This window comes from Sulfobacillus harzensis (assembly GCF_012933365.1).
Classification (GTDB): domain Bacteria; phylum Bacillota; class Sulfobacillia; order Sulfobacillales; family Sulfobacillaceae; genus Sulfobacillus_B; species Sulfobacillus_B harzensis.
Genome location: NZ_JABBVZ010000004.1, coordinates 1 through 56,571 on the forward strand (window position 1 = coordinate 1; position 56,571 = coordinate 56,571).

General features: G+C 59.4%; 59 protein-coding genes and 2 riboswitches (1 of these 61 only partly in view). Of the genes, 12 read left to right on the forward strand and 47 right to left on the reverse strand.

The features are described from left to right. Positions 1 to 449: 449 nt before the first annotated feature. Positions 450 to 1,130, forward strand: a complete 681-nt coding sequence (locus tag HIJ39_RS23635; protein ID WP_207711419.1) for a YjgB family protein — start codon at positions 450 to 452, stop codon at positions 1,128 to 1,130. A 218-nt stretch (positions 1,131 to 1,348) separates the two neighbouring features. After that, positions 1,349 to 1,654: a hypothetical protein gene (locus tag HIJ39_RS01775; RefSeq protein ID WP_169096083.1), complete on the forward strand. Its 306-nt coding sequence runs from the start codon at positions 1,349 to 1,351 to the stop codon at positions 1,652 to 1,654. A gap of 91 nt (positions 1,655 to 1,745) precedes the next feature. Here HIJ39_RS01775 and HIJ39_RS01780 read toward each other — a convergent pair whose 3' ends face one another. From HIJ39_RS01780 to HIJ39_RS01825, 10 genes are read right to left on the reverse strand one after another with little or no spacing between them, the layout of a single operon-like run. Further along, positions 1,746 to 2,132 (reverse strand): MaoC/PaaZ C-terminal domain-containing protein, encoded by a 387-nt coding sequence (locus tag HIJ39_RS01780; RefSeq protein WP_169096085.1) that lies wholly within the window; start codon positions 2,130 to 2,132, stop codon positions 1,746 to 1,748. Then, positions 2,116 to 2,583: an FAS1-like dehydratase domain-containing protein gene (locus HIJ39_RS01785; RefSeq protein ID WP_243239274.1), complete on the reverse strand. Its 468-nt coding sequence runs from the start codon at positions 2,581 to 2,583 to the stop codon at positions 2,116 to 2,118. Before HIJ39_RS01785 ends, HIJ39_RS01780 begins: the two co-directional genes overlap by 17 nt. Positions 2,584 to 2,596: 13 nt before the next feature. Further along, positions 2,597 to 3,331 (reverse strand): TSUP family transporter, encoded by a 735-nt coding sequence (locus tag HIJ39_RS01790; RefSeq protein ID WP_169096087.1) that lies wholly within the window; start codon positions 3,329 to 3,331, stop codon positions 2,597 to 2,599. 3 nt (positions 3,332 to 3,334) lie between these two features. Beyond that, positions 3,335 to 4,186, reverse strand: a complete 852-nt coding sequence (locus tag HIJ39_RS01795) for an SDR family oxidoreductase (protein ID WP_207711420.1) — start codon at positions 4,184 to 4,186, stop codon at positions 3,335 to 3,337. Beyond that, positions 4,170 to 5,000, reverse strand: coding sequence for an MBL fold metallo-hydrolase (locus tag HIJ39_RS01800; protein WP_169096089.1), 831 nt, complete (start codon positions 4,998 to 5,000; stop codon positions 4,170 to 4,172). The genes HIJ39_RS01795 and HIJ39_RS01800 overlap by 17 nt, the downstream gene beginning before the upstream one ends. 37 nt (positions 5,001 to 5,037) lie before the next feature. After that, entirely contained in the window at positions 5,038 to 5,772 is a 735-nt protein-coding gene (locus HIJ39_RS01805; RefSeq protein ID WP_207711421.1) for an SDR family NAD(P)-dependent oxidoreductase, read from the reverse strand. 14 nt (positions 5,773 to 5,786) lie between these two features. Continuing rightward, positions 5,787 to 6,647 (reverse strand): CoA-transferase subunit beta, encoded by an 861-nt coding sequence (locus HIJ39_RS01810; protein WP_169096094.1) that lies wholly within the window; start codon positions 6,645 to 6,647, stop codon positions 5,787 to 5,789. Between the two features lie 23 nt (positions 6,648 to 6,670). Continuing rightward, positions 6,671 to 7,534, reverse strand: a complete 864-nt coding sequence (locus HIJ39_RS01815; protein ID WP_169096096.1) for a CoA transferase subunit A — start codon at positions 7,532 to 7,534, stop codon at positions 6,671 to 6,673. A 27-nt stretch (positions 7,535 to 7,561) separates the two neighbouring features. After that, on the reverse strand, positions 7,562 to 8,353 hold the full coding sequence (locus tag HIJ39_RS01820; RefSeq protein WP_338055051.1) for an SDR family oxidoreductase: 792 nt from the start codon (positions 8,351 to 8,353) through the stop codon (positions 7,562 to 7,564). 34 nt (positions 8,354 to 8,387) lie between these two features. Continuing rightward, positions 8,388 to 9,182 (reverse strand): enoyl-CoA hydratase-related protein, encoded by a 795-nt coding sequence (locus tag HIJ39_RS01825; protein WP_169096098.1) that lies wholly within the window; start codon positions 9,180 to 9,182, stop codon positions 8,388 to 8,390. 145 nt (positions 9,183 to 9,327) lie between these two features. Between HIJ39_RS01825 and HIJ39_RS01830 the strand changes: the two genes are divergently transcribed. Beyond that, positions 9,328 to 9,771: a DUF421 domain-containing protein gene (locus HIJ39_RS01830; RefSeq protein WP_169096100.1), complete on the forward strand. Its 444-nt coding sequence runs from the start codon at positions 9,328 to 9,330 to the stop codon at positions 9,769 to 9,771. A 43-nt stretch (positions 9,772 to 9,814) separates the two neighbouring features. Beyond that, entirely contained in the window at positions 9,815 to 10,648 is an 834-nt protein-coding gene (locus HIJ39_RS01835) for a sulfurtransferase (RefSeq protein ID WP_169096102.1), read from the forward strand. Here HIJ39_RS01835 and HIJ39_RS01840 read toward each other — a convergent pair. From HIJ39_RS01840 to HIJ39_RS01850, 3 genes are read right to left on the reverse strand one after another with little or no spacing between them, the layout of a single operon-like run. Further along, complete coding sequence (locus HIJ39_RS01840; protein WP_169096104.1) at positions 10,632 to 11,276, reverse strand: phosphatase PAP2 family protein; 645 nt, start codon at positions 11,274 to 11,276, stop codon at positions 10,632 to 10,634. The genes HIJ39_RS01835 and HIJ39_RS01840 overlap by 17 nt on opposite strands. Further along, positions 11,266 to 11,694 (reverse strand): PaaI family thioesterase, encoded by a 429-nt coding sequence (locus HIJ39_RS01845; protein ID WP_169096106.1) that lies wholly within the window; start codon positions 11,692 to 11,694, stop codon positions 11,266 to 11,268. Before HIJ39_RS01845 ends, HIJ39_RS01840 begins: the two co-directional genes overlap by 11 nt. 54 nt (positions 11,695 to 11,748) lie before the next feature. Then, complete coding sequence (locus tag HIJ39_RS01850; RefSeq protein WP_169096108.1) at positions 11,749 to 13,125, reverse strand: AMP-binding protein; 1,377 nt, start codon at positions 13,123 to 13,125, stop codon at positions 11,749 to 11,751. Positions 13,126 to 13,667: 542 nt separating this feature from the next. On the opposite strand from HIJ39_RS01850, the gene HIJ39_RS01855 reads away from it, so the two are divergent. Further along, complete coding sequence (locus HIJ39_RS01855) at positions 13,668 to 15,608, forward strand: MFS transporter (RefSeq protein ID WP_243239275.1); 1,941 nt, start codon at positions 13,668 to 13,670, stop codon at positions 15,606 to 15,608. Between the two features lie 54 nt (positions 15,609 to 15,662). Here HIJ39_RS01855 and HIJ39_RS01860 read toward each other — a convergent pair whose 3' ends face one another. Genes HIJ39_RS01860 through HIJ39_RS01885 form a run of 6 tightly spaced genes read right to left on the reverse strand, consistent with a single transcriptional unit; the run spans position 15,663 to position 22,005 of the window. Then, positions 15,663 to 16,439, reverse strand: a complete 777-nt coding sequence (locus HIJ39_RS01860) for an inositol monophosphatase family protein (protein WP_169096110.1) — start codon at positions 16,437 to 16,439, stop codon at positions 15,663 to 15,665. Between the two features lie 38 nt (positions 16,440 to 16,477). Beyond that, complete coding sequence (lpdA, locus tag HIJ39_RS01865; RefSeq protein WP_169096112.1) at positions 16,478 to 17,899, reverse strand: dihydrolipoyl dehydrogenase; 1,422 nt, start codon at positions 17,897 to 17,899, stop codon at positions 16,478 to 16,480. Position 17,900: 1 nt separating this feature from the next. After that, a complete protein-coding gene (locus HIJ39_RS01870; protein ID WP_169096114.1) occupies positions 17,901 to 19,136 on the reverse strand; it encodes a dihydrolipoamide acetyltransferase family protein in 1,236 nt (411 codons plus the stop codon). A gap of 10 nt (positions 19,137 to 19,146) precedes the next feature. Continuing rightward, complete coding sequence (locus tag HIJ39_RS01875) at positions 19,147 to 20,124, reverse strand: transketolase C-terminal domain-containing protein (protein ID WP_169096116.1); 978 nt, start codon at positions 20,122 to 20,124, stop codon at positions 19,147 to 19,149. After that, entirely contained in the window at positions 20,117 to 21,193 is a 1,077-nt protein-coding gene (pdhA, locus tag HIJ39_RS01880; RefSeq protein WP_169096118.1) for a pyruvate dehydrogenase (acetyl-transferring) E1 component subunit alpha, read from the reverse strand. Before pdhA ends, HIJ39_RS01875 begins: the two co-directional genes overlap by 8 nt. Positions 21,194 to 21,213: 20 nt before the next feature. Then, positions 21,214 to 22,005 carry an SDR family oxidoreductase gene (locus HIJ39_RS01885; RefSeq protein WP_169096120.1) on the reverse strand — a complete coding sequence of 264 codons (792 nt, stop codon included), beginning with the start codon at positions 22,003 to 22,005 and terminating at the stop codon, positions 21,214 to 21,216. A 422-nt stretch (positions 22,006 to 22,427) separates the two neighbouring features. Between HIJ39_RS01885 and HIJ39_RS01890 the strand changes: the two genes are divergently transcribed. Both HIJ39_RS01890 and HIJ39_RS01895 read left to right on the forward strand, forming a co-directional pair. After that, a complete protein-coding gene (locus HIJ39_RS01890) occupies positions 22,428 to 22,826 on the forward strand; it encodes a hypothetical protein (protein ID WP_169096122.1) in 399 nt (132 codons plus the stop codon). A gap of 119 nt (positions 22,827 to 22,945) precedes the next feature. After that, entirely contained in the window at positions 22,946 to 24,745 is a 1,800-nt protein-coding gene (locus tag HIJ39_RS01895) for a glycoside hydrolase family 15 protein (protein WP_169096124.1), read from the forward strand. A 133-nt stretch (positions 24,746 to 24,878) separates the two neighbouring features. Here the strand turns inward: HIJ39_RS01895 and HIJ39_RS01900 are convergent, their stop codons facing one another. Continuing rightward, entirely contained in the window at positions 24,879 to 25,799 is a 921-nt protein-coding gene (locus HIJ39_RS01900) for a branched-chain amino acid transaminase (protein WP_169096126.1), read from the reverse strand. Between the two features lie 84 nt (positions 25,800 to 25,883). On the opposite strand from HIJ39_RS01900, the gene HIJ39_RS01905 reads away from it, so the two are divergent. Next, entirely contained in the window at positions 25,884 to 26,156 is a 273-nt protein-coding gene (locus HIJ39_RS01905; protein ID WP_169096129.1) for a hypothetical protein, read from the forward strand. 54 nt (positions 26,157 to 26,210) lie between these two features. Here HIJ39_RS01905 and HIJ39_RS01910 read toward each other — a convergent pair whose 3' ends face one another. Both HIJ39_RS01910 and HIJ39_RS01915 read right to left on the reverse strand, forming a co-directional pair. Further along, on the reverse strand, positions 26,211 to 28,052 hold the full coding sequence (locus tag HIJ39_RS01910; RefSeq protein WP_243239276.1) for a DUF4012 domain-containing protein: 1,842 nt from the start codon (positions 28,050 to 28,052) through the stop codon (positions 26,211 to 26,213). An 84-nt stretch (positions 28,053 to 28,136) separates the two neighbouring features. Further along, positions 28,137 to 28,532, reverse strand: coding sequence for a PaaI family thioesterase (locus HIJ39_RS01915; protein ID WP_169096133.1), 396 nt, complete (start codon positions 28,530 to 28,532; stop codon positions 28,137 to 28,139). A 108-nt stretch (positions 28,533 to 28,640) separates the two neighbouring features. On the opposite strand from HIJ39_RS01915, the gene speE reads away from it, so the two are divergent. Continuing rightward, a complete protein-coding gene (speE, locus tag HIJ39_RS01920) occupies positions 28,641 to 29,513 on the forward strand; it encodes a polyamine aminopropyltransferase (protein WP_169096135.1) in 873 nt (290 codons plus the stop codon). On the opposite strand, the gene HIJ39_RS01925 is transcribed toward speE, so the two are convergent. Together HIJ39_RS01925 and HIJ39_RS01930 are read right to left on the reverse strand one after the other, a co-directional pair. Beyond that, positions 29,494 to 30,753 (reverse strand): NAD(P)/FAD-dependent oxidoreductase, encoded by a 1,260-nt coding sequence (locus HIJ39_RS01925; RefSeq protein ID WP_169096138.1) that lies wholly within the window; start codon positions 30,751 to 30,753, stop codon positions 29,494 to 29,496. The two genes, speE and HIJ39_RS01925, sit on opposite strands and share 20 nt — an antisense overlap. Before the next feature lie 59 nt (positions 30,754 to 30,812). Then, complete coding sequence (locus HIJ39_RS01930; protein WP_169096140.1) at positions 30,813 to 31,373, reverse strand: SDR family NAD(P)-dependent oxidoreductase; 561 nt, start codon at positions 31,371 to 31,373, stop codon at positions 30,813 to 30,815. Positions 31,374 to 31,454: 81 nt separating this feature from the next. Next, a riboswitch (SAM riboswitch) is annotated at positions 31,455 to 31,555 on the forward strand. 103 nt (positions 31,556 to 31,658) lie between these two features. On the opposite strand from HIJ39_RS01930, the gene HIJ39_RS01935 reads away from it, so the two are divergent. Continuing rightward, positions 31,659 to 32,942, forward strand: coding sequence for an O-acetylhomoserine aminocarboxypropyltransferase/cysteine synthase family protein (locus HIJ39_RS01935; RefSeq protein WP_207711422.1), 1,284 nt, complete (start codon positions 31,659 to 31,661; stop codon positions 32,940 to 32,942). Between the two features lie 83 nt (positions 32,943 to 33,025). Here HIJ39_RS01935 and HIJ39_RS01940 read toward each other — a convergent pair whose 3' ends face one another. Both HIJ39_RS01940 and HIJ39_RS01945 read right to left on the reverse strand, forming a co-directional pair. Then, positions 33,026 to 33,661, reverse strand: coding sequence for an ACT domain-containing protein (locus HIJ39_RS01940; protein ID WP_169096142.1), 636 nt, complete (start codon positions 33,659 to 33,661; stop codon positions 33,026 to 33,028). Positions 33,662 to 33,827: 166 nt separating this feature from the next. Next, positions 33,828 to 34,100, reverse strand: a complete 273-nt coding sequence (locus HIJ39_RS01945) for a GntR family transcriptional regulator (RefSeq protein WP_169096144.1) — start codon at positions 34,098 to 34,100, stop codon at positions 33,828 to 33,830. 134 nt (positions 34,101 to 34,234) lie between these two features. On the opposite strand from HIJ39_RS01945, the gene HIJ39_RS01950 reads away from it, so the two are divergent. Further along, the gene (locus HIJ39_RS01950) at positions 34,235 to 35,083 is read left to right on the forward strand and encodes a DMT family transporter (RefSeq protein ID WP_169096145.1); all 849 of its coding nucleotides are present in this window, start codon (positions 34,235 to 34,237) and stop codon (positions 35,081 to 35,083) included. On the opposite strand, the gene HIJ39_RS01955 is transcribed toward HIJ39_RS01950, so the two are convergent. The 7 genes from HIJ39_RS01955 to HIJ39_RS01985 are packed head-to-tail and all read right to left on the reverse strand — an operon-like array spanning position 35,080 to position 41,923. Beyond that, positions 35,080 to 35,589 carry a flavin reductase family protein gene (locus HIJ39_RS01955; RefSeq protein WP_169096148.1) on the reverse strand — a complete coding sequence of 170 codons (510 nt, stop codon included), beginning with the start codon at positions 35,587 to 35,589 and terminating at the stop codon, positions 35,080 to 35,082. The genes HIJ39_RS01950 and HIJ39_RS01955 overlap by 4 nt on opposite strands. Before the next feature lie 24 nt (positions 35,590 to 35,613). Continuing rightward, positions 35,614 to 36,603: a 3,4-dihydroxyphenylacetate 2,3-dioxygenase gene (gene hpaD, locus HIJ39_RS01960; protein WP_169096150.1), complete on the reverse strand. Its 990-nt coding sequence runs from the start codon at positions 36,601 to 36,603 to the stop codon at positions 35,614 to 35,616. Next, the gene (gene hpaB, locus HIJ39_RS01965; protein ID WP_169096152.1) at positions 36,600 to 38,075 is read right to left on the reverse strand and encodes a 4-hydroxyphenylacetate 3-monooxygenase, oxygenase component; all 1,476 of its coding nucleotides are present in this window, start codon (positions 38,073 to 38,075) and stop codon (positions 36,600 to 36,602) included. The genes hpaD and hpaB overlap by 4 nt, the downstream gene beginning before the upstream one ends. A gap of 14 nt (positions 38,076 to 38,089) precedes the next feature. Then, the gene (gene hpaE, locus HIJ39_RS01970; RefSeq protein ID WP_169096154.1) at positions 38,090 to 39,610 is read right to left on the reverse strand and encodes a 5-carboxymethyl-2-hydroxymuconate semialdehyde dehydrogenase; all 1,521 of its coding nucleotides are present in this window, start codon (positions 39,608 to 39,610) and stop codon (positions 38,090 to 38,092) included. Next, positions 39,607 to 40,362 carry a fumarylacetoacetate hydrolase family protein gene (locus HIJ39_RS01975; protein ID WP_243239277.1) on the reverse strand — a complete coding sequence of 252 codons (756 nt, stop codon included), beginning with the start codon at positions 40,360 to 40,362 and terminating at the stop codon, positions 39,607 to 39,609. Before HIJ39_RS01975 ends, hpaE begins: the two co-directional genes overlap by 4 nt. Then, the gene (dapA, locus tag HIJ39_RS01980) at positions 40,359 to 41,270 is read right to left on the reverse strand and encodes a 4-hydroxy-tetrahydrodipicolinate synthase (RefSeq protein WP_338055052.1); all 912 of its coding nucleotides are present in this window, start codon (positions 41,268 to 41,270) and stop codon (positions 40,359 to 40,361) included. The genes HIJ39_RS01975 and dapA overlap by 4 nt, the downstream gene beginning before the upstream one ends. Beyond that, positions 41,267 to 41,923: a GntR family transcriptional regulator gene (locus HIJ39_RS01985; protein WP_169096156.1), complete on the reverse strand. Its 657-nt coding sequence runs from the start codon at positions 41,921 to 41,923 to the stop codon at positions 41,267 to 41,269. The genes dapA and HIJ39_RS01985 overlap by 4 nt, the downstream gene beginning before the upstream one ends. A gap of 156 nt (positions 41,924 to 42,079) precedes the next feature. Here HIJ39_RS01985 and HIJ39_RS01990 point away from each other — a divergent pair, with 156 nt between their 5' ends. Then, the gene (locus HIJ39_RS01990) at positions 42,080 to 43,090 is read left to right on the forward strand and encodes an FAD-dependent oxidoreductase (RefSeq protein ID WP_169096158.1); all 1,011 of its coding nucleotides are present in this window, start codon (positions 42,080 to 42,082) and stop codon (positions 43,088 to 43,090) included. On the opposite strand, the gene HIJ39_RS01995 is transcribed toward HIJ39_RS01990, so the two are convergent. From HIJ39_RS01995 to HIJ39_RS02060, 14 genes are all read right to left on the reverse strand, one after another. Then, positions 43,087 to 45,372, reverse strand: coding sequence for an ATP-binding cassette domain-containing protein (locus HIJ39_RS01995; protein WP_207711423.1), 2,286 nt, complete (start codon positions 45,370 to 45,372; stop codon positions 43,087 to 43,089). The genes HIJ39_RS01990 and HIJ39_RS01995 overlap by 4 nt on opposite strands. Next, positions 45,372 to 45,941 (reverse strand): ECF transporter S component, encoded by a 570-nt coding sequence (locus HIJ39_RS02000; protein ID WP_169096159.1) that lies wholly within the window; start codon positions 45,939 to 45,941, stop codon positions 45,372 to 45,374. Before HIJ39_RS02000 ends, HIJ39_RS01995 begins: the two co-directional genes overlap by 1 nt. A gap of 60 nt (positions 45,942 to 46,001) precedes the next feature. Next, positions 46,002 to 46,103: riboswitch (TPP riboswitch) on the reverse strand. A 68-nt stretch (positions 46,104 to 46,171) separates the two neighbouring features. After that, positions 46,172 to 46,936, reverse strand: coding sequence for a PIG-L deacetylase family protein (locus HIJ39_RS02005; RefSeq protein ID WP_169096161.1), 765 nt, complete (start codon positions 46,934 to 46,936; stop codon positions 46,172 to 46,174). A 31-nt stretch (positions 46,937 to 46,967) separates the two neighbouring features. Next, complete coding sequence (locus tag HIJ39_RS02010) at positions 46,968 to 47,327, reverse strand: DUF423 domain-containing protein (RefSeq protein ID WP_169096163.1); 360 nt, start codon at positions 47,325 to 47,327, stop codon at positions 46,968 to 46,970. Continuing rightward, a complete protein-coding gene (galE, locus tag HIJ39_RS02015; protein ID WP_169096165.1) occupies positions 47,324 to 48,286 on the reverse strand; it encodes a UDP-glucose 4-epimerase GalE in 963 nt (320 codons plus the stop codon). The genes HIJ39_RS02010 and galE overlap by 4 nt, the downstream gene beginning before the upstream one ends. A 54-nt stretch (positions 48,287 to 48,340) precedes the next feature. Continuing rightward, on the reverse strand, positions 48,341 to 48,970 hold the full coding sequence (spoIIM, locus tag HIJ39_RS02020; protein ID WP_169096167.1) for a stage II sporulation protein M: 630 nt from the start codon (positions 48,968 to 48,970) through the stop codon (positions 48,341 to 48,343). A 29-nt stretch (positions 48,971 to 48,999) separates the two neighbouring features. Further along, on the reverse strand, positions 49,000 to 49,533 hold the full coding sequence (locus HIJ39_RS02025) for an NUDIX hydrolase (protein WP_169096169.1): 534 nt from the start codon (positions 49,531 to 49,533) through the stop codon (positions 49,000 to 49,002). A gap of 157 nt (positions 49,534 to 49,690) precedes the next feature. Further along, positions 49,691 to 50,014: an LSm family protein gene (locus HIJ39_RS02030; protein WP_169096171.1), complete on the reverse strand. Its 324-nt coding sequence runs from the start codon at positions 50,012 to 50,014 to the stop codon at positions 49,691 to 49,693. Beyond that, positions 50,014 to 50,694: a hypothetical protein gene (locus HIJ39_RS02035; protein ID WP_169096278.1), complete on the reverse strand. Its 681-nt coding sequence runs from the start codon at positions 50,692 to 50,694 to the stop codon at positions 50,014 to 50,016. The genes HIJ39_RS02030 and HIJ39_RS02035 overlap by 1 nt, the downstream gene beginning before the upstream one ends. Positions 50,695 to 50,791: 97 nt before the next feature. Next, a complete protein-coding gene (locus HIJ39_RS02040; RefSeq protein WP_169096174.1) occupies positions 50,792 to 51,877 on the reverse strand; it encodes a Glu/Leu/Phe/Val dehydrogenase in 1,086 nt (361 codons plus the stop codon). Between the two features lie 178 nt (positions 51,878 to 52,055). After that, positions 52,056 to 52,838 (reverse strand): sporulation transcription factor Spo0A, encoded by a 783-nt coding sequence (spo0A, locus tag HIJ39_RS02045; protein WP_169096176.1) that lies wholly within the window; start codon positions 52,836 to 52,838, stop codon positions 52,056 to 52,058. A 312-nt stretch (positions 52,839 to 53,150) separates the two neighbouring features. Then, the gene (spoIVB, locus tag HIJ39_RS02050) at positions 53,151 to 54,419 is read right to left on the reverse strand and encodes a SpoIVB peptidase (RefSeq protein WP_169096178.1); all 1,269 of its coding nucleotides are present in this window, start codon (positions 54,417 to 54,419) and stop codon (positions 53,151 to 53,153) included. 145 nt (positions 54,420 to 54,564) lie between these two features. Further along, on the reverse strand, positions 54,565 to 55,617 hold the full coding sequence (locus HIJ39_RS02055; protein ID WP_169096180.1) for an MGDG synthase family glycosyltransferase: 1,053 nt from the start codon (positions 55,615 to 55,617) through the stop codon (positions 54,565 to 54,567). 12 nt (positions 55,618 to 55,629) lie between these two features. Next, positions 55,630 to 56,571, reverse strand: the 3' portion of a protein-coding gene (locus HIJ39_RS02060) for a DNA repair protein RecN (protein WP_169096182.1). It continues 720 nt past the right edge of the window; the window shows 942 of its 1,662 coding nt (coding positions 721-1,662); its start codon lies off the right edge, out of view; it ends in the stop codon at positions 55,630 to 55,632.

Consider the following 56,571-nt stretch of genomic DNA (forward strand, 5'->3'; position numbering starts at 1 on the left):
CTGCCAAATGGCCGCCCACCCCAGCGAATTTTGACACCCGTCCGCGGAGCCGTCCGGGTCAATTTTTGAAAAAGCTCCTAGAAGCTCCTGGCACGCACTCGGATCGGAGGGGGCGCATTACAGCACCCACCAGCTCTGAGCGTCGCATCCGGTCGAGCGCAATGGCTCTGCTCCTCGCCGGAATATACCCGTGACTGTTAATGGGAGAGCCGCAAGTGGTGAGCCCTTGGCGTCCGCCGAACGGATTGCCATGAACGACGCATTCAAGAATGCCACCGGGGCGGCAAACGCACAATTAACGCCCATCATGCCTCGGCCGGGCACCTGACCGTCACAAATTCGGGAATTGGCTCTGTAACCTCTTCCTGGCCCATGCCGTTGTACACGGTGTAAAACAGTACGGACCGCGGAGCCGCACGACACTACATATCGCACCTGAGGAGGACATCATGACAAAGAGATTTATTGGCATCTCAGCACTCGTTCTCGGTTCGTCAGCCGTTCTTGCTGGCTGCGGCATCGCCAACCGCCCTACCGCCGCCCCGTCTCCGAGTTCCCGTCCCCAAACCGTGGCTGCGGCCGAAAACCCGCAGCCCACGACCCGGTCCGCCGTAGCGACGAGTTCCCCCACGTCGACGTCAGCGTCGTCAGCCCCCACCACCCCCACGGCGCCAACCCCACCCCCTAGTGGGCGTAGCGCAGCGCAGACGCTCGTGCGCGAATGGGCCCAGGTGTCATGGAGCGGCAAGGCGCTCGGCATCCCCGATGGCGACCAGCAAAGCTACTACGCATTGGAAAAGGTCTGGGGACCGGGAAGCCATGGTACCGGAGTCAACGGCATCACCTACGTGACCTATGGCGCGCATCATGCCGTCGTGGGCTTCAATGAGGGGGTTCAGCTGGCTGATGTACGGTCGTATAGCCCCGATTTGCACCAGATAACCCTGGCGGACATCGAAACGGTGCTCGGGAAACCCGATACGGTCAGCCATTCCGCCGGCTCGGTGATTTACGCCTACAACCGAGGGCAGTATCGCTTGCTGTGGGTGTTTTCCGAATCGGGCTCGACCGTCAACCATGTGGATGTGCAATGGCCCAAGGGCATGGTCGCACCGATGGCGGCGGAATAAAGACCCTCGCGGTCTCCAGGCACGTATGATCTTGCCATCGGGAAACGCATGCTCACGCGCATAGCCTAACACGTCTGCCGCATACCCCGGATTGCACGCTATCGCCTCCTCGGATGGGACCCCAACCGAGGTGGCAATACTCCCGACGAACAGGTTAGGAGAGCAGCCTCCCTATTGAAGAGATGGTCTCCGGTCTTTAGGATAACGTGGAGTGAGGCATGAATGAAAGCAGGCAAATTGTGCCCGTGATGTCTTGGGTAGGCATCGCAATTATGGTTGTCGGTGGAACTATGGGAGTCTTGTCGGATGTCGATGAATTAGCCTCCAACCCCTTTTCGGATCAAAGTCTCGCATTGTTAATTGGAGAGGTCGCGCCTCCCATTTGGGAGGGACTGGCCGCGATCGCAGGGAGCATCATTATCAAACCCCTGCACAGCAATTGTCGGGCATTACCACCCCGAGTTTCGGGCCGGGGTTTTTTTCTGTCCCGATGGGTCGATGCCATGACGGGCGATCAATTCTAGTCCGCCCACAGCCCGTTTACCCGATCCGTCGTCTAAGTCCTTCCGCACGCCGAGCCGTATCTTTCGAATCAGCTGTCAGGCCGCACTCGGATTATGGTAACACGACGTCCATTTTGCCCTGAACAGCCGGCTTCTCCCCCGTGGAGGCCAGACTCACATCCAAACTCACCCGCTGATTGTCCATGTTCCGCACCCGGGCACGAACTTCCAGTTGGTCTCCGGGTTGCACCATGCTCCGAAAGCGCACCTGGTAGTGTTCCACGCGAGTTCCCTGAGGCAGGGCCTCTTCCAAGACAAACCGGGCTACCAGTCCCATGTTCAGCATGCCGTGAACTATCACTCCGGGGAGTCCAAAACGTCGGGCTGCCTCGTCGTCATAATGAATGGGATTGAAGTCCTCTGAAGCCCCTGCATAACGGACCAACTGCTCGCGGCTAACCGATAATTGAAAAGGCCCAAACTCATCCCCGACTTGCATTTTCTGCCTCCTCTGTCACGATGAGAACAGCCCGGGCACGAAAGGCTGGCTGCTCATCCTGGTGCATGCCCTCACTCGCAATGGTAATAATGTGCATCCGTCCTGTCTTCCCGGAACGCGTCTTCACATCCTCCACCCAACCGGTCACCTGAATCTGGTCACCCGCGCAAATCGGTTCTCCCCACCAAAATTCCTGTTCCCCATGAAGCACGCCGGCCGAGGGCAACGTGAGCCCGGGAATTTGCCAGGGAAGCAAGGTGACCACAAAAGTTGGGGGCGCCACCAGATCCCGAAATCCCGCCGCTTGCGCGGATGCCACATCCTGATGGATGGCACTTGTCAGCCCTAAAGCACGGGCAAAACGGCGAATCGCGCCTCGCTCCACCTCATGGGTGATGGGCTGGCTGCGCTGCCCGATTTTCTCCTCCTGAAAGAGCATATGTCCCTCCAATTTCTCCATCCTTCTACGCACCCAACAATAGCATCAGCGACGATGCCCCAATGACGGAAACCAGCACCCAGCGAAACATGGCCGGACTCAGGCGTTGGTTAAAGCGCTGTCCCAGCCAGCTCCCGACAAAGACCGCCGGAATGGCCGGCAAGGCCGCCACGAATCCTCGGGGGCGGATTAACCCCTCCAGCACAAAAAGTCCTATCTTGAAGACCCCCATCGATAGCATGACTGCGTTGAGCGTCCCCACATACCAGGCTTGGGTCAACGACTCGGTCAGCATGGCGGCCGACACCACCGTCCCGCCGATGTTGGTGAGCGTACTGGCAAGCCCTCCAGCGACCGAGAGGGGCCATGCCACCCAACGGCGCCCCGCCTGGATGGGTTTGCGCCGTACCAGCCGTAGCCCTTCAAGGATGGTAAAGGCCAATGCCAACCCGCCCATCACCAATCGGATGATGGACGACGGCGCTACCTGGAGAAAGTGCGCTCCCACCACACTGCCCACTGCGACCCCTGGGATATATCGCCACAACAGGGGCCAGGCGATGCGTCGGCGATAGCGGGCAAAGTTCACGGCACTAGCCGCCAGGAACATCGGCGCTGCATAAGCGACCGCTTCGGCCGGCGGGAGCCACAGACCCAAGAGCGGCATGACCACCAAGCCTCCGCCGATGCCCAAAGCGGCCCCACTAAACGACGCCACCAACCCCGCAGCCGTCAGTGCCAGCACCCAACCTAGAGGCACCGCTTAGCCTTTCTTCTGAATCATGGCTCTTAAGGCATCCCATTCCGCCGGCGTCACCTTGTCCAAGCCATTAAACATCCCTGCGCCCTGTAGCCATTCTCCGCCATCAATGGTGATGACCTCGCCGTTGATGTAAGAAGCCATGTCAGAGATGAGATAGGACGCCAAGGTGGTCAGCTCCTCCGGACGTCCCACCCGCTTCAACGGAACCCGGTCAACCGCAGCGCGCGACAGTTCCTCAGTGGGCATGAGACGCGACCAGGCACCCTCTGTGGGAAAAGGCCCGGGTGCAATCGCCACCTGACGAATACCATGTCGAGCCCATTCAACCGCGAGCGATCGGGTCATGGCCAGCACGCCTGCCTTGGCGGCCGCCGATGGCACGACATATCCCGAACCGGTCCAGGCATAGGTTGTCACGATGTTGAGCACCGTCCCCGGCTGTCCCGCGTCGATCCAGCGCTTGCCTGCGGCCAACGTACAATAGAGAGTGCCATGCAGCACAATATTCAGCACGGCATCAACGGCCCGGGATGACAATCGCTCGGTGGGGCTGATAAAGTTGCCCGCGGCGTTGTTGACAAGAACATCGAGTCCGCCGTAGTGCTGAAACAGCGCCTCCATGACCTCCTCGACCTTTTCGGGTTGGCGCACGTCCAAGGCATGCGTCCATACCTCAATGCCCTCGTCCCGAAATGCCCGCGCCGTCTCCTCCAACACCGCCTGCCGGCGACCGACAATGGCCAGTCGCGCCCCCAGCTTGCCGAAGGCTTCACCCATCGCTCGTCCTAGTCCCGTTCCTCCGCCGGTAATGAGCACCCGCTTTCCGGCCAGCAAATCATCGCGAAAAATCATCGAGACCATCCTTTGCAATCCAAAATTCCTCATCCCGCGCCTGAACCCAACCTTGCTGCTCAAAGAACTGAAGATGGCTCCGCACCATCCATTCCCCCGCCGCCCGTTGAGCAGGAGGATACAGCTCCTCGGCCAACGAATGCACCGTCTGAGGTCCTTGCCGCAACATGGCGAGGAGCTGGGCGATGCGTTCCCGACGATGATCCAAATACGTCTGTATGCGCGTCGCCCCATCCACAATCAGATCGCCATGCCCGGGCCCAATCCAGGCCGGCTGCATGGCCAACAGGCGGTCCAGGGTGGCTAGATAATCGCCCAGATGCCCCTCGGGGGGAGCCACAACAGCCGTGGTGTTGCCCAGTACGTTGTCTCCGGCGATGAGTCCCCGCGTTTCGGGAAGGTAGAAGTTCCACTGCCCGGGGGTATGGCCGGGCGCCTCCAGCACGTTGAGGATCATTCCCTCCACCCGAAAATCCCGATCAGAAAAATGCTGCCATGGCGCTTGCTCGGCCAACGCTGGGGTGAGATCCCGATTTTGCAGGTAGAGCGGCGCGCCAAATCGCTGATGGGCCCAGGCCGCACCGCCGGTGTGATCCCCATGGCGATGGGTGGCAAAAATCGCCACCACCTCCGGCGACCCCAAATCCCGCCAATCCGCTTCCAACACCGTGCGCCCGGGCTCGTCGCCATCGCCTGCATCAATCAAGACCACCTGTCGACGCCCTCCGACCCAGTAGCAATTGGTCGCCGTATAGGGCGCCAGCGTGTGGCTGGGAACTATCGAGCGGTATACGCCAGGAACCACCTGTTCCATCGCTACTCCCCCCGCCGCCTTTTGTCTAAACTGATCCTCATATCATAGTCAAACCGCCCGACACCGAGAGCACCTGTCCAGTAATATGGGAAGCGGCCGGACTCGCCAAGAAGAGAACCGCCTCGGCCACCTCGTGAGGCTCGGCGATTCGCCGGAGTGGAATCCGGCGGATCATCTTCTCAATGAGCTTCTCCGCATCGCCATCTTCCGTGTTGCTTTCCAATATACGGGTTCGGGTCGGACCGGGCGCCACGCAGTTCACGCGAATCTGATGGCGCGCCATTTCTTGGGCGATCGATTTGGAAAAAGCGACCACACCGCCCTTGGCTCCGGCATAGACCGCTTCGCCCGCCATGCCGACCCGGCCGGCGTCGGAGACTACATTGACAATGCTCCCCTGTCCCCGTTGCACCATGTGGGGCAACACCGCCCGCATGGTATAGACAGCGCCCCAAAAATTGGTCGCTATCACTCGTTCCCAGTACGCCGGCTCTTCTTCCAAAAAGCGGGAGGTCAGGGTATACCCAGCATTATTAATCAACACATCGATGGGGCCCATGGCCTCAAGGATTTTCTTCACTCCGCGTTCCACAGCGTCTCGTTCGCCCACATCCACAGCATCGGCCCAATGAATCGCCGGAACGGCAGTCTTGACTTCCTCGACGCTTTCCGAGTGCAAGGCCCAGACGGCAACCCGCGCCCCCTGCGCCAGCGCCAATTCCGCGGCTGCACGTCCAATTCCCCGCGCCCCGCCGGTGATTAGCACCCGCATGTTGTCCATCCTCATTAGCGGCCCAGCTTCCGTCGCGGATAGGTGGCATGGAGCGCCTGTCGCTCGCGCTCATAGATGTTGACAAACTTCTCCGCCGCCATAGGACCAGACATCAGTTCCAGCTTTCGCACCTCGAGCGGATCGGCCTCGCGAATGATGCGGACATCCTCCTCGCTGGGCGGCTCAGTGACGGGGATGTCGGCCTCCCGCACATACACCGGAAATCCGCTGCGTTCCTGGACCTCCTCAATGGTGACGCCAGGGTGGAGCGTTCGAACCGCCATGGTGCCATCCGGCCCCGTGAAGTCGAACACGCCAAGATCGGTCACGAGGGCGGTCGGTGCGCCGTGGTGACCGAGACCGCGTCGACTCTCACCGTTTCCGGCTCCGCTTTTGAAGTCGACGCGCGCAACAATGGCTCGCGGCGAATGATTCAAGATGTAATAAAAGGTTTCGGACAGATGGGACGTGTCCTCAGGAATGCCGCGGGATCCCACCAGGGCCACTTTGGGATGATGCCAGTCGCCAATGGCGGTGATGTTGGTGTTGCCGTATTGATCGATTTGCGAGGGGTTAATCCAGATCCGGAAGTGATCGGTGAAAATGGCGTCAAATATGTCCTCCATGGTCAGCGGGATGCCCTGTTGCACGTCGGTCAGAAACTGCCCGAGCGTCAGGGTTGGCATCGGGGTCACATCCATCCCGGATTCGGGCGTGGAGAGCACCGCCAAATCGGGAGCATAGCGCCGCTTGGCCAAGTGTGCGGCCAACGATCCAAAGGCGGTCACTGAACTAACCAGCATTTCACCATGCAGTTGGCGCGCCATGGTGGTAATAATTACTTCATCCACATTTAACTCGGGATCCAGTGGCATTGACAACTCCTCCTTTCGCCCATTTACACTTTCAAGCGCGAGACGAGCTCTTCCGCGCCGCCATGGTTGTCCAGATATTGACGGTGCGAGACATCCACGAAATCGCGCTCGTATTGTTGCCAGCCCTCTTCAGACGATGCCGCTTTCAGGTATTCTTGCAGATGCCTTAAGTCGGTGCGATAATCGGGCGCGCATCCCGTCGGGTGGGCACCCCACGGAACTTCAACAACCCCTTGGGGGTATACCCTGAGAATTTGCACGTCACGGCCGAATCGCTGCAATTCATCCGACGACAGAATGCGCTCGCAGGACATAAACGTCGCCTTGGCCGCCTTGGCGCACAGCACGTCGACGTGCCCATCGCCGAGGATGACCCCGTTGCCCTGAATGTCCGCGTAGTTGACATGAATCAGCGACACGTCGGGAGCAAGTGCTGGGACGGCAATCAGCGGCTCGTTGTTGAACGGATCGGTGATCTCTCGAAAGGCCGGATTGACCTTGGGCACATCGGTTCCCAAGGTAGCATGCGTGGGGATGAACGGGACCCGCTTAATGGTGGCATCGAGCCCGGCCATCACGGTATATTCCGTCCATTCCTGAAATTCAGCTCCGCCACGCTGCCGGCTGCGGCGGAAGTGCGGGGCTAAGCCCAGCACCTCAAATCCCACGAACGCATAGATGACTTGCCGCACCTTGCCAGTGCCCAGCAAGAGGTCCACGTCGGGTCCGCCGACGTCCACAATGATCGTCAAATCGCGCTTGTCGCTCCGAGCCAAGGCCCGTACCAGCGCCATGGGCTTTCGGGAGATGGAGGATCCCCCGATGGCGACTTTGGCGCCGTTGGGAATTTGCTCGACCACCTCGTCGATGGTCATGCGCTTGTCCATTCGCGTTCTCCCCCTTTTCTCAGGTGATTATGAGGTTAATCCCTTTCCTAGCCACTCGCCGCCATCGATGACGAAGACTTCCCCGTTTACGAAATCGGCATAAGGCGACAACAAGTAACTGGCTGCCCGCCCCATCTCTTCCACCGTGCCGAATCGGCCTACGGGAATTTTCGCCTTGAGACGCGCTTCCTCCGCCGGGTCAGCCCATAGCGGCCGGGCCCCTTCGGTGTCAGTCGGCCCGGGGCAAATAGCGTTGACTCGGATGCCGTAATGCGCCCATTCCACCGCCAATGTGCGCGTCATGGCCACAACCCCGGCCTTGGCCGCCACGGAGTGGACCGTGCGCGGTCCTCCGGTCCAGGCATAACTGGCCACAATGGAAAGCATGCGGCCTCCGTTTCCGAGTTCGATCATCTTCAAACCGGCGGCCCGAGTGCAATAGAAAGTGCCGTTAAGCACCGTGTTGACCACCGCATTCCATCCGTTAACCGAGAGCTTCTCGCTGTCGACAATAAAGTTGCCCGCCGCTGAATTGACAAGCATGTCCAGCCGGCCGGTCTCCTCGACGGCACGGTTCATGAGACTCTCGACCTGCTCCGGGTCGCGAATGTCGGTCGCCACCGCGAGCGCCTCAATCCCCTCCTCGGCCAGGCTGGATTGCGCGGCCTCCAAGCGATCCGGCTTGCGGCCCGCTAACACCACCTTGGCTCCCAACCGTCCTAATTCGCGTGCAATGCCAAGCCCGATGCCGCTTCCCCCGCCGGTCACCACCGCCGTTTGACCCGACAAGGTGCCGCTCGGCAACATGGTTTGTGCCACGATCGTTCCCCCGCTTCTCTATGAAATGAGTGATTTACGCGCCGGTAAAATTGGGCGGACGCTTAGCCAAGAAGGCATCCACTGCCTCCCGGTGATCTTGGGTATGGGCGAGCGCGTCCTGTACATCCCGCTCCAGCATCAAGACGTCCTGCAGCCCGAGCGGCTGGGCTCGGTCAAACATCCTGCGGATTTCCGCATACGCTCGGGTGGGACCATGAGCCAGCTTATCCGCCAAGGTGTTCAGTTCATCCTCGAGCGACTCCGAGGACTCGTGCGCAATCTTGGCCAAGCCCCAGGACACCATATCATTGGCTCGCAGCGGTTCGCCCAAAAGGCATAGATTCAAGGCTCGATGATACCCAATGGCACGCGCTAGAAGAAACGTGGTGCCGGTATCGGGCGCCAGCGCAACGTTGACAAACCCCGGAACGAGTTGAGCACGATTGGTAATCACGCGAAAGTCGGTGGCCAAGGCTAAAGCCATGCCGCCGCCCACTGCCGCCCCTTCCACCACCGCGATGGTTGGTTTGGGCAATCCGCGCAAGGCATGAACAATCGGTATGTACTCGTCTTCCACCAACTGCCCCAGTTGCGGCCCGTGTTCTTGGTAATACGACTGCATCTCCTTCAGGTCCTGGCCGACCGAAAACGCCCGTCCTTCCCCGCGAAGAATGACCACCCGCACTTCCGGATCGTCCGCCGCCCGCCTTAAACCTTCCACCAGCCCCTGGCGCAATGAAGCGGTAAGGGCGTTCAACGCCGCCGGACGATTCATCCTCAGAATGGCCCGAGATCCCTGCCGCTCCCACACTATGTCGTCCGTCTCCACGATATCCTCCTCCGTCTTGTGCAACGCAACCGGGACGGTCTAGAGCCGCCCCACTACATCGCTATTCGCCAATCGATGGATAATTCCTGCCCCAAAAGGACAGGCTAGGTCCGAATTACCAGTCCTTGGAATTAGGAGGCGGGTCATGACTTTTTTATTTCGCTCGCTGGTGATGTTCGCCACCGTGTTCGCGGCGATTCGGGTGTTGGGAAAGCGCACCATGGCTAATTTCACGCCGATGGACCGGGTGGCGGGCATCACCTTTGGCACCGTGGCCGGATCCACAGCCATCACTCAAAAGGTGCCGCTCTACGGCGGCGTTCTCGTAGTAGCCGCGTTTGCCGTCATTGCCTGGATTATCGGACGGGCGGCGCTGTCCTTTCCGTCGCTCCGCCCCCTTTTGATGGGAACGCCGCGCCCGCTTGTGGTGGACGGGAAGGTGAGCCCCAAGGATTTGAAAAAAGCTGGCATGGGCGAAAAGGATCTGGAAATGCGCCTTCGGGAAGCGAAGATCGCGGGACCAGACCAAATCCAGGTGGCCGAATTGGAAATCGACGGCAAACTCGGCATAATTCCCAAGAATTCATAGTGCTGCCCCCAGCATTGCCGTACACTGGCAATGGAGGGATATCATGCAGCCACAATTTGGACCCCTAATCGAGCCTGAATGGCTTCACGATCATTTGGCCGACCCACGGCTGGTTATACTGGATTGCCGGTGGCGCCTGCAACAACCCGACTACGGCGACGACGCATTCCGTGCCGGGCACATCCCTGGTGCCGTCTTCATTGACCTTCATCGTCAGTTGGCGGGGCCGCCAGGGCCGCCTGGTGGACGCCATCCGCTGCCGTCTCAAGCCGCGTTTAGCGAGGTGATGGCGCAGGCGGGGGTGCGAGAGGGCTCCTGGGTGGTCGCCTATGACGACGACGGAGCCGGAGCCGCTCGTTGTTGGTGGCTTTTGACCTTCTTCGGCCATTCCCAGGTCGCCGTGCTAAATGGCGGCTTTGCCGCATGGGAACGACGGGGTGGTCCCGTCACCACCGCAGTCACACGGCCAACGCCCGGGGCGTTCACGCCTCGGCCGAACCCCGCCATCACCATTGATTTTGAAACGCTATGGCCTAATTATGAGGCGATGACCTTGGTGGATGCCCGGGCCCCCGAGCGCTACCGTGGCGAGGTGGAGCCCATGGACCGGGTAGCCGGCCACATTCCCGGAGCCATAAATCAGCCCTATCAGCAATTGCTCGCCGAGGACGGCCGCTTTAAATCACCCGTCGAACTCCAACAGTTGTTGGAACCGGTGCTGTCTCGAACAGACCGTCCGGTGGTATACTGCGGTTCCGGTGTCAGCGCTTGCGTCGACATCCTCGGGCTTACCCTGATTGGCGCTCAGCCGATTCTCTATCCGGGCAGCTGGAGCGGGTGGATTGAACATCCCGTTGCCCCTATTGCCCGCGGCTGACCGGATCAAAGAAGGCCAGCAGGGCCCGCGCTAGCAAAAATCCGCCGACCGCATCCAAGGCCCAATGGCCGCCGGTCGAGACCACCAGGATTCCGGCCACAAACGCCAAGCCCCAGGTCCAACGGCGCCACCGGTGAAGCCACACGCCACTGACGAAGGTGATGCGATACACGTGGCCGCTCGGAAAACTGCCGCGAAAGAGCGCCTGATGGACCTGGGACGCTTGGCCATGGAGAGGAATCAGCGCCTCCACCCAGGTCATAGCGTCCGTTGGGGTGATGTTGGTGAGGGTCTCCAGGTGGCGATAAAAGGGCGGCTCATAGGTGGGACGAGGAAGCGGCGTGGAGATAAAATGCTTCGATAAGGCCTCTATCAATAGCCCAGCCACAAATACGGCCACCAAAACCCACCGCTGCCGCCGCCACACCCCAGCCAAAAGAACCAAACCGGTCAGAGGAATCCCGCCGGCGACCCATACCAGGTTGGTAACCGGTACATGAGATCCGAAAGGCCGCAAGGTCTGCGCGACCACCTGATTCAAGGGCTGGAGCCAACCGCCTAGGGTGATGGCCGCCGCCACACCCCAAAGACCGGCCCACCACCAACCGCGGCTTGCTTTACTCGCCACGATGGCGGAAGAGATGAAAAATGCCGCTGGCCCTCATCGCCACACGTCCCTGACTGTCGTAAATCTCACCCTTGGCGTAAACCGCCGAGCGCCCGCGATGCGTGACCTCGCCGCGGCCTTCCACCACATCGTCCGCTATCAACGGCCGAAGATACTGAATGGTCAGCGTCATCGTCACCTGTCCGGCCACCTCATCGTCCCAAGTGCTGCGGACGGCGCTGCCGAGGATTCCATCGAACATATACGCTCCGACGCCCCCGTTGACCGCTTCAGTACCGCCCCCGCCCCGGTGGTGGCGGTCCACGTGAAGCCGCACGGTGGAGCGGCCTTGAGCCGCCTCAACAACCTCCATGCCTGCCCATTCAAAAAAGCGGCGCTCATAGTCGTTCTCATATTGGTATTGGCGTTGCTCGTCCATGATGCCCTCCCTAACTTACCATCCTAAATTACCAGGGCGGGCAGAGGGGAGCAACTAGTGGGAGCCAAGCGTGCGCACCAATTGCTCCACAACAGCAGGATTAGCGACCCCATCGAGAGAAATGCGGCTGTCGTGTTTCCAGAGACTCGCCAGCACTTGACCGGCAACCCGCCCCTCAATGGTCTCCGGAAATGCGTCAAGGACCACAGGCGTCCACCCGAACGGCACCGGCAAGGCCCTCTCGTCGGGTTCGGGCAATGGATGTCCGCTTCGCACCCAGACGATGCGGGTGTCGGCGTCCTCCATCGGGTAAACCTCCTCGACATCGGGAACTTGCAAGAGCTGGTCCCAGACACTTTCAGGCGGAGTGCCGGTGGTCTCAGGCGGCCGGCTTCCCCGCGTGCGGTCTTGTCCCGGGCCGGGGTCCATCCCGCCCTCTCTAGGGAGAAAGAGTCCCGCCGATATGTGCGGGATCGCCTGGCGCCAGCGCGCACGCCCATCCGAAGGCAATGCCGGCGTAATCCGCGAGTGCCCGAGTACCAAAATGACGTCCAAGCGATCCGCGCCCGCCGCCGCCCGTCTCGCGTCGCACGGGGATACAACTAGCTTTTGCAGTCCATGTTCGCGCACCGCCAGCTGAACATCCTCCCCCATCCACACCACTTGCGCACCCTTGGCTAAGAGCGCCAAGGTCACAATCAACCGATGGCTGAGCCCCTGGTGGGAAAGCCACACCCCGATCCGATCGCCGCCTGCGAGGTCCAGATTCAAGGCCAGACTTTCCGCCCAGCTGATAAGCCCGCCCAAGCCGGCATAGGCGTAGGGACGGCCATCATCGCCGTAGACCAGCACCCCTAACGCATTGGCCTCTACCGGCACGGGATCGATGAGGCCTGCCGCCCTCTCCTCGACATCAGCCAAGCTAGGCCCGACAGGGTCCTGGCCCCCCACCAACACCGGCACCGAAGTCTGGCGTCCGACAGCTAACGCCTCTTCTCGCGACTCCACCACAACCCAACTGGCCTCGCACTCATTGAGGCGCTGGCTTAACAAGCCGGATGACGGCGTGGAGGGCATCAAGACAGCCACCGCCCCAATCCGTGCGGCCGCCAACCAAGCCACGAGCGCGGTAAGTCCGCCCGCCCCGTAAATCACCACCCGCTCCCCAACGGCCAGGCCGTGATCCCGCCACCACCGGGCGAGCCTCGCACTTTTCCAATATAAATCCCGATAGGTGAACCGCTGGCCGGATGCCCGATCGGAAACGGCCGTGTGGTCCGCCATGCATTCTAAATGCCGATCCACCGCATTCCACGCCACGTTGCTGTAGCCCCCGACAAACCATCCGTCGCCATCCCGCACATACCGCCACGGCACCATCCAGGCATAACCCTCGGCGGCGCTTTGCCAACCCTTCTCATTCCACGCCATCTTCTCTCCCCCCATATCTCAGAGATTGTCCGGTTATACCTATTCCTGACCAGCGGGAAAAATCTCCAAAAGGTTCCATGGAATCGGAGGGCGAGGAAATTTTTGAGAACTGGGCATTCTATACGTTACGCCATAAAAAACGAGGTGACTGATAGTCCTACGGACGATGAAAAGGCCCTGTCAAAGGCGGTGGTCCGGCTGGTCCGGCTCACCGAACCGTTCATCTTTTGGTTGCGCCATGAGCACGACCTGGCCATGACGCAGATGGAATGCCTTCGCCTATGAAGACAGGGCCCCCGGCAAGCTGGTGAGGTGGCCAAGACGTTGAGCATGTCCTCCACGTCACTACCCTGTATTTTAGATCGGCTCGAGTCCCGGGGCTCAGTCGCCCGCCCTGTCGACCAACAGGACAGCCCCGCGTCTAGGCGGCCTCGACCGACAGGGAAACACGGCCGCCCAACAGCAATGGGCCAACCTTTTGACCGAGTTACCACGCCGGCGCCCGACGCGCCTTAGGGCTATTGCAGCAAGGAGGAAGACTCTTGCGAAACCACGGACACTACAAATGGATTGCGCTTTCCAACACTACGTTGGGGGTGTTGATGGCAACCATCAACCAGACCATCTTAATTATCTCGCTGCCCGCAATTTTTCGCGGCATTCGCATCAATCCGCTGCATAGCGGACAGACCAGTCTCTTGCTCTGGATTTTGATGGGATTCAACGTCGCCACCACCATTTTGTTGGTGTCATTTGGCCGCATTTCCGACACCTATGGCCGCGTCAAACTGTACAATCTCGGCTTTCTCATTTTCACCATTGGCTCCTTGCTGCTCTTTGTTACGCCCAACCACGGCAGCACCGGCGAATGGGAGCTTATCATATTTCGGTTCATTCAGGGCATTGGGGGCGCCTTTTTGTTCGCCAACAGCGCCGCCATATTAACCGACGCCTTCCCGGCCGACCAGCGCGGTCTGGCGCTGGGGCTGAATCAAATCGCCGCCATCGGCGGCAGTGTGATCGGACTGATTGTAGGCGGGCTGTTATCCACGATTAGCTGGCGTGCCATTTTCCTCGTCAACGTGCCGGTTGGTATTTTCGGCACCATCTGGGCTTACGTCGCGCTGCACGAAACAGCCACCCGCCGCGAAGGGGCGGGAATCGACTGGTGGGGCAACCTCACCTTTGCGCTGGGCTTGATGGGAATCATGCTCGGACTGACCTACAGCATCAATCCCTATCAGAACCATCCGATGAGCTGGCATCGGCCCTTCGTTCTTTCCAGCTTAATCGGCGGCCTAGTTCTCTTAATCGGATTTGTCATCATTGAGAATTACGTCGACGATCCGATGTTTCACCTTGGGCTCTTCAAGACGCGCGCCTTTTCCATCGGAAACTTCACCAGCTTGATGAGCGCCATCGCCCGTGGCGGCCTGTCGTTCATGCTTATCATCTGGCTGCAGGGCATTTGGCTGCCGCTACATGGGGTGTCCTTTGCCCACACGCCGCTTCAGGCCGGCATCGACACTATTCCCCAGATGGCCGGCTTTCTCATCTTTGGTCCGATTAGTGGACGCCTCTCGGACCGATATGGGGCACGCTGGTTTGCCACGGCGGGCATGTTGGTCAGCGCCATCGGTTTCTTTCTCCTCAACACCCTCCCGGCCAACTTTCATTACTGGACCTTTGCCTTTTACATCTTTGTCATTGGGGCTGGCATGGGTCTTTTCGCCTCGCCCAACACCTCTGCCATCATGAGCGCCGTCCCAGCGCGGTTTCGCGGCTCGGCATCGGGCATGCGCGCCACCTTCATGAATGCCGGCATGATGCTCTCCATGGGCATTTTCTTTTCCATGGTGATCAGTTCGCTCTCGGCTGGACTCCCATCCACGATGACCCGGGGGCTTAGCCAGTTTGCGCTTCCAAAACCCATCATTGGACACATGGCTCATCTGCCGCCCCTGAGCATTTTGTTTGCCGCCCTCTTGGGATATAACCCGCTTAAAATGGTTTTGAGATCAACCGCCAGCGGGCGTGCAGTGCTCGCTCATCTGCCCCCGGGTCAGGCGGCCGCCCTAACCAGCCCGCACTTCTTCCCGGCGTTGATTTCCCATCCATTCATGACCGCTCTCCGGACCGTCTTCTTGTTTTCCGCCGCCATGACGCTCTTGTCTGCGGTGCTGTCCGCATTTCGCGGCGAACGGTATATCTATGAGGAACTCGACGTGGGCACCGCCCCCGAGCCGGCTCCTGAACCAACACTGCCCGTTGACACCATCTTGGTCGCGTTGGCTGCGGCCTGGCTGGCCCGGGACGGTGCCCGGCCGGACGCCCCTCCGGAGCGGGAGGCGCAGCTTCGCGAATCCTTGGCAATACTTCAGGCCGTTCTGGAACAGCGGCCCGCCTCTGTCCCCTCCGGCGCCATAAAAGCGGACGAATCCACCATCGACCAGCCGCGTCCCCTAATCCCCGAACGCCCGTAGACGGCATTAAAAAAGCCTGGCGAAGAACCGCCAGGCCTATTTGACAGACGACGCTTACAAGACGCCTGGGCGGCTCGCCACGAAGTGCGGGTTGGGAAATGCACCCGGCCGGTACCGGAGCGGCGATCCCTCCAGGGTCACCACTTCCGCGCCCACCGCGTTCAATACCGCCTGTCCAGCGGCGGTATCCCAACCCATCGTGGGCAAGAGGCGAACATAAAGGTCAACCCGCCCCTCCGCTATCCAAGCAAATTTAATGGCGCTCCCCGCATAGACCAGATCCTTAACCGGAAGATGATGATCCGAAAGCCATTCCTCCGCCTGGCCGCGGTGACTGCGACTCATTGCGACGCGAAGCGGCTCGGCTGGAGAAGCGGCCCCAAGCGGAGCCAATAGCTTCTGCCCGGTCTCGTCCCATACCCATGCGCGGCCCTGACCGCCCACAAAGGACCGCCCTTCAACGGGAATATCGACAAACCCGAACCGCGCCACGCCCTCCCCATCCACCAAGCCGACATTAATGGTGAAGTTGTCCAGACGGCGCACAAACTCTTTGGTGCCATCCAACGGATCCACCAGCCAAAAGGGGTGCCCTTCTTTAATGGTAGGACGCGTCCCCACGGCCTCCTCCGAAACCACCGGAATGTCGGGAGTGAGCTTTGCCAGCCCCGCGGTCAAAATGCGGTGTGAGGCCCGATCGGCTTCGGTTACGGGGCTGTTGTCGAGCTTGGCTTCGGTGTGAAAATCCCCGCTGTGATAGACGGCTAGGATGGCCGCCCGCGCCTCCTCCACCACCGGCCGAAGTCCCGCTGCCAGTTCCTCTAGGGTCACAAAATCCCTTCCTTTCCGGTTTTGGATCCGCGTTCACCTTACCGCCGACGCCGCGGAGCGACGTGAATGGGCCGTCCCAAAGCGACCTCAGCCGCTTCCATCCATACCTCCGGCAACGTCGGATGGGCATGAATGGTGAGCGCGACATCTTCCAGCGTGGCCCCCATCTCCAAGGCCAAGCCGCCTTCCGCGATGAGATTGGACGCCTCCCGACCCACGGCGTGCAATCCCAAGAGGATGCCGCTATCTTGGTCGGCCACCACTTCAGCAAATCCCGCGGGTTCATCCAAGGATAAAGCCCGCCCGTTGGCAGCAAAGCTAAACCGCCCCGTCAGCGGTTGATAGCCCGCTTCACGCGCTTGTTCCTCCGTCATACCCACCGAGGCCATTTCCGGATCCGTAAAGATGACGGCCGGAACAGCGGTGGCGTCGGCAGCACTGGGAAGCCCGGAAAGGCTCTCCGCCGCCACTTTGCCCTCATAGCTGGCTTTATGCGCCAGCATCGGGCCCGGAACAATGTCGCCAATGGCCGCCACCCGCGGATTTTGGGTTTTGAGCGTCTGGTCTACAATGACCAGCCCGCGCTCATCGCGCGCAATGTGAGCGTCCTCCAGATTGAGGCTGTCTGTATTGGGCGTGCGGCCCACAGTAACTAGTACCGCTTCCGACTGCAAACGCGCCGCTTCGGTGCCTTCGACTGTTAACTGCACGTTTCCCGGCGCAATCTCCGCCTTCACTACACGGGTGCTCACCATGACCTCGACACCCAATTCCCGGAGCCGCCGTTCTACAACCCGAACCAATGACGGACTCATCCCGGAGAGCAGCGTGGGCAGCGCTTCCACCACGGTCACTCGGCTGCCGAATTTGCGAAAGGCCGTACCTAACTCGAGCCCGATATACCCACCGCCAACCACCACCAAATGCTCGGGCACCCGCTGCAGCGCCAGTAAGCCGGTGGAGTCGAGGACGGTCTCTTGGTCAACAGGGAGCATCGACAAGGTGTTGGGGCGCGATCCGGTAGCCACAATCGCAGACTCGAAGGCAATTTTCTTGCTCTCATATTCCGAGACCACTCGGATATGAGCGGGGTCCACAAAGCGCGCCTCGGCCTGGATGACCGTGACGCCATTGGCCTTCAACAATTCCGCCACCCCCGAGGTCAATCGCTCAACCACGGAAGTCTTAAAGCGCTGAACCCCCTCCATTCGCACCGTGGGCTCGGAGATCGCAATCCCTCGCGAAGCGGCGGTGCGACTGCGCTCGACCTCATCGGCGACAGTGATCAAGGCCTTTGACGGGATGCAGCCCACATTGAGGCAGATGCCTCCCAGCTGCCCCCGTTCCACCAATGTAACCTGGCGGCCGAGCTGTGCTGCCCGGATTGCCGCCACATAACCCCCGGGTCCACCGCCAATCACCACCAAGTCGGCGCTCTCGGTAAACTCGCCTACCACCATGCTAGCTCATCTCCAAAAACAAGTCTGTGGGCTGGTTGAGATAGCGCATCACTTGATTGGTGAAACGCCCCGCCGTCCCACCGTCCACCACTCGGTGGTCAAATGTGAGGCACACGCTCATCACGGGCCGAGCCTGAATTTCATCGGTCTCCGGATTGACTACGATGGCCTTCTTTTGAATGCGCCCCGTCCCGAAAATCCCCACTTCCGGATAGTTAATGACCGGCGTCGCAAACAGCCCGCCAAACGACCCGTAGTTGGTGACCGTGAAGGTGGAACCGGTCAATTCGTCACGCGACAATGTATGAGCATGAGCCCGTTCGGTCAGATCTTGTATTTCCCGGGCCAGTTCCATCAGGCTTTTCTTATCCGCATCCCGAATGACCGGGACAATCAGTCCTTCCGGATCATCCACGGCGATGCCGATGTGATAGTAGGGCTTCAGGACGATTTCCTTGGCCTCATCGTCTAGGCTGGCGTTCAAATAGGGAAAGCGCTTCAAAGCGGCCACCAACGCCTTGATGATGAAGGGCAGATAGGTGAGCTTGACGCCCTCCTCCGTTGCCCGCACCTTCATCTGCTCGCGCAGTGCCACCAACCGAGCGACCTCCACCTCGTCCATGGTGGTGACGTGAGGGGCTGTGAACTTGGACCGCACCATGTGTTCGGCAATGGTTCGCCGAAGCCCTCGAAGCGGTATCCGCACCTCATTGCCCAAAGTCTCCTGAGCCACGGGCGCCACTGGTGCACTCGGAGCAGGCTGGGGCCTTGGACTCTCTTTAAACGCCCGCACGTCCTCCTTGAGAACGCGGCCATGTTCGCCACTTCCGGTGACAGCCTGAATGTCCACCCCGAGTTCCCGGGCCAGCTTGCGCACGGCCGGCGTCGCCAGCACCCGCTTATTCCCTCCCGGGGGTACTGCCGGGGAAGAGGCCGGTGCCGGCTGCGAGACAGGCTCTTCCGAAGGCGCGGCCGGCGTCTCGGATGAGACGGCGGCGTCCGTGTCAAACTCGATCACCGGGGTGCCCACGCGGACCACGTCCCCTTCTTGGGCCAGCACCGCCTTCACGCGCCCTGCGACTGGCGAGGGAATATCCACTACCGCTTTGTCAGTTTGAATTTCCACAATGACTTGCTCTTGGGCCACCGAATCGCCAGGCGCAACATGCCACTTCATTATTTCCGCTTCATGAATGCCCTCGCCCACGTCCGGCAGCTTCCACTCATATACGGCCATGGTCGCCCTCCTAATAGTGGATGGTGGTACGAATCGCCTCTAGCACCCGGTCCGCGTCAGGAAGCCACAAGTCCTCGACCGATGGAACCGGAAAAGGTGTGTCATACCCGGTAACCCGCTGAATCGGGGCTTCTAAAGAAAGAAAGGCGCCTTCCTGGATCACGCTGGCGACTTCGGCCCCAACCCCGCCCGTGCGCACCGCCTCGTGGACTACGACGGCACGACCCGTCTTTTGCACGCTAGCAATAATCGCCGCCGTATCCATGGGGCTTAGCGTTCGCAAATCCAGCACCTCAACCGACACGCCCTCTTGCTGCGCCCGCTCCGCCGCGGCCTCAGCAACCGGCACCATCGGTCCCCAGGCGACCACGGTAACATCGGTGCCTTCGCGAGCTACGCGTGCTTCACCCAACGGCACCGCGTACCAATCTTCCGGGATCTCCTGGCGGAAGGCCCGGTACAGGCGCATGGGCTCGATGAACAGCACCGGATCGGGATTATCAATCGCGGCCAGCAACAGCCCCTTGGCGTCATACGGGGTGCTGGGCGTCACCACCTTGATGCCCGGCGTATGCACGAAGAAGGCCTCAATGCTGTCAGAATGAATCTCTGGTGTGCGCACTCCGCCGCCATACGGCGCGCGAATGACCAACGGCACATGATATCGGCCCTGGGAGCGGAATCGAATCCGGGAGGCTTGCGTCCCAATTTGATCCATGGTTTCGTAGATGAACCCAAAAAACTGGATTTCCGCCACCGGACGCATCCCTCCAATAGCTAGCCCCACCGAGCTTCCCACGATGGCGGACTCGGCCAGCGGCGTATCGACCACCCGCTCCGCCCCGAACTTCTCGAAGAGGCCGTCCGTGGCGCGAAACACACCGCCGTTTTTTCCCACGTCCTCGCCCAGCACCATGACCCGGGAATCCCGTTCCATAGCGAGCCCCAAGGCTTGATTGATGGCTTGAATCATGGTGAGCTTAGCCACGAGCCCCACCTCCTTCAGCCAAGCGCCGCATGAATGCCTGGCGCTGGGCAGACAACGCCGGCGTAAGTTCACCATAAACATGGTCAAACACCGTCTCCGGCGGAGCCTTGGGATAGGATTCGGCCTCCTGCACAGCCTTCTCCACTTCGGCTTTGGCCTCCTCCTCAATCTGGTGCTTGGCATCGTCGTCAATCAGCTTCTGGCGCTCCAAAAATCGCGCGAGACGCGCCACCGGCTCACCGTAACTCAGACGCTCTTCCTCTTCCGTCGCGCGATAGCGGGTCGGATCATCGGCGGTGGTATGGGCGCCCAGGCGATAAGTGACCGCTTCGACCAACGCGGGACCGCCACCCGCCCGGATGCGGGCGGCAAGCTGGCGCGCAGTCTGATACACGGCAATAATGTCATTGCCGTCGACCCGCACCCCTTCGATGTTGTAGGCAATCGCCCGCTGAGCAATGGTAGGGCTATGCATCTGTCGGCTGACCGGCACGCTAATCGCCCAGCGATTGTTTTGGGAAACGAACAGCACCGGCGCCTGAACTACCGAGGCCAGATTCAACGCCTCATGAAAGTCGCCCTGTGAGGTCGCGCCATCGCCGAAGAACGTCACCGCCAACCGATTTTGCCCCTGAAGCTTTTCCGCCCAGGCCAGTCCTACCGCGTGCAGCGTTTGGGCGGCAATCACCACTTGTACCGGAAGCGCCGGAACGGCTTCAGGCATGCGCCCCGAAATCGGGTGGCCCATGCTGTTCAACAAAGGAAAGGACATGGGCACGCCGCGATAGACAAGCGCCGCCCAATCCCGATAGCTGCCGCAAATCCAATCCTCTGGCCCCAGCGCCGCGACCACCCCGACTTGGGTGGCCTCCTGCCCGCTGTAGGGGGGATAGGTGCCGATCCGCCCCTGGCGCTGGAGATTCCAGGCCCGTTGGTCCAGAGCTCTCAGCGTCACCAGAGATCGATAGAAACGCAGGAGTTCCTCATCCGTGACGCCAGAGCGGTCGCCCACCAGGTTTCCGTCTTCATCAATCACCCGTTGAATGGGAAATTCTTTTTCCGGGTCCATCGACGCCCTCCTCTATTTGACTAGTGACCCTGGCCAAAAATCTCCTGAAAAGGGCCGGACGTCAGGGTCAATCCACCATCCACCGACAGAATCTGTCCCGTGACAAATCGGCTTAAGTCACTCGCCAAGAAAACAGCCACATCCGCAATCTCCTCCGGCGTTCCCACCCGGCCGAGCGGTGTGGCTCGAATGCAAGCTTGATCAAATTGTTGGAGCTTATCGCCCATATAAAACCGTTCGGATTCCGTCCCCACCACCCCGGGGGCAATGGCGTTGACAGTAATTTGACGCGGGCCCAGTTCACTCGCCAAATACCGCGTAAGGCTCTCAACGGCGGCCTTGGCAGATGCGATGTTTCCGTACCGCGGCAGGGTAAACTGCACCCCGTGCCCACTCACGGTGATGATGCGACCGGAACGCCCCTCCATCAGAGGCACTGCTCGCTGAACCGAGAGAATAAAATTGTCGACCAAGAGCCGATAAGTGCGCTCCAAATGATGCGGTTTCAGCTCCAATAGCGGTTTGAAAGCCGAGGCGGCCGCATTGGCCATGAAAATGTCCAATCCACCCCAGCTCTCCCCGATGGTGTCAAATAGACGACCAACCTCTTCAGGCTCCTCCAGTTCGGCTTGGATCACCAGCGCCTGGCGGCCCAAACGGCGAACCGCCTCGGCCGTGGCCTCAGCTTGGTCCCGTTGTCGCCGATAATGGACTACCACATCGGCCCCTTCACGCGCAAACGCCATGACGGCGGCTTGGCCGATTCCGCGAGAGCTCCCCGTTACAAGGGCCTTTTTTCCCTCCAACAACATTCCGACTTCCCCCCAAAGTGCAAACAATCCCATGGATCACCCTACCGAAATTGCTTAAGAATGGCAAGGGACGGCATCAGTGAAAATTTTTATGTTAAATTGCTTGTGATAGTGTTCACATTCTCAAAGTGTCCTGCTATACTGAAGTCAAATAGAAGAATTCCGAAAACGAGGTGATACTGATGCGTCACGCTCTCGCCTATGAATCCGTTGGCACTTGCCAAATCTGTGAGGAACCGTTAACATCTCGAGACGTACTGGAAACAGGGCAAGCACGCTTGTGCCCGGACTGTTGGGAGTCCAGCAGCAAGGCTGTTTGGAATCGGACGGAATTTTCTCCCTTGGAAGCCCGCTAAACGCTAGCCCTGACGTCGGTCGGGGCTAGTTTTTTGTCTCATTGTCACGGGGAGGTCGCCATTAAAATGTGGGAACAGTCTTGGGTGGTTTCGGCGCCATCGGAAGACGCGGCGCTAAATGCCGTTCAAATGGCGTTGGCGACCTGGGCACCCGAGGAGGCGGGCACACCCGAGCTCGGCGCCGTAAGACTCTTTCGCGGACCCGATGACATGGCTTTGGCGGACAGTGTCGCCCGCGACTTAGCCGACATCCGTCAAACGGTCGCCCAAAGCCACCGTCAGGAATTGTCGCGACGCCTTCATCAACTCTCCCATCGCGCCGTTGGCATTCCACCTCGCCCTGGATTTGTTGTGCTCGACGGTTCTAGCCCCCGGAGTCCCCGCCCTGGCGATCTCAAAAGCAGTCCACATCTTCGCTGGGTCGTAACCGTTGCGTGGCCGGGCAAGGAGCCCGATCTCCCCTAAAATCTGCATCGCCGCTAAAAAATCTGGCACAATACACCCGTATACTCGTTTTGACAACAGCCCTGTGTGGGTCTAACCTTGACCACGATGCATTTACTACCTCTAGAGGCGATTTTGCAATGAAACCTTTTTACGCACTTTTAGGCAACGGGATGACTGCCTTGCTGGCCTCCCCCACAGGAGCGATTGATTGGTTGCCCGTGCCGCGTTTTGATGGGCCAACCGTTTTTGGCCGGCTATTAGATCGACATTCGGGAGGCTATCTCAGCTTAGAGCCGGACAGCTTCCAAAACGTCCAGCAGCGCTATTTGCCGGATGGCCTTTGCCTGGAAACACGCTTCGAAACCGAGCAAGGACCAGCCGAGGTGCGGACCTGGATGAGCATTGGGCGCACCGCGCTGTGGCTCAGCTGCAAGTCCGACGTGCCGCTTCGTCTTACCTGCCGCCCATCCTTTGGCTATGGTGCCGTCCGTCCGGCCTATACAGTCACCACGGGCGGCATGCGATATCAAAATCCTCATGGTCCAGAAATCGCCCAGTTGTTGATTCAGGGCCCTTTGCGGACTACCGAGCGCATTGACCAATGGATTATCGGCCCAGGTGACGCCACGATCGTGCTCCGCATCAGCACCGAGCAGCCCGCGGACCTTCGCTGGTTGAACCGCCCCATTCCCAGTGACCCAGAACGGCAATGGTCCCTCACGCGCGGATACTGGCTCGCGGCGCGCCGGCCATATCACGGCCCCCACCACGACCTGTTCATGCGCAGCCTCGAGGTGATTCGGGCTCTGATTTACCGTCCCAGCGGCGCCCCGATTGCGGCCGCTACCACTTCCCTGCCGGAAACGCCTGGCGATACGCGCCAGTGGGACTATCGTTATGCTTGGGTACGCGACAGTGCCTATGCGGCCGAGGCTCTCTTAATGGCCGGCGATCGGACCAGCGCGCGGCGCATCGCTGAATTTCTGCTTAACGCTGTCTCTCCCACCGAACGGGTGTTTCCTGCGCCCTTTCCGGGCGTGGACGGAACCCTGCCGGACGGCGAGCGGGACTTGCTGTGGCTCTCCGGGCATGCGGAATCACGGCCGGCACGGGCCGGCAACGGTGCCATTCACCAGTTGCAGTTAGACCTTGCCGGCAGTCTGTTATGGCTGGTGTATCATTTGGCCCAGAGCGACGGCGCGGGCGGATGGATTACCCACTATTGGTGGGCGGTCGAGGCGCTGGCGGAGTGGATGCGGCATACTTGGTCGCAACAGGATGCCTCGCTCTGGGAATACCGCACCATCCGCGGGCATCACACCCATTCGCGTCTCATGAACTGGGTGGGATTAAAAGCGGCGCAATATCTGGCAGAATCGCTCGGTTTCCTCGATCGGGCCGAAAGGTGGCGCCGCACCGCCGTCCGCATTCGCGAGGCCATGTTGGCCGACGGTGAACGGGCAGGGCGCTTTGAGCCGCGCCCGGGATCCGCATCCTCCGATGCGGCCCTCTTAACCCTGCCGCTCTACGATTTCATTGCCGCTGACGATCCCCTTTTCACCACCACCTTGGACGACATTTCCCGAAATCTGGTGGTCGACGGTTTAGTCTACCGATATCGCGAGGACGATCTCGGCCAAGCCCGCCATCCTTTCCTGCTCGCGGGATTTTGGTACGCTCGAATTCTCTTGCGACAAGGCCGCCTCGAGGAGGCAGACCACGTGATTCAGCAGCATGTTCAGTTAGCCACGCCATTGGGACTTTATGGCGAGCATGTCGACCTGACCACCGGCGAAGTGCGCGGCAATTTCCCGCAGCTCTTTTCCCACACCGGTTTGGTGATTACCCTGGCCGAGCGTCAGCGCATGTTGGACGGCGAACCATGGCTCTCCTTTCCCGAACATCTCAAGCGTCCCCAGCAATTGGAGCCGCAATAACGGGCGCGAAGCCTTCCGGCGCTGTGGACGGGATCGCCTCGCGTGAGGAATCCCCGCATCACGACGGGCCTTGAGGAACATCCCCAACAAAAATCCCCGCCCACTTGGACGGGGATTTTGCGCCCTGGAGGCGCTAGTTGGAGCCATAGACCGGAGTCACGTACCGGCGAAACTCATCGTCTTGACCGCGGACCAAACGGAAATAGCGCGTCTGCAGGGCACTGGTAATCGGTCCAGGTTTGCCATCCGCAATAGGTCGGCGGTCCACCTCGACAATTCCCGCCAACTGCACGCCGGTACCGCACAAGAACAGTTCATCCGCCTGATAGAGTTCGGTCCGGTCAACAGGTCGGATTTCTGTCGGAATGCCTTGATGCTTCGCGAGATCGAACACCACTTGACGGGTGATGCCCTCCAAAATGTCGGCCGTGACCGGCGTGGTGATCAGAGTCCCTTGGCGAACCATAAACAGATTGGCGGAACTGGCCTCTGAAACCTGTCCATCGTCACCCAGCAATATGGCCTCGTCGTAGCCGTCGCTCTTGGCCTGATCGCTGGACAGTGCCGCGTTGACATAAGCGCCGGTGACTTTGGCACGCGAGGGAATCATATTGTCGGCAATACGCCGCCAGCTCGACACTTGCGCCTTAATCCCCTGCATCGGCACATAGTCGCCCATCGGCAGCGCAAACATCGCGAAGGCGCTTTGAATGCCCGAAAGCCCCACTTTAATGGCAGCATCCGCCTTATACGCCAAGGGACGAATATAAACATCCTGCCGAAACTGATTGGCGCGTAGAAGCTCGACCGTCCGCGACACCAGTTCCTCGACGGTATAGGGCACGTCAATATGTAAGAGCCGCGCCGAGCGCAAAAGCCGTGCAAAATGAGGCGCGGCCTGCACAATGAACAAGTCTTCCTGCTCCGCGTTCCAGTACGCCCGAAGTCCCTCAAACACCCCCGTGCCGTAATTGAAGGCATGGGTCGCGATGTTTACATTGGCATCTTTGAGCGGCATCAGCCGATTGTTGAAAAAGGCCATCGTCTCACTCATATCAAAAGCGCTCCTTCTCGTCTGCTGTATTTTTACGCATAGAACCGTCTATCCGATGAAGACTATCCTCGAGGAGGCGATTCGGTGAAGATCCGTGATTTCCACATTACTGGCCAGTATCCGTCTCTTTCGGTGGAAACTGAGATCGAAGACGACAGCCAGTCCAACTCTAACCAGCAAGAAACGGTCCGTCTCACCCTCGGCCCTTGGAACTACGTGTCCCTACTCAATGAGTCCGAACTCAAAAGTCTGGTGAACATCGTGTATCAGAAACACCAAGACGTTCGTCCAACCCAAGCCATGCAGCAATTGAAAAACACGTCCTTCACCCATGCCTCGAAAGAGGAGCTTCCCTGAGACAGCGGATATGAAAGCATTCTGCCGCTTGTCTCAGAATTCCTGCCCGAGCTGTCAGGAAGGAAAGTGAAAAATCATATCGTGGGTAAAAGCCACGGTCCTGGTGACGGCCCCTTCCTCGACAGTCAGCGTCTGATGGTTGACGCCCGGCTGCAGCTGCACCGTCAGTCGGGCTGGGTTCACCCCCGGTGGCAGCCAATACCGGACCGTGACGGTGTGGGTCGCCACCGGATCGGTCTTGGCATTGCGGGCAGGCAGATCGACATGTCCTCCAAACACCGTCTTATTCACCACCGTATTATTGTAGGTTTCGGGCGGAATCCCATCGACACCGGTGATGGAAATGAGCGTGGATCCTAACGGCACATAGAAGCGCACCCAAGAGTGATACGGGACAAACAACCACCCATTATCCACCGCCGGGTCGCGATAGGTGATCCGACTGGTTTCCTGATACCGGCCATGGACGCGGCGAACTTGGGTGGTGATGTGGTAGCTCATCACATAGTTGTCCTTATGGCCCAAGAGGTTCTCGTCCACAACGGAGAGATAGTCACCGGACACGTTTTTGTCCATCACGCCGCCCCAGTTGTACTCTTCGACCATCTTTTGCGCTGCCGGGTTGTTAAAGTTGAGCAAGATGAACTTTTGATTCAGGCTCTGATTGACGGTTTTGAGCACCCGCGCCAATTCCAGCCCATGTGAGTGAAATACGTCATGAAACAGCGTCTTCATCATCGTGCCAATGAACTTTTTGCGCACGCTGTCCGGAAGTCCCTGCCCCTCGGCCATATACTCCATCTTCATATTGGCATTCTGGGCGTTAAGCTGAACCGGGCCCTTGGGAGTCGGCACGGTAATGCCGCCAACATCCCCGATCAATTTGTCGACAAACCAGGTGTCAATAAAGATGATGCCATCGACAGGCGGAGCCCCGGGAATAGAGGCATAAAAGCGCTTGATGTATTGCACCGTGGTAGGTACGTTGGGCGAGGTGTTGGCATCGCGCAAATGCCAGTAGTAGACGGGCAAGTAGGTCGCGATGACAGTCGAGGCTGGTGGATGGTAGGTCACTTCGGCATCCAACAGATACATATTTTGCGCTTTAATCGAAGCCAGCTTGCCGCGATCCACGGTGACGTAGCCATAGGCGGTCATAAACCCGCCAGTCGCCCGCAATTCGCCGCTGTTTTGAAAGATGAGCAGATACCGCTTGGCGTGGGGATAGCCTAAGATGGACTGAAGCGCCACGGCCGAATGGTCCACCAAGGGCATGTTCTTGACGACCGTATTGATGAGCGACTGTGCCGTCAACAGCTTCTTTCCAACCGGCGCCAAGTATCCGGAAAAGTCTTGCGGGTGGGCCAACGCCAAATCATAGTTGGCGGCCTTAAAGTCCGGATAGGCGCGGGTCAGGTCCGGAACCAGAACTGCAAGCTGGGATACAAAGGCTTGAATCTTTTGCTGTCCGCTCCTCACATGCGTATGGCCTACATGATAGCCGGCCAAGGGAGCGATGCGAGCGAGGGCCGGCAGGAGCACATGCACCCCTTTCATTCCCTCATTAAGCGCCGCCACGGCGTCCTGGCCATCCCGATACTTTTGACCCACACCGCCCGGCACCCAGCGCAAATAGGATACCCATCCCAATGTCCTGCGAAGGTGGGCTATCTCAGACTCGAGGGTATTAATCTGCTGCGCCACGGCGCCGAAGTTGTGGGCGCGATTGCCCGCCTCCAAACGGCTTACGGTCTTCTTCAGTCCCAGGACCTGATGCGCCAACACCAATCCCGGGGCGACCACGAAGGCCACAACTAGCGCGAGCACCAGCCCGAATACACTGCGCCAGACCCAACGCCGCCGTCGAGGCTGTCTCGAGCGCGGAGAATGCGCCAATCCATTCAGCTCCCCTGCTAAACTCGTCAAACATTTTTTCATCCAATAGAATTATTCTACCGAATGTCCCCGAGGCTACAAGGTTTACTTGCGGGCCCGGCTGTAGATTACCTGACCGGTGGCGACCGGAGTCTCGTCGGTCGCGATGACATCGACTGCCACAATGACAATGCGCCGGCCTACCCGCACGAGCTTGCCGTCGGCGACCAGTTCCCCCGCTCCTGGGCCAACTGGGCTCAAGTACTGGACGGCCAGATTAATGGTGCGGAGCCCTTCCCCATGGGTCAGGATAAACGCCCAGGCGCCGGCAGAATCAATCAGGGCACTCAGGACTCCACCATGGACAAACCCCTGGTGCTGATAAAACTCGGGTCTGATGGCAACCCGCACCCGAGCCATACCCTTTGAAGCTGCCACCTCGTCCGCCTGAAATCCCATCCACTGCCAGTAGGGGTTCTCTTCATGAAAGCGATGAGCCATTCCGGTTCCTCCTTTTTCCCATGCTATACTAATAGTCAATCCCTCGCGGGAACTGTGCGCGCCGGCCCCATAGGGTGTGCAAATATCTCGTCAAAGGAGACCGACACCATGGCACTATGGTTCTCAGAACAAGCCTCTGATGGCCACCGGCTTGAATGGAAAATCCAAAAGATGCTTTATTCCGGACAATCTCCCTATCAAACCATTGAAGTATTGGACACCGAAGCGTTTGGTCCCTCCTTGGTGTTGGACGGCATCATGCAAACCACCACGGGGGACGAGTTCATCTATCACGAGATGTTGGCCTGGGTACCGCTGGCGACCCACCCCCACCCGGAGCGAGTCCTCATTATTGGCGGCGGAGATGGGGGATTGGCGCGTGATGTGTTGCGGTCGCCCGATGTCAAGGAGGTCCATTTAGTCGAGATTGACCCCTTGGTGGTCGAGGTGTCCCGCACGTATCTGCATCGCCATGTGGCGGCGTTTGACGACCCGCGCCTGTCCCTCATCACCGCCGATGGCATGGAATATCTCAAGCGGCCCGACATCCCCGCGTATGACGTGATCCTGGTGGATAGCACCGATCCCGAAGGCACCGGTCCCGGCGCTGTACTCTATACCCCGGCCTTTCATCAACGCGTCTTTTCGGCTCTAGCGCCCGATGGCCTTTATGTTCAACAAACGGGAACCCCCATATATAACCCTGAAGTGCTGAAGGAGGCCAGTCACAGCGTGGCCGAAATCTTCCCGCTGTGCCGGGTGTATTGGTGCTCAGTCCCCACCTACCCGGGCGGATTTTTCACCTTTACATCCGGCTCCAAGGTCCATGATTTGGCACGTCCCTCTCGGACGGCCTCCATGCCCCAGGGAGAATGGTATACCCCCGAGATTCACCGAGCGGCCTTTGCGCTCCCGCCCATGATTGAGCGCTTAATACCGCCGTCCGCGCGGCTCAGTTCGGCTAGCGGCGCGAATGTGTAAGATCCATCACCCGAAACAGGGTGGGCAATACCCGCCCAAGCAGCGGTGATAGCGGAAAACGGCGCCAGGGAATGTCGATCAGCGTCAACCAGGCCGGATCGGGATGGCCGGCAATGGCTCCCGCCAACAGGTATCCCAGTTCAGTGGAAAGCGCCGCCCCGTGTCCCGTATAGCCTCCAGCGGTCCAATACCCCTCGGGACTCTTTCCGGCGTGCGGAATAAAGTCGGCCGAGAGGGCGATGCGTCCCGACCATTGCTGCATGACCGTCGCGCCTTCAAGTTGTGGAAACATCCGGAGCATCGCCTCATGCAACCGCGTGAACCGGCCGCTGGCAAGATCGGCCTGGCTGGCGCGCCCGCCGAAGAGAAACATGTCGCCGAACCGCCGATAGTAGTTGAGGTCGCGCTTGGTATCGGAGACCGTGGGCAAATCCCGCGGCAAGGACACATCCGGCGGAACTTGGACGGCCAACTGCGTGCTGGTCACCGGCAGTATCCGCCCTTTCAGCCAATGGGCATCGGCCGGCGGATAGGCATTGGTGGCCAACACCAGCTCCTGGCAGGTGATCGTCCCTCCACCGCTGGTCTGCAGCTCCCAACCGTCGGATCGTCGCTGAATGCGGGCCACCGCTGTGTGTCCGTAGATTCGGACTCCTTGGACCTGGGCGGCGCGGGCTAGTCCGCGCACATAGTCTAAGGGATGAAAGGCCATCGATTCCGGATCATATAGGCCGCCAACATAGACATTCGTTCCCAGTGCTGCCTGGACCCGCGACGCATCCCAGCACTCGAGGCGTCCTGGCGTCCACGTGGACAGCAATTCCCCTTCCGACTGCAAGAATGCCAGTTTGGCGGGGCTATCGGCAGCTTCCAAATGGCCGGGCGTCTCCAACCGGCAATCGATGGTTTCCTTCTCCACCACCTCGCGCACCCGAGCCAGCGCCGCCTCAGAAATGTCCCATAACGCCCGGGCTACATCCCGACCCAGTTTTTCCTTTATAGCGATCATTTCCACCGGCCAGCCTGACAGCACCTGCCCTCCATTGCGTCCGCTGGCCCCGAAACCGGGCTCTTCAGCTTCCAGGACAGCTACCGCTGCCCCATTTCGGCTCAGAAAATAGGCTGATGCTAATCCCGTAAATCCCCCGCCCACAACTGCCACGTCCACCGATTGAGAACCGTCAAGCGGCGGACAGTCGGGCGGGGCAACCCGACTACTCGCCTGCCAAAAGGATTGCAACGTCCCATCCCTTTCTGGACTGCTCTGCACGCCACTAGTCTCTCACGCGGCCAAATGCTCTAGTCAGATGGGGGACGAAGGTCGACGGGCAGCACTTGCCCGACGATGGTCTCCTTTTCCGGGTGAGCCATGGCCCGCCACACGCCGTCCACGATTTCCTGGTGCGAAAGCCAACGGCTGCCTTCGGCCTCCACCCGAAATCCTAAAATGACGCGATGGTACCGGCAGTTGTCGTGAAGCTGCGGAACCGGGCGTGGCTCCATGGCCGCACGGCTTCCGTGAATGTCAAACAAATCCCAGGGACTGTGGCGATAGCGATAGATCTCGGTGTCCACCACCGACAGCACCTGGTTTCTATCGCCGGCCACCCAGGCCACGACCTGATCAATGGGTCCATGCATGAGCTGCACGTGGGCAACCCAATGGCCCAGGCGGTCCAGATCATGATAATCGAGAGCCATGGGGGTCAAGCGCTCGGCGGCCGCCTGCGCCTCTTCGCTCAATGCGCGCAACCCTTCCGGACGTCGCGCTAAAACAAACACCTCGTTCGGTTCCTCGAGAAGCCGCAAGACGAGTCCCCGCAGCATTCCAGTGCCACCCAGCACCAACACATTGGTCATTCCGCTCCCCCTTTTTTCCAATCCTAGCATAAGCAAAGTTTTTGTTGCGTCCTACGCGTAGGTATGGTGTAATGACATCACCTCTTATGGAGAGTGGCGGAGGGACTGGCCCGATGATGCCACGGCAACCGGTGCAATGCACGGCGGTGCCAAATCCTGCAGCTTTCGCTGAGAAATGAGAGGCCGGAGCACACCAAGATTTCGCCGGCCTAAGAGGTCGGCTTTTTTGTATCTTGAAAAGCCCCCCTCCTCTCTCAGATAGACCACATTAGGAGGAATTGAATCATGAGTGAAACCAAGCATTGGCGCCCTGACACCCTCGCCGTTCATGGCGGATACGGTGGCGATCCAGCCAGTCATGCCATTTCCGTTCCCATTTACCAAACGGTGGGCTACCGATTTGACGATACCGGCCATGCGGCCCGCCTGTTTAATTTGGAGGAGCCGGGCAACATCTACACGCGGATTATGAACCCCACAACCGATGTCCTCGAACAGCGGCTGGCCCTGTTGGAGGGGGGCGTCGGGGCAGTAGCCTTTTCGAGCGGCATGGCCGCCATTACCGGAGCCATTTTAAACCTCGCCCGCGCCGGAGACGAAATCGTCGCATCCACGTCGTTGTATGGCGGCACCTGGACGCTCTTCACCTCCACCTTGCAGGACTACGGCATCTCGGTTCGCTTTGTGGCCGATGACCAGTTAGCCGAGGGCGATAGTGCGTTCACCGACCGGACGCGGGCCGTGTTTATCGAGTCCATCGGCAATCCCCGCCTCAATGTCGCGGACATTCGGGCCTGGGCAGACCTGGCCCATCGCCACGGCGTTCCCCTGATTGTCGACAATACCTTTGCCACCCCCTATTTGGAGCGCCCCATCGAACACGGGGCCGACATCGTGATCCATTCCCTAACCAAGTGGATTGGGGGGCACGGCAATGCCATGGGGGGCATTGTGGTAGATGCGGGACGCTTCGACTACAATTCCGCCCGCTTCCCCTACTATCAGAACCCCGACGGCAGCTACCACGGGCTGGTGTTTGCGAGCTTAGGCGAGGCCGCCTACATTACCCGTCTTCGTGTTAAAGTGCTGCGGGACACGGGCGCGGCGATCTCACCGACCAATGCCTACTACATCTTGCAAGGGGTCGAAACGTTGCCGGTGCGCATCCGCCGACAGTGCGACAACGCCCGCACCCTGGCCGAGCGGCTGAGTCAACATCCTGAGGTTGCCTGGGTGAACTATCCCGGCCTTCCCGATGACCCGGCGTATGACGTCGCACAAAAATACCTGTCGGACGGTCTCTATGGCGCCATGCTCAATTTCGGCGTAAAAGGCGGGCACGCCCAAGCGCTTGAGGTCATGAACCGGCTAAGCCTATGGCTGATCGTCGCCAATGTCGGGGATGCACGGTCCATGGCCATTCATCCCGCCTCCACCACCCACCAGCAGTTGAGCGACGAAGAAAAAGTATTGGCCGGTGCGGCGGGCGATCTCATCCGACTGTCGGTCGGGTTGGAACACCCCGACGATTTGTGGGAGGACCTGGAGCAAGCTCTGGAACGCCGCTAAACCCAAAAAGAGCTCTCCTCACGGGGAGCTCTTTTTCCATCTGTTCCGTATAAGCAAGAGATCCAGATTAGCCTGCGAAACGCTTAACGCGAGGCGGGGTGGGACTCCGAAATAATGTCGATGCCCGCCCTGTTCAGCGCTCGACGGGCAATCTCCGCGTGCCCCTTATCCACACGCAAGGTGACATGCACCCAGTTCAACACCTTGGGGTCGGAAACCGTGAGGGCTGTGATGTTGGCGCCCGAACGGCCCACCACCTCAGCCACCCGCGCCAATTGCCCCGGGATATCCAAGAGCGCCAAGGAGAAACGGACCGAGTCCTGGTCGTTGAGGCCCGTAATCTCCCGAAGATACTGATTCACTTCCAGCCAGGAAATGATGCCATATGGCTCGTTGCGGCGATCGCGCACAATGACCAAGGGGGCTCCTTGAACCAACTGATCGATCGCCTCTTCCACCGAGGCGCCATGCTCCATGACAGGAACCGACGCTGCGTAGTGTCCGACCGGATTGGGCAAGATGTCCTTGGATGGCGACCCGTCATTCATCCAGTAATCGGCGAAAAGCCCAAAGAGTCGGCCACGGGTAATGCCGCCAACAATGTCCCGGCCGTCCAACACCATTAACGCCGGATACTCCTTTAAGCGCTGTAGAACCTCGGAGAGGCTCACAGATGCTTGGACTTCGGCGTTGCGATACGCGATCGACTCAACGAACATGGGGAACCCCCTATCATAGATTTGTGCAAAGATTCGAGCCAGTTGTTGATATTTCCTGCCAGACAATAAAATTCCATCGTGGTCACCGCCTCACCTTACATGTCGGAGGCCAATAACAAAAGTCCGAAGCGTCATACAACGCCCCGGACGAAATCATGAGAGAATGTTATGCTCGACGTCTCGTCAGCGTAAATTCCAGCGATTGCAACGACAGAATATTGTTGGCCTTGACGGTAGCCTGTCCGCCTGCGGACAACTCTACCAAGCCCATATTGGCCAAGTGCCGAAACGCATTGCGCACCAATGAGGCCGGCACGTTCAGCACCTTGGCTTCAGACTCGGCCGACAGCACCGTCCCGGGCGTGAGGCGCTTTTTGACAATCGCCTCCCGGTAGCGCTGAACGAGCAAGTCAAGCCGGTTAGCCAGCGGCGAGTACATTGACCCTGCCTCCTAAAAAAAGAAAGATCTTAGCTTTGTTATTATACGCGAAAACGCGGGGGAAATCATTGCCCCCTCAAATTGGTCCAACCGCTGTTGAGACTGATATTCTGGAGGAGTCAAAGGAGGCGGTCATGCAGTCCCGGTGGCTTTCGGTTTTGGTGATGGCGCTTGCTGGCGCATCCTATGGGCTGGTGACTCCGCTGGCCAAAGGGGCGGTATTGGCCGGCATTCCCGTGCGTCTCTTTACGCCATGGCAATATGGGCTGCCACTCCTCATCTTCTTTTTAGTACCCACGCGGACCAAATCGTTGCCGCCTCCCGGCCAATGGGTCAATGCAGCCGTCGTGGGCGCCTTGGGCGGGGCCACCGCTCTAGCTTATTACCAAACGGTCCGCCTTTTGCCGGCCGCCCAGGCCGTCATGCTGCTCTTCCAGTTTGCCTGGATGCTACCCCTCATCGGCCGGGCTCTCACCGGCGTCAAGCCGACATGGATGCAATGGGGCGCCATTGGCGCCGTCTGGCTAGGCACTCTCTTGACACTGAGAAGTTTTCGTCTAGACGGCATGGGGATTATTCTCGGGCTCATCTCGGCTCTGGCCTACGCCCTGATGCTCTTCATGCAAGGCCGCCTCGCGCCCAGCGTCTCCATTTGGCACAGCGCTCGCTTCAGCACGGCCGCCGGCGCACTGGTCGTGGTCGCCGCCTATCGTCCCTGGACGATGGGATTCCCCCATCCTCTCTCCCTCATCATCTGGGCCAGCGCCATCGGTGTAGCCGGACAAGCCCTCCCCCTCATACTCACATATCTCAGCGCGCCCCGCTTAGGACCGACGCTGACGGCGGTGTTGGCCTCCTCCGAACTGCCCGTCGCGGTTGCCCTGTCCTCGCTTTTCTTTCGGGAATCGGCCGGGTGGCCGATTTGGACCGGCATCTTTCTCATCTTGGCCGGCATCGCCTGGGGTGCCTGGGGTTCCGCTTAGCGCTCCAACAGCAGGAGATGTTCGAGCCAGGTCTCATCGTGCGCGCCCACGCCATCCCAGAATCGGCCCCGATGAAAGACCAGCGGTGAGCGCCCTGGGCGGCTCACCAAATCCTCAACACGGGCAACGATGAGCCAATGATCCCCGGTTTGCGGAGCCTGGACGGTCTGACACCAGAACCAAGCGCAGGCTCCCTCGATGACGGCCGGTCGGTCCTCGCGCCCATACACCGCCCCGGGAGTGCTGGCGCCTCGCGTCAGACGGGGCTTGCTATAAAAGCGAGCCAATGGCTCTTGATCGGATGCTAGCACGCTTAGCGTAAAGGCGGCACCCGTTTGCACAAGACGGGATGCCAGATAGCTTTTTTGGTGTATGGACACCGCCACCAGCAGCGGGTCGAGCGAGAGCGACATGAAGGCGTTGATTGTCATCCCGCCGTCCTCCGCCATCAACACCATCACCCCGGTCGCAAACTGTCCGCACGCATCGCGAAATTCCCGCTGCAAGCGGCGTCCCTCCCTTCAATGATCTCAATCGACGCTGTCTGGACGGTCGGGCAGCGTAGCGGCCCGAACCGCCATGGCCTCACCCGTGTCCCAGTGGTACACGTTCATGGCCTCGTTAAACCAGCGGCTGGGCGCCTCTGCCCCCCAAAATGTGGCCCGACGCGGATCGTTGAGGTCCCAACGCACCGGCTGCCAGTCGGGTTCCACCGCCAGGTAGTCGCCGGTAAATAACTCGATGCGATTGCCGTCCGGATCCCGTAGATATAAAAAGAAGGCGTTGGTCGTCCCATGGCGTCCCGGGCCGCGCTCGATATGGTTCACCGCCCCTTTGGCCGCCAGAATGTCCGCCACCCGAAGCAAAGTGGCTTGGGATTCCGCAATAAAGGAGGCGTGATGAAAACGCGGGCCCGCTCCATTGGCGATGGCCAAGTCATGCGAGGTTTGCTTTCGGCGAAGCCATGCCCCCCATAATCGGTCGCGCCCATTTTCCACACTGACAGTATATTCACTAAGTTGAAACTGGAGCTTTTCCTGATACCAGGCGGCACACGCCCCAATGTCGGGCGTGAGGTAGTTCACGTGGTCAAGACGCATCACCGCCGCCCCGTGATAGGCGTCATAGGCCTGCAGCATCCAAGGAACCGCCCGCGTCTCGTAGAAGAACTCAATCGGAAAACCAAAGGGATCCTGGACGCGGAGCGCGTCGCCCACTCCGAATTCGGTGTTGTCCCGGACGCGTTGATGAAATAGGCCCTGGTGTTGAGCCAGCGTCTCCAGTTCGTCCAGATCGGCGGGCGAGGCCACCCGAAATCCCACATGGCCGGCGCCCGCGTGATCCGCCAGCGTCAGTACCAAATTATGGTGCACCCGATCCTCAAGCCCGCGGAGATAGAGATGCTCTTCATCTTCCGAGGTCAGGACAAAACCCAAGGTGTCCACGTAAAACGCCCGAGCCCGGCTCAGATCGGTCACGAAATATTCCGCGTGGCTGGTGCGCACCACCTGAAAGCTCATGAAACGGCCTCCTTTCCAGCACTCTGAGACTGTCCTAGAAACCGGCGCACCTCCTCCTTGGCCGGCTCCTTGTCGTAGGTCATATAGAGAGCGCCCGCCATGCGCACCGGGTCCCCGAAAAAGAAGCGCTCATACAAAACTTGGCGCGATCCGAAGGCTGAAATGGCGATGTCCCATGCCAATCGAAACAATTTGGTGCGGGTCATGGCATCGGTGTTGCGCGCTTGGAAGAAGCGCTCCACGTCCTCTTTAATGGCGCTCCCAAAGTCCTTCTCGCTGGGAATGGCCATGAGGCCACTGGCTGATAGTTGCTGGATAATCTCCACCAGCCTCGGGTACATCTTGGGAAAGGTGTTGCGCGCTACGTTGAGGGGCGTCCAGGCCGGCGTCATGACCCCATAGCGGTTCAATTGCGCTTGCGCCTCACTGGCAACCACGAACGCCTTCATGGTCTCCAAGGCGGTGATAATCTCGGCCATTTTCTCCTGGACGTGCTGAAACTGCTCAATCCCAATGGTGTCGACAATGAGACCGGCCACTCCAAGCACAAACTCGGCTTTGGCGATGTTTTTGCAAATCACCTGATGGGTCATGTGCACGGTGGCGTCGGTCTCTTGATAGAGTTGGTTGCAGGCCTCGCCATCCTCCAAAATGAAAATCCGCTCCCAGGGAACCAGCACGTCGTCGAACACCACGACGGCGTCCATCTCCTCAAAGCGCGATCCCAAGGGGTGATCGAAGTGCGAGCGTCCATAGTCGAAGCTCTCCCGGCAGATTAGTCGCAATCCGGGCGTCGACAAGGGCAATGCGAAGGCGAAGGCATACGGCCGATCCTCTTCCGTGTTGCGAATGACGGTGGAGGGGAACACCAATATTTCATCCGCCACAGGCAGCGTGGCCAACATGCGGGCTCCCCGAATTACAACCCCGTCGTCCCGCTTTTCCACCACGCGGGCTGCCAGAAAAGGATCCTGCTGCTTGGCGGCCGAGAGGCTGCGGTTGACCTGGGGGAGAATGAGCGTATGGGTCAGACACAAATCATTTTCACGCACGTACTCGTAATAGCGCTGTATGTTCTCTCCAAAGCGCGGGTCGCGCCCAGCCAGGAACTCTTTGGCGCTGGCAATGGCCATCAGCTCGGAATTCAGGTAGTCGGGAGACCGCCCCATCATGCCGTGCGAATAACGCGCCCACTGCATCATCATCTGCCGACGCTTGGCCAAATCCTCGCGGGTATGGGGCTGCATGAACGAGAGCCCCACCAAATCGCCCGTAGACGGCGACCGATAAGTCATCTGACTACCCAACGCCGGATCGTGCTGCATGTCATAGAGGGCTGCCACCGACTGTGTGATGTTGCGAAAAGCCGGATGTTCGGTCACAGGCCCTTCCACCTTGGCGCCGTCAATCCATAAATCGCGCGGCTGCTGATTCAACTCGTTCAAATATTGTTCGCCAGTCCGAATTCCCATGAGTCTCCTCCTTTTTAATCCGCATTGTCCGCGGCTTCTCCGACCCGCCCTACCACGGGAATGGCATGGGTCCCCTGAGCCACGTGAACGGTTTTCCACTCGGTATAGAAGTCAAAGCTGAAGTGTCCGCCCTCCCGGCCAATCCCGCTCCACTTGCTGCCACCAAACGGCGTTCTCAAATCCCGAACGTTTTGGGAGTTAATCCAGACCATTCCGGACTCGACTTGCTCCGCCACCCGTGTCGCACGGGCTTGATCGCGGGTCCAGACATAGGCGGCCAACCCGTACCGGACCTGATTGGCGATTGCGATGGCCTCCTGCTCGTCCCGAAAAGGGATTACCACCAATACCGGGCCAAATATCTCTTCCCGCGCGACCCGCATGTCCGCTGTGACCTGGGTCAGGAGGGTCGCTTGGAGATAATTGCCCGCGTCCAGATGGCCGGGACGCGCCCCGCCCACCTCCACGGCAAAGCCTTCCTTGGGGGCCAAATCCAGATAACTTTGCACGCGGTTCCAATGGTCCGGATGGATCAGCGGTCCCAATTCCGTGGCGGTGTCAAAGGGGTCCCCCACCGCCACGGCCGAAACCCGACGTGTCAGAGCGCCGGTAAATTCGGCCGCTATCACCTGATCGACCAACACCCGCGATCCGGCCGTGCAGCGCTCGCCGTTCAAGGTAAACATGCCAAACATCACGGCATTGAGCGCCCGCTCCATATCCGCATCGGAGAACACCATCACCGGCGACTTGCCGCCGAGTTCCATCGAGAACCGTTTCAATTGCTGGGACCCGTTCCGCATAATCTCCTGTCCCGTCAGCGTCTCGCCCGTAAAGGAGATTAGAGGCACCTGCGGGTGACTCACCAAAGCCGCCCCGGCCTCCTCTCCCAATCCGTGCACCACATTGAACACCCCTGGGGGCAGATCCGCTTCTTGGGACAACTCAGCCAGCTTCCAGGCCGTTAACGGGGCCCATTCCGCCGGTTTGAGCACAACGGTATTGCCCGCGGCCAACGCAGGCGCTATTTTCCATGTTTCCAGCATCAAGGGGGTGTTCCACGGGGTAATGAGGCCAGCCACCCCAATGGGCTGGCGGATAGCGTAGTTGAAGAAATGGGGAGGATTGGGGTAGGTCTCGCCCGTCATACGGGTGGCCATTTCCGCGAAAAACCGGAAATTGTCCGCGGCGCGGTCCACCTGGCTCAAGGTTTGGCGAAGGGGAATGCCGGTGTCCAGCGTCTCCAACTGGGCCAGCTCCTGTTTGTGCCGAACCACCTCCTCGGCCCAGCGCTGAAGCAGGCGCGCCCGCTCGCGGGGCGGCAGCGGCCGCCAATGGCGGTGGTAGGCTTCCACCGCTTGGTTCACCGCCCGATCAATTTCGCTTGGTCCGCCGCGGGCGACCCGGGCGAGGGGCTGGTTGTCGTGGGGGTCCAGGTCGGCAAAGGAAGTCCCCTCGCCGGCTGGGTCGAAGGTCCCGCCAATATAGTGAGGCACCCATTGGGGCACCAGATGTTTCGCTTCCTGCCGTCTCATTGCCCCCCTCCTTCCGCCACCACCGGATTGTGCAAAGCCCCCAACCCCTCGATCTCCGACACAATCACATCGCCGGGCTCTACCGGCGAAATGCCCTCGGGGGTTCCCGTCAGAATCACGTCGCCGGGTTCCAAGGTCATGAACGAGGCCAGATAGGCAATGATTTCCGGAATGGACATCATGAGCTGGCGCGTGTTGCCGGTCTGCCGCACCGTGCCATTGACACGGGTAACAATCTCCAGATTGTCCGGATTGTCAATCATTTCCCGACTGACGATCGCCGGGCCCAGTGGACAGAAGGTGTCAAATCCTTTGGCCCGCACCGGGGGACGAAAGGTGTTGCGGATGAAGTCGCGGCAGGTAAAGTCGTTGGCAATGGTGTAGCCGCGCACATAGTCCAACGCCTCATTGGCCTTGATCCGCCGGCAACGGCGGCCCATCACCACCGCCACTTCGGTCTCATAGTGGCAGTAGCTGGCGCCCGTTGGATACACAATCGCCTGGCGGTGTCCAATCAGGGCTGAGGGGGGCTTAAAGAATAAGGCTGGCTCAGGAGGTTCCTCAAGTCCCAATTCGGCCGCGTGATTGCGATAGTTCAAGGCAAGGCCGATGATTTTCGAGGGATTGACCGGCGGCAGCCATTTGACCTGACTGTCCGCAAACACGGGCCCGCTTTGGGTGACAATTTGTCCTTCCACCCATTGCCCTTCCCACTCCTGACCGTCAACCAAAAACCGAACCCAGCGCATCATCCCAACCTCCCGGGTTGTAAGAGTCCATAGCTCTGCAGCACCTCGTGAATCTTGGCCTGGTGCTCATCAGAGGGCACCACTAGAGGCAGCCTTAAATGAGGTCGAATCTGCCCGGTCATTGCCATGGCTGCTTTTAAGGGACCCGGGTTGGTTTCAATAAAGAGCACGTCATTCAAGGGGAAGAGCCGGTAATGCAGCTCCCGCGCTTCTTCCCAGCGGCCCTTGGCGGTAAGATTGTACAGGTCGGCGACCGCTTTGGGCAGAAGGTTGGCGGTGGCGCTGATGTGTCCTGCGCCGCCCACAGCCAGCATGGGAAAACACAGGGACTCAATGCCCGAGTACACTAAAAAGTCCCGTCCCAACAGGGAAAGGACTCGGGTGACCTGCTCAAAGTCCCGGTTGGACTCCTTAATTCCGATGACATTGTCGGCGTGTTGACGAATGCGCTTCAAGGTTTGAGGTTCGATGTTGGTCGCGGTGCGTCCAGGAATGTTGTAGACAACCACGGGCAAATTCACGGTTCGCGCCACGGTGGTGAAGTACTGGAACAAACCTTGCTGGCTGGGCCGATTGTAATAGGGGACGATGACCAGTACCGCATCGGCTCCCAGCTTCTCCGCCTCTTTGGTAAGGTACACCGTTTCATCAATGTTGGTGCTTCCGGTCGCGGGAACCACCGGGACGCGCCCTGCCGCCGTGCGGATGGCAGTTTCCATTACCGCCCGGCGCTCGGCCAACGACAGCGAGCTGGGCTCACCGGTGGTGCCAGTCACCGAAATCGCATGGCTTCCCTCCGCAATCTGCCAGTCAATCAGTCGTGCCAGCGTGTCGTGATCCACTTGATTGTCGTCCGTAAAAGGGGTCACCATGGGAACGATGGAACCCCGAAGGCGCTCCTGAATGGTCACGGTTGGGCCTCCTTCCTATCTCCTACCTGCCTCCTCAACACCACCAGCAGCTGCTGATGGCTCTCCTCCACCAGTTGTCCCAGCACCTTGGGCGGTGCCTTTTCCTTGAGAGACTGCACGAGTTGGTAATAGTAGTGCAGCGCCTGAATGGCCATATCCGGTGCCTGAACGTACAAGGCCAATCGCAAGGGCTCCAGCCGCGTCCAGCCGCGGTTGGCCAACTCGGCCAAGTAGCGGTTCGGCGACCGCTGATGGAAAATGTCGTGAAACTGCCCTTCGAGCACTACGAAGTCCTCAAGCCGGCGGCCGTCCAGGGCTGTCTGCATCCCGTTGGCCAAGGTGCTGAGGCGGCCAATCTCTTCCGTCGCCGCCAGGGGGCCGCAAATCTCCCAAATCCAACCTTCCAGCTTCGCCAAGACCTCCTGCATGTCATGAAAATGGCGGCCATCCAGCCCGGCCACCTCGGCGCCTACATTGGGTTGATAACGGACTAAACCTTCCGCCTCCAATCGGCGGATGGCCTCCCGCACGGGCATGGTGCTCACCCCCAGGTCCCGAGCCAAGCTGTCAATTACTAGACGAAAGCCAGGACTGTAGTGCCCGCCCATAATTCGATGCTGAAGAATTTGATACACTTGCTCAGTCTTCGACATAGGCGCCTCGCTATTTTTTTCCATCTGACTTGATTTTATATCAGATACGATATAATATTCAATCCATTGTGTTTTATGTTGGTATTCTGTGTCCTTCGCGCGTGTTGTGAAGCGACGGCGGTTTGCTATCATAGGAATACGAACGGAGGGAATGGCGTGGAGGCAACAGATATCATTGTCATTGGTGGAGGTCCGGTGGGATTGTTTGCAGCCACCATGGCTAAGCTGCATGGCATGAGCTGCACGGTCATTGAAAGCTTGCCGGAATTAGGCGGTCAGTTGTATGCTCTCTACCCCGAGAAGCCCATCTATGATGTCGCGGGATTCTATGGCATTACGGGCAAGGATCTGGCACTGCGGCTGATTGAACAGGCGGATCATTTCTCGCCTCATTTTGTGCTGGGCGAGTCGGTGCAATCGATTGCCGCAGAGGAGCAGCCGGACGGTCCCCTCGTCTATCAGGTGACGACCGGCAACAACACGTTTTGGGCTCGGGCCATTCTGGTCACGGTCGGAATTGGGGCGTTCATTCCCCGCAAGCTGCCTGCCCAAGGAGCCGATCGCTTTGAAGACCATGGCGTCTATTACCTTATGCCTCCTTTAGACCATTTTCGGGGACGTCGGGTGCTGGTCGTCGGCGGCGGCGACACGGCGCTGGATTGGACCCTGGCTATTGCCCCGAGGGCGCAGCATGTGACCTTGATTCATCGCCGTACGCAATTTCGCGGTCAAGAGGAAAGCATCCGCTTAATCTATGAGTCGCCCGTCATCAGCGTGAAAACGCCGTATGAGCTGGTTTCCGTCGAAGGACAGGACGCAATCGAGGCGGTCACGGTGAAAGAGTCGCAAAGCGGCGCAGAAGAGCGTTGGGAAATGGACGATGTCGTGGGCGGCCTTGGTTTTCTCCCCTCGCTGGGTCCCGTGAAAACCTGGGGCTTGGATCTGGACGGCAACACCATTCGCGTCGACCCGTCGTCCATGGCCACCAACTTCCCAGGCGTCTATGCCGCCGGCGATGTGGCCCAATATCCAGGCAAAGTGAAGCTCATCGCCACCGGCTTTGGCGAGATTGGCATCGCCATCAACCACATCCGAACGTATTTGGATCCGTCCAAGCGCGGCCATCTGCCCCATAGCACCAACCTCAAAAACATTCCCAAGGTTTAGTGCCATAACGCCGCCGCAGTCAGTCCCACCACGACGACAAGAAACAGGGCGTCGCGCCAACCGGATGGCGACGCCCGATAGTAACTGCGGGCGTCAGACGCCTCGGTGACGCGGCCGACAAATCCCCGGGCTTCCATAGCGATGGCCACCCGTTCGGAGAGGCGCACGGCATCGCTGAGAAGCGGCAGAGCATAGGTAACAACACGGATGAATGAGAAGCGCGCATCCTTCCCGCGAACGCGCCGGGCCAGCCTAAGCTTCTGCCACTCTTCGCGGAATTGGGGAAAGAAGCTCAGCCCCGCCAGCGTTCCATAGGAAAACTTAGGCGGCACCCGAAACTGCCGCGACAGACTCTTGACCAAGTCGACCAAGTCGACCGTGGAGACAAACAGAATGCCAAAAGCCACCGCCGCCAGCATGCGCGTTCCCAAAACCAGCCCTTTCATGAAGCCCGGAAACGAGAGGCGGTACCACAGCACGTGGACCACCGAGGTGTTAGGCCCCACGGCCGCATAGGCGGTCATCATCCAGACATAGATGGCGAAAAAGATCGCGAATGGCAAGATTCGGCGAGCCGTCCCAACGACACCGAGACCGGAGAAGAAAAGCATCAACGCCACCGGCAAGACGGCGAGCGGAATGGCTTGGCGGAGGGTTCCCGCCGAAGCCCCGAGACCCACGGCAATAAAGACCGCAACCAACTTCCAGGCAGGATTGAGACGGCCCAAGAGGCTGGATCGGGTGCGCCCAGTCCAAGCTGCGAATACCGCCGGCCGCTCCGGATGGACCGCCTCAGGCTGAGATTCCTGTCCCGGGGCGAGCCGCGCGGCTCGCAGCACGTCCAGGTTTTGCATCAGCGCCTGTGGCGCCCCGTCAAAAATGACGCGGCCCGCAGAAATAGCGACCACGCGCGTCGCATAACGGCGGACGAGATCCATGTCGTGGGTAGAAATAACCACCGCCGCCCCGTGAACCCGGCGCTCCTCCAACCGCTCCATGATAATCCGGCGGGTGCGGGCATCCTGGCCAAAGGTGGGTTCGTCCAAACAATACAGGCGGCGCGGCCGCTGCACCATGACCGCCACCGACAATCGGCGCTTCTGCCCTTGGCTCAGACTGTAGGGACTTTCGTGCTCATGGCCCGACAGGTGAAATTCGTCCAATAACGTTTGGACATCGGCGGGTACCGATCCCTCCACGTAGCGATTCGCCAACTCGTCGACTACCCGCTCAAAGATAAATTGGTGTTCCGGGTTCTGAAATCCGAAACCCGTCTGCGCCGACGGCGGGCGGCGAACGATCCCCGATTGGGGCTTCATCAATCCCGCCATGACCTTCAAGACGGTTGACTTGCCCGCCCCATTGGGTCCAACCAGCGCCACCAATTCACCCGGCTGCACCGTCAACGACAAATCCTCCAGCACCCACGGCGCGCGGCGGTGATACCGTGCGGCCACCCCCACCAGTTCAATCGCCGAGGTTCCGTTGGAAACGGCCGCAGAGGACACCGGCTGCTTGACCGCATCCGCTTCAATGAGGCCTTGGTCAATAAACCAGGCCCGTTCCTCGGCCATGACGGCCGCTGTCGGTCCCACCCGGTGGATGGTTCCATCGCGATTAAACAGCAACATGGTGGGAATCCGCTCTACAAGTTCTCCAAACTTGTGCTCAATGACCACCACGGTGGTTCCCTCATCGATTAACCGCTCGATTTGGTCAAAAACTGCCGCCGTGGCTGCGGGATCGAGATTCGCCGTCGGCTCATCCAAAATGAGCATTTCCGGATGCAGTGCCAACGCGGCCGCCAATGCCAGCTTCTGCTTATTGCCTCCGGAGAGCGTATGATGTTCCATTTCTCGATCGGCGTCGAGTCCCGCATCGTTCAGTGCCGCTTGGATGCGGGCATCCATCAGCACCGGGTCCACTCCCATGTTTTCCAATCCGAAGGCGATTTCCTCGCCCACCCGAATCTGGCAAAATTGCGACTCTGGGTCTTGAAACACGTATCCGATGGCACCCGGCCGCGCCAAGGACGGGTGTCGCCACACCCGTCCCTCCACGTGTGCTTCCACGGTCCCCGGGATGAGTCCCGCAGCCAACAAGGCCCAGGTGGATTTGCCACAGCCGCTTGGTCCCACAACCAACAGCGCCTGCCCACGCTTCACGTCCCCGTGAATCCCCTTAAGTACTTGGCGATCGCCAAAGGACACCGACACGTCTTCGAACGCCAAAAGCTCTGTGTCGGTCCCGGCTCCCGTCGCCTTTTCCGGTGGCAACAGCATCAGGATGCCCGGCGCTCCGGCTCACGGCTGATGGGAAAGTTTTGCAGCACACCAGTCCGCTTGAGTCCCCGTCCCACAACATAAGACAACAATCCGGCCAGCACGGCGCCGCTCACCATGGTCACCACCAGGTAGCCCACTTGGACGCCGGGCGTGTATTGATTCACACCATAATAGAAGTAGGAGTAGATGTAGTTCCCAATGCCGCCGAGCGCTGTCGCCAGCAACAGCCAGCTCAGGTTCCAGCGTCGGTACCCCCCCAAGAGAAACCCCAATTCAATGCCCAGCCCTTGCGCTATCCCGATGGTAAAGGCTTGAATGCCATACGGGCTTCCCAGTGCAAATTCCATGAAGCCGCCGATGGCTTCAGCCAGCAGCGCAGCGCCCGGACGGCGAATAATGAAGGGGACGATGCCTCCGGCAATCCACCACAATCCGTTAAAACCGGCGGCAGCGACGGGATTGGCAATCGGCACTGCCTTAAACAAGAAGTCCCAACCTAGATAAATGGCGCCGCAAATGGCAGAAAATACGGCAGTCAAGACAATATCGCGCGTTTTCCACTGCATAATGACCGGCCTCCTTAACAGAAAAACCCATCCCCTGGCCGGCCAGCACAAGAGAATGGGGTGTCGAATTCGGCACTTTCTCCCGCTGGCATTATCCAGGTCGAGTTCTAAGGGTTAACGACTTTGCGTTTCTCAGCCCCAAGGGCACCCCTAGCGCCACAGATGGTAGTCAAGCCTCTAAATTTCTACAATCCCGATTATAGTACCACCGCTTTCGCGATCGGTAAACCTTAGCTCCGCATCGCCTCCGGAAAGAAGTGCATCTGCATGCTGGCGAGCAACTTGAAGGCCTCGGCCTTTCCCGGGCGGTTGGCATCAATCTGTTCATGGTAGAGCTGCTCCGCTTCGGCGCCGAAGTATGCCGACAGCATGGGCCACAGTGGTGTGTCAAACTGGGAGCGATGGGCCTGTAAGGCCGCTAATTTGCTCTCCCAAGTCTCGGTAACATCGACAAACACATTGGGCCATGCCGACCCGTAAAAGGCAATTTGCGGCACCTCATAGGGGTCCCCCTGCCCTTTCAACACCACCCCGTTCTTGGCATAAATCAACGCCGCTGCGACAGCCCGCCCCGTCTTGACGTGATCCGGGTGACTCTCGTACGGCGCCCACGGGTCGACTGTCATCACCAGCGCCGGGCGAAACTGGCGCAATATGGGCACCAACGTCAGCATCAGATCCCGTTCACTCCAACTGCCCCCATCTTCAAACCCGAGATTGTAGCTGCCCTCCACGCCAAGAATGGCCGAAGCCTGTTGGCGTTCCGCCATGCGAATCCGAACCATATCCTCGGCCGTGACGCTGGGATCCTCCGATCCGGCCCGTCCATCCGTGGCTGTGAAATAGACGACATGACAGCCTCGTTCCGTCAGCTTTTTGATGGTGCCGCCCGCTCCCACTTCGTTATCGTCAGGATGCGGTTCGACTACCAGCGCCGACGGCACATCCAGCATATCCGGCAAGTTGAGCAGCGCGCGAATTTGTTCCGATGTCATTCTTCTTGAACCTCCCTCATATTCGCCTCGTCTACCGCCAGGCGGACACCACAAGCCACGCCCAGCCGCTCAAGAATGCAAGCCCCCCCAACGGGGTCAAAACCCCAATGGCGCGCGGCATCCGCTGCCAAACCAGCAGATAGAGACTCCCGGAAAAGAGCAAAATCCCGACGAAAAAGAGCCACCCGGCCGTCGCAGCACTGGCCAGCCGCTCGGCCAAAAGGGCCGCCACCAGCATACCCACGGCATGCACGAGATGGTACTGCACCCCGGTCTGAAACGACTTCAACCGCTCAGCGGGAACCCGACTCGCTAGCGCATGGGCGCCAAAGGCTCCCAGCCCGACGGCCAAAAACGCCATCAGCGCGCCAATCGCCTCTAGCCCTCTCATCGACTTAGCGCTCCCTGCCACGCCTCCCGTACCAGCCGTTCGGGGTCAGAATGCTGGGGACGCCAAGCCAAGAGCCTCTGGGCCTTGGCGATGGAGGCCACCAGCACAGGAGGATCGCCCGCCCGACGTCCCACCACGCGGGGCTCGGGCATGTCTTCAACCACGGCACGAAACGCCTGCACCATCTCCCCAACCGACATCCCGCGGCCGGAACCCAGATTGATGACGGTCGGCTCGCCCCCTTCCGCCAAGTACTCCAAGGCGGCCAAATGAGCCGACACCAAATCCACAATGTGAATGTAGTCGCGCACCGCCGTGCCATCCCGGGTGGGATAGTCGTCGCCATAAATCACCGGCGGCTCCCCCGTCGCTAGAAAACGGGCCACACGGGGGAGTAAATGCGTTTCGGGATCGTGATTTTCCCGCACCACCCCATCCGTACCGGCGGCATTGAAATACCGAAGTGCCACGTAGGGAAGGCCATAAGCCGCATGATAGGCGGCTAATATTTCCTCGAATTGCTTCTTGGTGACCCCATAGGGGCTCTCGGGCCGAAGCGGAGCTTCCTCCCCTATCGGGGCTTTTTCCGGCGTACCATACACGGCTGCCGAGGAAGAAAAAATGATGGGCACCGAGCCCAAAAAATCTCGCAGATGATTCAGCATACCTAAACCCGCCACGATGTTGTCGTCGAAATAGCGGGCCGGTTCCATCACCGACTCGCCGACTTGAATCAATCCCGCGCAGTGAAAAATGGCGCGAACGTCCTGGCCCTGGAACTGGCGCCATACTTCCGGGTCGCGGATATCCCCCTGAATCACGGGAATGCCTTGCACTTGCGGCCTGATGGCCCGTCGGTCGATGATGACCGGCCGCCCCCCGCGCGCGCTAATCTCACGGGCAATGGACTGACCGATATAACCCAGCCCGCCGGTTACGACACTTATCCCGCGATGCACGTCCCTCACCTCTCTGCTACCTTAGCAGAAGGCGTGCGGCCACACAATTCAATCTCACACGCCCCAATTGCTCAAAAAGTGCAACAGAAAGGGCGAGGCATAGCTTTCCAGTGCGGTTCCCACCAGCGTGACCGCGGCCATCACCACCACCAGTCCGGTAAAGAAGGCAAAACCTCGTGCTAATTCTACGCCCTCTTGCCGTCTTTTCGGGGAAATTAAATCCCACGAGAAGCCCAAGGCCACCGATGCCGCAATCACCAATGCGGGAAGAACAAAGATATTGGTCAAACCGATGGTAGCCAGTCCCACCCCCGCTCCTTGCCACTGCATCGCGGTCACTAAAAATGCGGAGGCAAAGCCCAGCACGAAGCCACGGAAAAACACAATCACCATCACCAGGGGCATACCAGCGACCGAAACGCCCAACAAATAGAGTAGACCGAGCACCTTCAGATTGTCGGCCAGAGCTTGGCGAAAAATGTGATGATAGGTGGGCGCTTGAGCCTCTAGGTTGAGGAAGCGGCGAAGGTATCCGAGGAGTGACAACTTGTCGGCCATGGACAACGTGCCCACCGCCAACACTCCGAACAGTATCCCCACTAAAAGAGTGGCGAGCGCGATGTAGAGCTGGGGCGTATAGCGTCCGAAGTGCTGCTGGATGCGGTTTCCGGGCGCAGTAATCATGACGCACCTCCTCTAGGGGAGGATATGCGTTATCCGGACAAACTAGACCGGGAAAGCCACCAGAGGCATCCTAGCCACAGAATGCCGTTCTCCACCGAGCCATCGGAAAGCCCTTGACGAACGCGATTCAAGTCCCATAGCGCCACCGAAATTTCTTCGTCGGGGTCGCCGTGCGCCTCCCCCGGTGTCAACCCGCTGGCATAAAAGAGGTGGATACGCTCCGTACTATACCCGGGGCTTGGAAAATACGCACACACCGGCTGCCAATGCTGAGCCGTCCATCCCGTCTCCTCAGCGAGCTCCCGCTGAGCGGCGGCCAAGGGCTCCTCCCCGGCATCCACCAGTCCCGCTGGCAATTCCCAGAGCGTTTTGCCGACCGCCCAGCGAAACTGCCGGACCACCACCAACTCGCCCTGGGGTGTTTCCGCCACTATCGCCACAGCCTCCGGCCGCTCCACCACTTCCCGGGTGGTGGGACCCGACTTCGCCAGCACCGGATCCACGCGAACACTAAGCACCCGTCCTTCAAAGACGCGAGTCGAATCGCCACGGGGCGTTTCCATGTTTAGGCCTCCTCATCCAAGCATAGACTAGCGAAGACAAGGCTAGGATATGCGCAATGAGGAGGCAAATCAATGCGGCCACCATACGGTTTCGTGAAGATGGGAAGAGCGGCCGAACTCCGGGAATGGATGAAGAGTTGGCCACTCGCTTTAACGCTCAAAGATTATCTGAGGTTTGTCCGTCACGGGGGGCAATCCATCTAAGCGACTGCTTATAGACCAGCATCAGCCCCTGTTCGGTCTCCACCTGCAAAGCGTAGGTATCATAGGCTCTGAGCAGTCCCTCCAGCGCGCTGCCATCCGAAAACACGAAACGCAGCAGCACCTCGGCATCGACCCACTGCTGATAGAGGGGTTCTTGCGCGAGTGAATGCCTTTCGCTGAACACTCCGGACGGTTTCTTCGTCCCGGTTGGCTTCGCGCCCGGGATTCGGACCGGCGCTGAGGTATCGCGTGGCGGAATATCGACACGTCGACTCATTACTCCATCCCCCCTTCACGGAGCACGTTGCCGACCCGCCGATTGACCGCGTCCAGGACGGCCCGCACAGTGGCCCCCTGATTGTCCGAATGGGCCTCCGCGGTCCCAATCAGGAGCACATGGCGGCGTCGACGATCGTACTGGGCGAGCGCCACCAGCATCACCGGCCGGTTGGCTAGCGTAACCGTCCGCATTTCGCTGAGCACGATGGGCCCGTCGAGCCCGGGAAGGCGATTAACCGCGTCGACGGCCGCCAGCGCCACCACTTCCGAAAATTGACTGGGCAAACACCGCCCGCGCCACTCGCCGGTCACTTGCTGCGCTTCGTCCTCACCCCAATAGAAGGTCACCCGAGTATAAGCCTCTTGCTTTAAGGCATCGGCTTCCAGATGATATTCGCGAATGCGCAGGCGAGGAGGCCCCACAACCTCCCGGCCCGGTGACGCTTCGTCGGTGGTAATCTGGGCCACGGAAATCCGCTTATGGTCGACCCGCAAGTTCCATTCCGCCAGCAGTGCGCTTTCGACGTCACGAACAATTTGCTTAGGCGTGCGCTCTAAGCTTGTCAAGACATGAATCTCTTCAACGGCTCCCCAATCGTTGACCGACACCGCACACTTCAGCACCGTCGGCAACTGACAGATGAGATGCTCCATGTCCTCGACGCTGACCTGATTCATTTCGTCCAATCCATTCGCTCCAGTCCCTAATACACCAAGAGGATACCGAAGTACTTCGGCACCCTCCCGTGCTTTTCCTTTTTCGACCCCGTGCGAACTAGCGGCGCCGACGCCGACCGTGGGGAACATAGGTAGTCTGAACCCGCCCCAACGTGTGGATGCGCGTCTCCGCCAGACGATCGGCCGCATCTTGGCTGGGGATTTTCTCCTCTTGGGCCCGATCCAAAATCTCTCCCACCTGCCGACCAATTTGCCGGACTCGCGCATAGGCGCGATCAGCGTGATATCCGCCGGGTTGAAACTCATCAGCCACATTGACCACGCCGCCGCCGTTAATGACGTAGTCGGGAACATATACGATGTTCCGGCGCATCAACTCCAGCCCGTGACGAGGTTCCTTGAGTTGATTGTTGGCCGACCCGGCCACAATGCGGACTTTCAACTGGGGAATAGTGTCATCATTCAAAATAGCGCCTAACGCGCAGGGAGCAAAAATGTCGGCCTCCACGCCGTAAATCTCCTCGGGTTCGACCCAGGCGGCGCCCAGGCTCTCGGCCTTGGCCCGGGTTTCCTCCGGATGTATGTCGGTTACCGTCAACTGGGCGCCTTCGTCACGGAGCATCCCGGCCAGCAACATGCCCACATGCCCCAACCCTTGCAAGGCTACCCGCTTTCCTTGAAGGCTTGTGGATCCGTAAACCATTTGGCAGGCCGCCTTCATCCCTTCCAGTACCCCAAGCGCCGTGGCTGGCGAGGGGTCCCCGCTGGTCTCTTTGAGGCCGCCCACGAAACGCGTTTCCCGCGCCACAACGGCCATGTCGTCTGCGCTGATGCCGACATCTTCTGCCGTAATGTAGCGCCCGCCCAAGCTCTCAATGAGCCGGCCGAAGGCACGCAAAAGAGCCTCGTTCTTGTCGGTTCGGGAGTCAGCCCAGATCACTGATTTTCCGCCGCCCAAATCTAAGCCCATCGCAGCATTTTTATAAGTCATTCCCCGAGAAAGCCGGAGAACGTCGGTAATGGCGTCATCCTCTTTTTGATACGGCCACATGCGGCAGCCACCGAGTGCAGGACCCAAGGTGGTGTCGTGGATGCCCACAATCGCCTTGAGACCGGTGGTCTTGTCGTACCAAAATACCAATTCCTCGTGCCCGTATTTCTCCATCTCGTCAAATATGTTCATGAACCGTCCCGCCCCTACAGGCGGAGTCACTCCCTTTCTCTCGAGATAGAACCCAAAAATCCCTCACACATCATGGCACAACCATCCGTGATCGTAAACCGCTGGATAGTATATGCGCGAATCCGGTCTACACTCCCCGACACAAAGAAAACCGCCCCGAAGGGCGGTAGGCTGCTGGCTAGCTGGCTTTCATCTGCATCCTGAGCTTGTCGGCTACCATGGCGATAAACTCAGAGTTGGTCGGCTTGCCGCGATCCCGGTTAACCGTGTGGCCGAAAATCCCGTTAATGACGTCGACATTGCCCCGTGACCAAGCGACCTCGATTGCATGGCGAATCGCGCGCTCCACCCGACTCGGCGTGGTCTTGTACTTTGCCGCGATGGAGGGATAGAGCTCTTTGGTCACTCCACTTAACAAATCGACACGGTTGATGACCATCAAGATCGCCTCGCGAAGATAGAGATAGCCCTTGATGTGGGCCGGAATACCGATTTCATGAATCATGTTGGTGACTTCGACATCTAAATGCTTCACCGGCACCAACGCCAGTTTGCCGGTGGGCAACGATGGCTTTCGTTCCGCTTGCGGCGCCCCCGCCAGTTGCTTGATGCGGGACGCTAGCACCTTCAAGTTGAAGGGCTTCAAAATATAATAATCCGCGCCCAGTTCAAGAGCTTTCTGGGTCATGGTCTCCTGCCCGAATGCTGTCAACACCACAACCTTAGGGCGTTTGTCCCAGTCCATTTGGTTCATCCGCTCCAGTACGCCGATACCGTCGAGATGGGGCATGATGATATCCAGAACAATAACGTCGGGTGTTTGACGGCTGAGAAAGTCGAGCACCTCCATGCCGTGATTGGCGGCCCCCATGACCTCCAATCCCTCTTCCTGCCGCACGGCCTCCTTCAACAGCTCACAAAATTCGCGGTTGTCGTCAGCAATCAAGACCTTAATCGCCAATGTTGTAGCCCCCTGCCGTAAATATTTGGCATTTCGCTTGTCGTTACATTCTTCTCCGATTCTTCTTGATTTCCTGCCGCAAGCGCAATCCCCTTGCCAGCAATTTCTTGTCGGTATACGACACGCTTCGACAATTTCATCCCACGCGCAAAATGACCCAAGCGGCCCTAAGCCCGCGGCTTCCACCACGTTCGCCCGTTTTGCCCAATCGTGTCTGTTTCGGCGGAATAGAAGAATTTGACGAACGATTTCGCTTTAAGAGAGCAAAAACCCTTCTGCTGTCGAAAAGAAAGGGCCGCGAATGCGGCCCCCCTATGACGGATGCTGATACGCAGATTGTCGCTCCATCCAATACGCGTAGCAACCGAAGCCCAAGGCTGGCCGGCTAATGAGGACATGGGTCACAGCCCCCACCACCCGACCATTCTGGATGATGGGGCTTCCACTCATCCCCTGGACCACACCCCCGGTTTTATGCAATAACCCGGGATCGGTAACACGAAACAGAAGCCCTTTGGTATCGGGCTGGGATTGCGCAGCCGTCTTCAAAATCTCAATATGATAGCGCTCAGGAATTTGCCCGCGCAAAACCGTGATGATGGTCGCGGGGCCCGGATGCACCTGGTCGGGCAGCGCCAGCGGCAGAGCACGGTGGGGTCCCCAAAGCGGCTGGTGGTCAAGCCGCCCGACGATGCCCAGGGTTCCGTTGGCATCCACGCTTCCGGAAACGTTGGCCGGTCCCGCCAACACCCCGACCTTCTGCCCCGGATGGTTATCCGCAGCCGGAACCACGCCGACAATATCGGCTCCCATCGCCCTTCCCGCCTGAACGCCCACCGGCCGCCGGGTCAATCCATCGGTCATGCTGTGCCCGAGCGCCGTAAACGCCAGGGTTTTGGGATTATAAAAGGTCAATGTCCCCACCCCGCTGGTGCGGTCTTGCAGGGTGACCCCAATCTGCCAGTGATGCAGGCGCTCCGACCATACCGGCATCACCGTCCGTACCCGTTCGCTACGCGCTCCCGCCACCCGCAGTCGTACCGGCTGATGGCGGATGCCATCTTGGTTGACCCGCTGCTCCAAGAACGCCACACTCTTGGCGGGTTGCGCGTCCACCGAGGCGATGACATCGCCCCGCTCCAGACCCGCCTCCTGCGCTGGGTCAACGACACGGCCCTGGGTTCGGACCGGGGAAAATCCATTCACGATGAGTCCTCGGGTATGCACCAGCACTCCCACCGATTCCCCGCCCGGCACAACGTAGGCGGGCTTGGGCACGTCGACGGGAACTCCACGCCACGGAAGCCATCCAAACAAGCGAAAATGCAGCAGATAGTGGCCCGAACTGGGCGTTTCAACGTCAATTTGTGAGGCGTTGGCGACCATTACCGGCCGACTGTTGCCACTGGCCACCGCCACCGGAACAAAGCGGCTCCAGGAAACCCGAACGCCCTGTCCTTGGGGGATTTCCAGATGAGCCGGAAAATTAAACAGGGCCCGCGCAGGCGCGCTGGTCCCCAGCGCCACAACGCCGCTGGCCAACACAATCCCCAAGGCTCGGGAAATTCGTCCTCGCTTCATATGGTCACCTCCTCGTCTCGGTATTAACCTGTCCGAAAGAGGATGGGCGGAACCGAGGGAGGTGATGTCAAGCGAGGAAGAACTCTTTTTAAAAATGGCCTAAACGGCGGCAATTGACGCAGTGTTTTGCCTCGGCACGAAAAATTTACAGCGAAAATACCTGCTCCGCCAATTGGTCGGCCGCCCGTGGACGAGCCCACAAGCGCTGGCTGTCAATCATTTGTTGCCGCGCCGGCGACCCTTCTTCAATCAGCTCCGTGACTACCTTCTTTAGGTTATTGTCGCCACGAACGGCCAAATCATGCATAACCAACCGGTCTCGATTTGCTTCTTCCTGGCCGGCAATCCAGTGGGTCAACACCCACGGCACCTGCGATTGGCACACTTCAGCGGCTGTCACGCCCCCTGGCTTTCCCACCACCAGTCGAGCTTGCTTTAAAAGCGACGGCATATGTTCAATATATCCAACAATGTGCACCCGTTCCGGCCAGCGATGTTCGTCGAGCGCCCAACGCAGTTTTTCGTTGTGGCCGCAAATGGCCAACACTGGATGGGGCAATTCCGCCAGGGAGCGCAAAATACGCACATAGGGTCCCATGCCCAATCCCCCGCCGAGGAGAACAATGGGCCCGTGACGCAGCTGCTCTAACAACGGACTGGGAAAACTGAATGACGACCGAATCGGAATGCCCGTCTGCCACACCTTGTTTGTTGGGTAGCCCCATCGGGCCAGATCCTGAACCTGCTCGGGCATCCATACGGCATAGCCATCGGCCGTCGGTTCATACCAAAATTGATGCACTGACAAATCGGTCAGCACCCCGACAAGCTTAAGATTGGGATGGCTTTCTTTAATGGCTGACCAGGCTGACAGGGCAAAAGGATGGGTGGCCACCACCACATCCGGCCGATAGGCATCGTACACGGGCCCTAACACCTCGCGGCCCGCCTGACGCCAGCTCCGGCGATGGTTTTGCCACAACTGCCGCTGGCGGTCGCCTAAGCGAAACAATGTTCCATAAACCCCGGGAAGAAAGCGAATGCCAAAGAAGTAAAGACGCGTGGCCATACGGACCTTGACCACCAGGTGATGGGAGAACTCAACCTCCGCCCCCCGCGCGGCAAACGATTCCGCCAACGCTCGCGCCGCGATATCATGCCCCGTGCCAATCGGTAAACTGGCTATGACGACCCGCAAGTTGCGACCACCTCATCCCTGCCCGTCCTTGAGCAAACTTTCAGCATGGCGCAGGGCGGCCGTCCCTGCTGAACCACTTAACATGCGAGCAATTTCTCGTTGGCGCTCTTCGCCTTGCAATTCCTGAACACGAGACTCGGTACCCTCTTCGGTGACAATTTTTTGCACTCCTAGATGGTGCACGGCCCGGGACGCAACAACCGGCTGGTGCGTCACGGCCACCACCTGGGCCTGAGTCCCCAATTCCGCCAACAGCGCGCCGACTCGTTCTGCCGAGGTACCCCCGAGCCCCTGGTCCACTTCATCAAAAATGTACACAAGACTCCTATCCCCGGCACTGCCGACCACGGCCAAGGCTAGGGCCACGCGCGCCAATTCGCCGCCCGAGGCTACCCGGCCCAGCGGCTTTAAGGCTTGTCCGTCATTGGCGGAAAACCAAATTTCCACATGGTCCTTCCCTCGTCGGGAGATCTGTTGGATTCGATGTCGGAACTCGACCACGCCACGCGGCATCTCCATTTCCCGAATCAACCCCGTCACTCTTTCGGTGGCTGCACTGAGCCCCGCCTGACGCGCCGCACTTAAAGCCTGAGCTCGGTCGTCCAACACCTGCCGCGCCTGCCGCTGCCGTTTTTCCGCCTGGCTTATCTCCCAATCCAGGTTATCGAGTCGGGCAATTTCTTCGGACAACGCCTCCTGATAGGCGAGGACATCCTCAAGCTCCGGTCCCCAGCGCCGTTTCATGCGACTCAAGGCATCAGCCCGTGATTCCAACGCTTCCAAACGGGCGGGGTCCAGATCCAACGTATCCATCCAGCGCGCCACATCCAGGCGCACCTCGGACAACGAGCGCTCCACACTCAGCATGGCCTCACCCATGGGTCCCAAATCCTCATCGTAGCTGACCAAGAAATCCGCCAAACGACGGGCCTCGGCGATTTGGGCTAAAAGGCC

Coding starts and splice junctions, on each gene's coding strand:
- HIJ39_RS01900 (WP_169096126.1), bottom strand. CDS start 25,799: ATGAGTGAGACGATGGCCTTTTTCAACAATCGGCTGATGCCGCTCAAA.
- pdhA (WP_169096118.1), bottom strand. CDS start 21,193: ATGGACCCGGAAAAAGAATTTCCCATTCAACGGGTGATTGATGAAGAC.
- HIJ39_RS01850 (WP_169096108.1), bottom strand. CDS start 13,125: ATGGCGTGGAATGAGAAGGGTTGGCAAAGCGCCGCCGAGGGTTATGCC.
- HIJ39_RS02040 (WP_169096174.1), bottom strand. CDS start 51,877: ATGAACATATTTGACGAGATGGAGAAATACGGGCACGAGGAATTGGTA.
- HIJ39_RS01945 (WP_169096144.1), bottom strand. CDS start 34,100: ATGTACTCGCCGCTGGCTAACCGGCTTGACTTGCTCGTTCAGCGCTAC.
- HIJ39_RS01810 (WP_169096094.1), bottom strand. CDS start 6,647: ATGCCACTGGATCCCGAGTTAAATGTGGATGAAGTAATTATTACCACC.
- spoIVB (WP_169096178.1), bottom strand. CDS start 54,419: ATGAAGCGAGGACGAATTTCCCGAGCCTTGGGGATTGTGTTGGCCAGC.
- HIJ39_RS01795 (WP_207711420.1), bottom strand. CDS start 4,186: ATGATTTTTCGCGATGATTTGCTGGCCGGAAAGCGGGTGCTCATTACC.
- HIJ39_RS01940 (WP_169096142.1), bottom strand. CDS start 33,661: ATGTTCGTTGAGTCGATCGCGTATCGCAACGCCGAAGTCCAAGCATCT.
- HIJ39_RS01935 (WP_207711422.1), top strand. CDS start 31,659: ATGAGTGAAACCAAGCATTGGCGCCCTGACACCCTCGCCGTTCATGGC.
- HIJ39_RS01870 (WP_169096114.1), bottom strand. CDS start 19,136: ATGGCCGTATATGAGTGGAAGCTGCCGGACGTGGGCGAGGGCATTCAT.
- HIJ39_RS01835 (WP_169096102.1), top strand. CDS start 9,815: ATGCAGCCACAATTTGGACCCCTAATCGAGCCTGAATGGCTTCACGAT.
- lpdA (WP_169096112.1), bottom strand. CDS start 17,899: ATGGTGGTAGGCGAGTTTACCGAGAGCGCCGACTTGGTGGTGATTGGC.
- speE (WP_169096135.1), top strand. CDS start 28,641: ATGGCACTATGGTTCTCAGAACAAGCCTCTGATGGCCACCGGCTTGAA.
- HIJ39_RS02005 (WP_169096161.1), bottom strand. CDS start 46,936: ATGACATCGGAACAAATTCGCGCGCTGCTCAACTTGCCGGATATGCTG.
- HIJ39_RS02035 (WP_169096278.1), bottom strand. CDS start 50,694: ATGAATCAGGTCAGCGTCGAGGACATGGAGCATCTCATCTGTCAGTTG.
- hpaE (WP_169096154.1), bottom strand. CDS start 39,610: ATGAGACGGCAGGAAGCGAAACATCTGGTGCCCCAATGGGTGCCTCAC.
- HIJ39_RS23635 (WP_207711419.1), top strand. CDS start 450: ATGACAAAGAGATTTATTGGCATCTCAGCACTCGTTCTCGGTTCGTCA.
- HIJ39_RS01780 (WP_169096085.1), bottom strand. CDS start 2,132: ATGCAAGTCGGGGATGAGTTTGGGCCTTTTCAATTATCGGTTAGCCGC.
- HIJ39_RS01895 (WP_169096124.1), top strand. CDS start 22,946: ATGAAACCTTTTTACGCACTTTTAGGCAACGGGATGACTGCCTTGCTG.
- HIJ39_RS01930 (WP_169096140.1), bottom strand. CDS start 31,373: ATGACCAATGTGTTGGTGCTGGGTGGCACTGGAATGCTGCGGGGACTC.
- HIJ39_RS01830 (WP_169096100.1), top strand. CDS start 9,328: ATGACTTTTTTATTTCGCTCGCTGGTGATGTTCGCCACCGTGTTCGCG.
- hpaD (WP_169096150.1), bottom strand. CDS start 36,603: ATGAGCTTTCAGGTGGTGCGCACCAGCCACGCGGAATATTTCGTGACC.
- HIJ39_RS01995 (WP_207711423.1), bottom strand. CDS start 45,372: ATGCTGTTGCCACCGGAAAAGGCGACGGGAGCCGGGACCGACACAGAG.
- HIJ39_RS02030 (WP_169096171.1), bottom strand. CDS start 50,014: ATGAGTCGACGTGTCGATATTCCGCCACGCGATACCTCAGCGCCGGTC.
- HIJ39_RS02010 (WP_169096163.1), bottom strand. CDS start 47,327: ATGAGAGGGCTAGAGGCGATTGGCGCGCTGATGGCGTTTTTGGCCGTC.
- HIJ39_RS01950 (WP_169096145.1), top strand. CDS start 34,235: ATGCAGTCCCGGTGGCTTTCGGTTTTGGTGATGGCGCTTGCTGGCGCA.
- HIJ39_RS01890 (WP_169096122.1), top strand. CDS start 22,428: ATGTGGGAACAGTCTTGGGTGGTTTCGGCGCCATCGGAAGACGCGGCG.
- HIJ39_RS01845 (WP_169096106.1), bottom strand. CDS start 11,694: ATGGACGAGCAACGCCAATACCAATATGAGAACGACTATGAGCGCCGC.
- HIJ39_RS01985 (WP_169096156.1), bottom strand. CDS start 41,923: ATGTCGAAGACTGAGCAAGTGTATCAAATTCTTCAGCATCGAATTATG.
- HIJ39_RS01975 (WP_243239277.1), bottom strand. CDS start 40,362: ATGATGCGCTGGGTTCGGTTTTTGGTTGACGGTCAGGAGTGGGAAGGG.
- HIJ39_RS02025 (WP_169096169.1), bottom strand. CDS start 49,533: ATGGAAACGCCCCGTGGCGATTCGACTCGCGTCTTTGAAGGACGGGTG.
- HIJ39_RS01800 (WP_169096089.1), bottom strand. CDS start 5,000: ATGGAACAGGTGGTTCCTGGCGTATACCGCTCGATAGTTCCCAGCCAC.
- HIJ39_RS01915 (WP_169096133.1), bottom strand. CDS start 28,532: ATGGCTCATCGCTTTCATGAAGAGAACCCCTACTGGCAGTGGATGGGA.
- HIJ39_RS01815 (WP_169096096.1), bottom strand. CDS start 7,534: ATGGACAAGCGCATGACCATCGACGAGGTGGTCGAGCAAATTCCCAAC.
- HIJ39_RS02000 (WP_169096159.1), bottom strand. CDS start 45,941: ATGCAGTGGAAAACGCGCGATATTGTCTTGACTGCCGTATTTTCTGCC.
- HIJ39_RS01885 (WP_169096120.1), bottom strand. CDS start 22,005: ATGTTGTTGGAGGGAAAAAAGGCCCTTGTAACGGGGAGCTCTCGCGGA.
- spoIIM (WP_169096167.1), bottom strand. CDS start 48,970: ATGATTACTGCGCCCGGAAACCGCATCCAGCAGCACTTCGGACGCTAT.
- HIJ39_RS01775 (WP_169096083.1), top strand. CDS start 1,349: ATGAATGAAAGCAGGCAAATTGTGCCCGTGATGTCTTGGGTAGGCATC.
- HIJ39_RS01805 (WP_207711421.1), bottom strand. CDS start 5,772: ATGCGGGTGCTAATCACCGGCGGGGCGCGGGGAATTGGACGTGCAGCC.
- hpaB (WP_169096152.1), bottom strand. CDS start 38,075: ATGGGAATTCGGACTGGCGAACAATATTTGAACGAGTTGAATCAGCAG.